At 48.5% G+C, this 57,671-nt stretch carries 42 protein-coding genes and 4 pseudogenes (1 of these 46 only partly in view); 19 read left to right on the top strand and 27 right to left on the bottom strand.

What is annotated here, in order from left to right; all coding sequences use genetic code 11:
* Positions 1-428: 428 nt before the first annotated feature.
* The 14 genes and pseudogenes from AEQ67_RS18970 to AEQ67_RS18910 form a co-directional block, all read right to left on the bottom strand.
* A pseudogene (locus AEQ67_RS18970) lies at positions 429-937 on the bottom strand (SDR family NAD(P)-dependent oxidoreductase); the annotation flags it as partial.
* Positions 938-1,377: 440 nt separating this feature from the next.
* Positions 1,378-1,599, bottom strand: coding sequence for a hypothetical protein (locus AEQ67_RS36285; RefSeq protein WP_059405351.1), 222 nt, complete (start codon positions 1,597-1,599; stop codon positions 1,378-1,380).
* Positions 1,599-3,026, bottom strand: a complete 1,428-nt coding sequence (gene ccoN, locus AEQ67_RS18960; protein WP_059405397.1) for a cytochrome-c oxidase, cbb3-type subunit I — start codon at positions 3,024-3,026, stop codon at positions 1,599-1,601. The genes AEQ67_RS36285 and ccoN overlap by 1 nt, the downstream gene beginning before the upstream one ends.
* Before the next feature lie 438 nt (positions 3,027-3,464).
* Positions 3,465-4,481 carry a hypothetical protein gene (locus AEQ67_RS18955; RefSeq protein ID WP_059405350.1) on the bottom strand — a complete coding sequence of 339 codons (1,017 nt, stop codon included), beginning with the start codon at positions 4,479-4,481 and terminating at the stop codon, positions 3,465-3,467.
* Positions 4,482-4,747: 266 nt separating this feature from the next.
* Complete coding sequence (locus AEQ67_RS18950; RefSeq protein ID WP_059405349.1) at positions 4,748-6,373, bottom strand: hypothetical protein; 1,626 nt, start codon at positions 6,371-6,373, stop codon at positions 4,748-4,750.
* A 269-nt stretch (positions 6,374-6,642) separates the two neighbouring features.
* On the bottom strand, positions 6,643-7,692 hold the full coding sequence (locus AEQ67_RS18945; RefSeq protein ID WP_059405348.1) for a hypothetical protein: 1,050 nt from the start codon (positions 7,690-7,692) through the stop codon (positions 6,643-6,645).
* Positions 7,692-9,233 (bottom strand): hypothetical protein, encoded by a 1,542-nt coding sequence (locus tag AEQ67_RS18940; RefSeq protein WP_059405347.1) that lies wholly within the window; start codon positions 9,231-9,233, stop codon positions 7,692-7,694. The genes AEQ67_RS18945 and AEQ67_RS18940 overlap by 1 nt, the downstream gene beginning before the upstream one ends.
* Positions 9,234-10,040, bottom strand: coding sequence for a hypothetical protein (locus tag AEQ67_RS18935; RefSeq protein ID WP_059405346.1), 807 nt, complete (start codon positions 10,038-10,040; stop codon positions 9,234-9,236). It lies immediately after the preceding gene.
* Between the two features lie 9 nt (positions 10,041-10,049).
* Positions 10,050-11,486, bottom strand: coding sequence for a hypothetical protein (locus AEQ67_RS18930; RefSeq protein WP_059405345.1), 1,437 nt, complete (start codon positions 11,484-11,486; stop codon positions 10,050-10,052).
* A 570-nt stretch (positions 11,487-12,056) separates the two neighbouring features.
* The gene (locus tag AEQ67_RS18925) at positions 12,057-12,839 is read right to left on the bottom strand and encodes a hypothetical protein (protein ID WP_059405344.1); all 783 of its coding nucleotides are present in this window, start codon (positions 12,837-12,839) and stop codon (positions 12,057-12,059) included.
* Between the two features lie 1,428 nt (positions 12,840-14,267).
* A complete protein-coding gene (locus AEQ67_RS18920) occupies positions 14,268-14,744 on the bottom strand; it encodes a helicase-related protein (protein ID WP_059405343.1) in 477 nt (158 codons plus the stop codon).
* A 262-nt stretch (positions 14,745-15,006) separates the two neighbouring features.
* A complete protein-coding gene (locus AEQ67_RS36530; RefSeq protein WP_442965650.1) occupies positions 15,007-15,780 on the bottom strand; it encodes a PDC sensor domain-containing protein in 774 nt (257 codons plus the stop codon).
* A 42-nt stretch (positions 15,781-15,822) separates the two neighbouring features.
* A pseudogene (locus AEQ67_RS36760) lies at positions 15,823-16,032 on the bottom strand (methyl-accepting chemotaxis protein); the annotation flags it as partial.
* Between the two features lie 835 nt (positions 16,033-16,867).
* Positions 16,868-17,770 (bottom strand): alpha/beta fold hydrolase, encoded by a 903-nt coding sequence (locus AEQ67_RS18910; RefSeq protein ID WP_059405341.1) that lies wholly within the window; start codon positions 17,768-17,770, stop codon positions 16,868-16,870.
* 107 nt (positions 17,771-17,877) lie between these two features.
* On the opposite strand from AEQ67_RS18910, the gene AEQ67_RS18905 reads away from it, so the two are divergent.
* Positions 17,878-18,774 (top strand): LysR substrate-binding domain-containing protein, encoded by an 897-nt coding sequence (locus AEQ67_RS18905; protein ID WP_059405340.1) that lies wholly within the window; start codon positions 17,878-17,880, stop codon positions 18,772-18,774.
* Positions 18,775-19,035: 261 nt separating this feature from the next.
* Here AEQ67_RS18905 and AEQ67_RS34000 read toward each other — a convergent pair whose 3' ends face one another.
* Positions 19,036-20,256: an MFS transporter gene (locus AEQ67_RS34000; RefSeq protein WP_082377899.1), complete on the bottom strand. Its 1,221-nt coding sequence runs from the start codon at positions 20,254-20,256 to the stop codon at positions 19,036-19,038.
* Between the two features lie 828 nt (positions 20,257-21,084).
* Entirely contained in the window at positions 21,085-22,002 is a 918-nt protein-coding gene (locus AEQ67_RS33995) for a LysR family transcriptional regulator (protein WP_082377898.1), read from the bottom strand.
* Between the two features lie 125 nt (positions 22,003-22,127).
* Here AEQ67_RS33995 and AEQ67_RS18900 point away from each other — a divergent pair, with 125 nt between their 5' ends.
* A complete protein-coding gene (locus tag AEQ67_RS18900; RefSeq protein WP_059405339.1) occupies positions 22,128-22,871 on the top strand; it encodes an SDR family oxidoreductase in 744 nt (247 codons plus the stop codon).
* A 201-nt stretch (positions 22,872-23,072) separates the two neighbouring features.
* Here the strand turns inward: AEQ67_RS18900 and AEQ67_RS18895 are convergent, their stop codons facing one another.
* Positions 23,073-23,528 (bottom strand): MarR family winged helix-turn-helix transcriptional regulator, encoded by a 456-nt coding sequence (locus AEQ67_RS18895; protein ID WP_059405338.1) that lies wholly within the window; start codon positions 23,526-23,528, stop codon positions 23,073-23,075.
* Between the two features lie 307 nt (positions 23,529-23,835).
* Positions 23,836-24,800 (bottom strand): annotated as a pseudogene (locus AEQ67_RS18890) (IS5 family transposase).
* 536 nt (positions 24,801-25,336) lie between these two features.
* Between AEQ67_RS18890 and AEQ67_RS35275 the strand changes: the two are divergent.
* The 7 genes from AEQ67_RS35275 (at position 25,337) to AEQ67_RS18865 (ending at position 34,094) form a co-directional block, all read left to right on the top strand.
* Positions 25,337-25,678, top strand: a complete 342-nt coding sequence (locus tag AEQ67_RS35275; RefSeq protein ID WP_152974873.1) for a hypothetical protein — start codon at positions 25,337-25,339, stop codon at positions 25,676-25,678.
* A gap of 249 nt (positions 25,679-25,927) precedes the next feature.
* Positions 25,928-26,371, top strand: coding sequence for a CBS domain-containing protein (locus tag AEQ67_RS33990; protein ID WP_082377897.1), 444 nt, complete (start codon positions 25,928-25,930; stop codon positions 26,369-26,371).
* A gap of 543 nt (positions 26,372-26,914) precedes the next feature.
* Positions 26,915-27,370 (top strand): Ohr family peroxiredoxin, encoded by a 456-nt coding sequence (locus AEQ67_RS18885; RefSeq protein WP_059405337.1) that lies wholly within the window; start codon positions 26,915-26,917, stop codon positions 27,368-27,370.
* Between the two features lie 210 nt (positions 27,371-27,580).
* Positions 27,581-28,048 carry a MarR family winged helix-turn-helix transcriptional regulator gene (locus AEQ67_RS18880; RefSeq protein ID WP_059405396.1) on the top strand — a complete coding sequence of 156 codons (468 nt, stop codon included), beginning with the start codon at positions 27,581-27,583 and terminating at the stop codon, positions 28,046-28,048.
* A gap of 368 nt (positions 28,049-28,416) precedes the next feature.
* Complete coding sequence (locus tag AEQ67_RS18875; protein ID WP_059405336.1) at positions 28,417-29,334, top strand: LysR substrate-binding domain-containing protein; 918 nt, start codon at positions 28,417-28,419, stop codon at positions 29,332-29,334.
* A 205-nt stretch (positions 29,335-29,539) separates the two neighbouring features.
* On the top strand, positions 29,540-30,964 hold the full coding sequence (locus tag AEQ67_RS18870) for a gamma-aminobutyraldehyde dehydrogenase (protein ID WP_059405335.1): 1,425 nt from the start codon (positions 29,540-29,542) through the stop codon (positions 30,962-30,964).
* A 1,951-nt stretch (positions 30,965-32,915) separates the two neighbouring features.
* Positions 32,916-34,094, top strand: coding sequence for a hypothetical protein (locus AEQ67_RS18865; RefSeq protein ID WP_059405334.1), 1,179 nt, complete (start codon positions 32,916-32,918; stop codon positions 34,092-34,094).
* A gap of 297 nt (positions 34,095-34,391) precedes the next feature.
* On the opposite strand, the gene AEQ67_RS18860 is transcribed toward AEQ67_RS18865, so the two are convergent.
* Together AEQ67_RS18860 and AEQ67_RS18855 are read right to left on the bottom strand one after the other, a co-directional pair.
* Positions 34,392-34,988, bottom strand: a complete 597-nt coding sequence (locus AEQ67_RS18860; protein ID WP_059405333.1) for a TetR/AcrR family transcriptional regulator — start codon at positions 34,986-34,988, stop codon at positions 34,392-34,394.
* A 12-nt stretch (positions 34,989-35,000) separates the two neighbouring features.
* Positions 35,001-35,315 carry a cupin domain-containing protein gene (locus AEQ67_RS18855; RefSeq protein ID WP_059405332.1) on the bottom strand — a complete coding sequence of 105 codons (315 nt, stop codon included), beginning with the start codon at positions 35,313-35,315 and terminating at the stop codon, positions 35,001-35,003.
* 201 nt (positions 35,316-35,516) lie between these two features.
* On the opposite strand from AEQ67_RS18855, the pseudogene AEQ67_RS33985 reads away from it, so the two are divergent.
* Positions 35,517-37,006 (top strand): annotated as a pseudogene (locus AEQ67_RS33985) (IS3 family transposase).
* 90 nt (positions 37,007-37,096) lie between these two features.
* Here AEQ67_RS33985 and AEQ67_RS18840 read toward each other — a convergent pair.
* The 3 genes from AEQ67_RS18840 to AEQ67_RS18830 form a co-directional block, all read right to left on the bottom strand.
* Positions 37,097-40,282: an efflux RND transporter permease subunit gene (locus AEQ67_RS18840; protein WP_059405331.1), complete on the bottom strand. Its 3,186-nt coding sequence runs from the start codon at positions 40,280-40,282 to the stop codon at positions 37,097-37,099.
* A 12-nt stretch (positions 40,283-40,294) separates the two neighbouring features.
* On the bottom strand, positions 40,295-41,533 hold the full coding sequence (locus tag AEQ67_RS18835) for an efflux RND transporter periplasmic adaptor subunit (RefSeq protein WP_059405330.1): 1,239 nt from the start codon (positions 41,531-41,533) through the stop codon (positions 40,295-40,297).
* A gap of 199 nt (positions 41,534-41,732) precedes the next feature.
* Positions 41,733-42,665, bottom strand: a complete 933-nt coding sequence (locus tag AEQ67_RS18830; protein WP_059405329.1) for a GlxA family transcriptional regulator — start codon at positions 42,663-42,665, stop codon at positions 41,733-41,735.
* A gap of 1,245 nt (positions 42,666-43,910) precedes the next feature.
* Between AEQ67_RS18830 and AEQ67_RS18825 the strand changes: the two genes are divergently transcribed.
* A complete protein-coding gene (locus AEQ67_RS18825) occupies positions 43,911-44,435 on the top strand; it encodes a hypothetical protein (RefSeq protein ID WP_059405328.1) in 525 nt (174 codons plus the stop codon).
* Positions 44,436-45,369: 934 nt separating this feature from the next.
* On the opposite strand, the gene AEQ67_RS18820 is transcribed toward AEQ67_RS18825, so the two are convergent.
* Both AEQ67_RS18820 and AEQ67_RS35980 read right to left on the bottom strand, forming a co-directional pair.
* Positions 45,370-46,149 (bottom strand): carbon-nitrogen hydrolase family protein, encoded by a 780-nt coding sequence (locus tag AEQ67_RS18820; protein WP_059405327.1) that lies wholly within the window; start codon positions 46,147-46,149, stop codon positions 45,370-45,372.
* 213 nt (positions 46,150-46,362) lie between these two features.
* On the bottom strand, positions 46,363-46,839 hold the full coding sequence (locus AEQ67_RS35980; protein WP_236710376.1) for a nitrilase-related carbon-nitrogen hydrolase: 477 nt from the start codon (positions 46,837-46,839) through the stop codon (positions 46,363-46,365).
* On the opposite strand from AEQ67_RS35980, the gene AEQ67_RS35975 reads away from it, so the two are divergent.
* The 4 genes from AEQ67_RS35975 to AEQ67_RS18800 all read left to right on the top strand — a co-directional run bounded on the left by AEQ67_RS35975 (position 46,832) and on the right by AEQ67_RS18800 (position 50,940).
* On the top strand, positions 46,832-47,104 hold the full coding sequence (locus tag AEQ67_RS35975; protein WP_177333659.1) for a hypothetical protein: 273 nt from the start codon (positions 46,832-46,834) through the stop codon (positions 47,102-47,104). The genes AEQ67_RS35980 and AEQ67_RS35975 overlap by 8 nt on opposite strands.
* Before the next feature lie 659 nt (positions 47,105-47,763).
* Positions 47,764-49,101, top strand: a complete 1,338-nt coding sequence (locus tag AEQ67_RS18810; RefSeq protein WP_063854461.1) for an MFS transporter — start codon at positions 47,764-47,766, stop codon at positions 49,099-49,101.
* Positions 49,076-49,978 (top strand): isocitrate lyase/PEP mutase family protein, encoded by a 903-nt coding sequence (locus AEQ67_RS18805; protein WP_059405325.1) that lies wholly within the window; start codon positions 49,076-49,078, stop codon positions 49,976-49,978. Before AEQ67_RS18810 ends, AEQ67_RS18805 begins: the two co-directional genes overlap by 26 nt.
* Positions 49,979-50,028: 50 nt before the next feature.
* Entirely contained in the window at positions 50,029-50,940 is a 912-nt protein-coding gene (locus AEQ67_RS18800) for a LysR family transcriptional regulator (RefSeq protein ID WP_059405324.1), read from the top strand.
* 202 nt (positions 50,941-51,142) lie between these two features.
* Here the strand turns inward: AEQ67_RS18800 and AEQ67_RS18795 are convergent, their stop codons facing one another.
* Positions 51,143-53,098, bottom strand: coding sequence for a DUF262 domain-containing protein (locus tag AEQ67_RS18795; RefSeq protein ID WP_059405323.1), 1,956 nt, complete (start codon positions 53,096-53,098; stop codon positions 51,143-51,145).
* Positions 53,095-54,573: a DUF262 domain-containing protein gene (locus tag AEQ67_RS18790; RefSeq protein WP_059405322.1), complete on the bottom strand. Its 1,479-nt coding sequence runs from the start codon at positions 54,571-54,573 to the stop codon at positions 53,095-53,097. The genes AEQ67_RS18795 and AEQ67_RS18790 overlap by 4 nt, the downstream gene beginning before the upstream one ends.
* 921 nt (positions 54,574-55,494) lie before the next feature.
* Here AEQ67_RS18790 and modA point away from each other — a divergent pair.
* The 4 genes in view from modA to AEQ67_RS33980 are tightly spaced (at most 9 nt apart) and all read left to right on the top strand, a layout consistent with a single transcriptional unit that may run on beyond the window.
* Entirely contained in the window at positions 55,495-56,265 is a 771-nt protein-coding gene (gene modA, locus AEQ67_RS18785; protein WP_059405321.1) for a molybdate ABC transporter substrate-binding protein, read from the top strand.
* A 9-nt stretch (positions 56,266-56,274) separates the two neighbouring features.
* The gene (gene modB / locus AEQ67_RS18780; RefSeq protein WP_059405320.1) at positions 56,275-56,949 is read left to right on the top strand and encodes a molybdate ABC transporter permease subunit; all 675 of its coding nucleotides are present in this window, start codon (positions 56,275-56,277) and stop codon (positions 56,947-56,949) included.
* 3 nt (positions 56,950-56,952) lie between these two features.
* Positions 56,953-57,630: a sulfate/molybdate ABC transporter ATP-binding protein gene (locus AEQ67_RS18775; RefSeq protein ID WP_059405319.1), complete on the top strand. Its 678-nt coding sequence runs from the start codon at positions 56,953-56,955 to the stop codon at positions 57,628-57,630.
* Positions 57,627-57,671, top strand: partial view of a nitrogen fixation protein NifQ gene (locus AEQ67_RS33980; RefSeq protein ID WP_082377895.1) — the beginning only. The gene runs 540 nt beyond the window's last position; only the first 45 of its 585 coding nucleotides appear in the window; it begins with the start codon at positions 57,627-57,629; the stop codon falls past the right edge of the window. Before AEQ67_RS18775 ends, AEQ67_RS33980 begins: the two co-directional genes overlap by 4 nt.

Genomic DNA, 57,671 nt, shown 5'->3' with positions numbered 1-57,671 from the left:
ATCACGATGTATTGAATGCACTATGCGGGTGCCACCAAGTTTTCGCGGCTTGCGAAGAGGATTATCACGCTGCACAAGAGAGATAGCGCCCCTCCCACATAGAAAGTGATCCCCCGCTTTGGTCAACGATCACGCCACCGATGTACGCCCCGCTCGCGAGGGCCAGCTGGAATATCGTGACCATTACGGCTGCCCCTGATTCAAAGCGTGTTGGCGCTGCTTATAGAGCCAGATTTGCACGCACATTGGCACAACCCCAAACGCCAATCCCCAAAGCGTCACGGAGAGCGGCGCCAAGTAGGCATGAGTGCCCATAGTTGCCGCCAGGAACACCGCCGCAGCCATCAATAGAGATGTGACCAAAAAAGCGCCACGGACATCACGCGAACATGCCCGCTCGCCGGCGAAAGTACCGAGCACGCGAGCTATTGTTCCGGCTCGCCTACACGCCCCATAGGGACGGTGCTGGCAAGGTAATCGACAAACCTTGCTGCTGGGCTGCATCAGGGCCAGCCAGGTCAACCAGGTCAACCAGACCAGGAGTGCGGATGGGGCCCGGGTTGATGGTATTGAAGCGGACACCACGATCCTTGATGTCGAGAATCCAACTGCGCACAAGGTTACGCACAGCCGCCTTGGAGGTATTGTAGACGCTAAAGTTCGGAGTGCCCGAAATGGTTGTGGTTGAGCCTTTGACGATTACTGATGCGCCTTTGGCGAGCAGAGGAAGCGCTTTTTGCACGGCGAAGAGAACACCCTTCGCGTTGCAGTCGAAGGTGTCATCAGACTGTTCGTCGGTGATTGCGCCAAGCGGCAGCATCGAACCACCGCCAGCAGTGGCGAAAAGCCCATCGATATGTCCCTTTTATGCCATGACCGTATCGAACAAACGATCCAAGTCGGCGCGCTCCGCCGAATCGGCCTGAATGCCTACGGCTTATCTTTACTCATGTGGACTCCGCGAGAATTGAGGTGTCTAGCTGCTGACGAGTGAATGCCGGCAATCCCAGCGTTCCTTCGAACAAGGTACCGACTTCCCCACTCCCCCACCAACAGCGTGAACTGCAAACTACCCTTGCTAAAATGGCAGCACGCTGGATGAACGCTCCAACGCCATTCACCTTTTCAAAACAGTAAAGTGCCTGTGCAAGTCCTGTCGTTTCAGACGGTAGCGCCCATTTGTTGAGTCAACATCATGTTAGTACCTGCGCATAAAATACCTGGTATCAAGAGCTAACTTTTTCCTCTCCAGCTCCAGTTCTCGCAACATGGTCAACGTCCGTGTCAGGAACATTCGAGGCACCAGGACGGCCTGCATGACTGCGACGCGGCCGGCCGAATTCGGGCTAGCCGAGTGTTGGCCTCGGCAGCCCTTTCTCACATATCCAAATTTATCCACCCCGGCTTGGGTTCTTCTGGCGCCACCGCGTTTACGGACTTTCCAGTGGCAGCCTCTACTCGCCTTGCGACCTCCGGATCGTCTGCGAAGGGGATCAAGCTTGCCTCGTCGAGACTTTCCGACGTGGAACCCTTAAGGCAGTACTCAACGCTAAGCCAAAGAATAACGACGCCGAGAATATCCAGTGCGATCTCGATCATCAGGCAATTTGCGCCTCACGCTCGGCCATTGTCACATCGGCAACACGCACCGTGCGCCAAACGTTGTAGGCCATCAGCAGCATCCCGCTAAGGAAGAACACTCCGCCCACAAACCGCACTACCCACCCCGGATGGCTTGCCTGCAAGGCCTCGGTGAACGAGTAAGTCAGCGTGCCGTCTTCGTTGATTGCGCGCCACATCAAACCCTGGGTGATGCCGTTGACCCACAACGCGGCGATGTACAACACGGTGCCGATGGTCGCCAACCAGAAATGCAGGTTGATCAGGGCGATGCTGTACATCTGCTCCCGACCAAAAACTTTCGGCACCATGTGGTAAACCGCGCCAAAAGAAATCATCGCCACCCAACCGAGCGCTCCGGCATGCACGTGACCGATAGTCCAATCGGTGTAGTGTGACAGTGCGTTCACCGTCTTGATGGCCATCATCGGCCCCTCGAACGTCGACATCCCATAGAAAGCCAGGGACAACACGAGAAAGCGCAAGATAGGGTCAGTGCGTAACTTATGCCAGGCGCCTGACAGCGTCATCATGCCATTGATCATCCCACCCCAGCTCGGCGCCAGCAGGATCAGCGACATGGCCATACCCAGTGATTGCGCCCAGTCTGGCAGCGCGGTGTAGTGCAAATGGTGAGGGCCAGCCCACATGTACAGGGTAATCAGTGCCCAGAAATGCACGATCGACAGGCGATAGGAATACACCGGACGCATCGCCTGCTTCGGAATGAAGTAATACATCATTCCAAGGAAACCGGTGGTCAGGAAAAAGCCCACGGCGTTGTGCCCGTACCACCACTGAACCATGGCGTCGGTGGCCCCCGAATACACCGGATAGGATTTGAACCAGTCCACCGGAATCGCCACATGGTTGACCACGTGTAGCATTGCGATCACCACAATGAAGGCACCGAAGAACCAGTTACCGACGTAAATGTGCTTGGTCTTGCGCTGTACAACGGTGGTGAAAAAGACGATGCCGTAAGCCACCCAAACCACAGCCATCCACACCGCACCGGAGAACTCGATCTCGGCATATTCCTTGGTGGTGGTGTAGCCAAGAGGCAGAGTGATCAGCATGATCACAATCACCGACTGCCAGGCCCAGAAAGTGAATGCGGCCAGCTTGTCCGAGTACAGTCGTACCTGACAGGTGCGTTGCACTGCATAGTAACTGGCGGCAAATTGCGCGCTGCCGGCGAACCCGAAAATGACGAGGCTGGTGTGGAGCGGGCGTAAGCGGCCGAACGTTGTCCAAGGCAGATCGAGGTTCATCTCGGGCCACACCAGTTGCGAGGCGATCCACACGCCCATAGCCATTCCCACGACGCCCCAGAATACGGTCGCCACGATGAATTGGCGCACGACCTTGTAGTTGTAGGCGTGTCCGATAGTTGTTGTGTTCATGGTCAATGCGTCCACGATTGCAAAGTGTCGCCACACCATCTGGTTTGGCGTTTGGTGCACTTTAGAAATCCGGGCACAAACAAAACAGGTTCAGGCAACTCTCATTTATGCGGTGCAGATTGGATAGCTGCGTTTCGTAGCCCCCCATCGAGACCCGTTGAGCCTCGCTTCATATCAGCATTAAAAAAGGGGTAGGGTCGTCCTCTCCCACCGATTCAAGGGGTACATCCAGCAAAATTACGTTGAACGGTCAGCTCAGAAACCCTGAACATAAAGCTGAATGGACTCATTCTATGGAACAGTGTTAAGGAAATTTCTCGGAGCGAGGCCTTTCAACAAGGCGGCGCGAAGAAGAAGGTTACAAGCATGCTGGGCTAGCCACGCAAACGACGTGCTACAGGTCTCGCTCTTCAGATGATGACTTCAGTTTTCGCCGCATCATTCGTCGATTTCAAACCCATAAAACTGCTCTCCTTCCAAGCTTGAAAATCGTTGATAACTCGTTTCTTTAATTCGCTCATCAAAGTCGTTTTGATTAACTTCAATGCCACGCTCAATGATAAAAGGCAGTTTTTCACGTGACATGTTCAGAAGGTGCGGATTCACCACAAATTGATCGAGATCGACTCTATGAATGCCCAGTATAAAATGTGGCAACAATCCGCCACGAACCGCTACCTCACGTTGCCAATAAAAAAGACCACTCCCCCTTGTGTAGCTTGGCAACCCTAAATTTCGTATAACAGGATAAAGGTCGTCTTCTACATTTGCGGTGACACAATATTTATCAAATGGGGTTGGAATAAAGTAAAAATAAATGACTTTACGAGCATCATTTTTATTGTTGAATTTGGCCGCCGCCTCCCACGAAACTGAGGTTGACACCAAAAAAGATTCTTTCGTCACCCCTCGTCTACCGGCAGTGTGCAGTAGGAAAAGGTAGTAATCGCGCACCATCGCCTTGACCACTTGAGGCTCGTTTTTCACCTTTGTGACAAAGTACTCTTTATTGGAAGGCCGAGTAAAAAACTGATAAAAACCAATATTTTGTCGCCAAAACCGTTCGCGATCGATGTCAGCGTTCCGAGAAATTTCAGCGATCTTATCGAATACAAAATCAAAGGTCGCATCGTTCACATCCTCAATTGAAGTGAGGTGTGGGCGGCGGGAGAGTTGGTCTTGTCGCTCTAAATAATGCTTCGCTTTGTTACCAAAATAGAAAACTTGCTGGTAAACGAGACCCTGTTCGTCCGTCGGCACATTAAGAGCAGAAGCAAGATTTGCGTAACCATCACCTCTATATGTAATAAGCAGGTTTTTTTTGCGGTACGCTGTGCTTATTAATTTGGTGGCTCGTATGAAAGTATCAGTTTGATCAGCAGTAAGCTTGTTCAGATCCATGTCGTGAGACGGTGTTACCAAAGAGGTGCTAAGCAAACCTTCAAATGGGCGCATACGTATTCCCTTACTGGACAATGGATTGCTGGATGCTCGACAGGAGGTAAGAGTGAGGTTTGGTAATCTGCACAAACGCTCCTCCGATCCCTTTTGAAAAGACGAGGGAACTCTTGGGCGCGATCAGGAGCCCACCCCAGTGAACGTGAACCCGAAAAATCGGGTCGTAGCATAGTGAACCTCGATGCGCCGCACGGGGAAGAGATGCTTACAGTGAAAGAGCTGTCTGCCAGTACCCGTACGGCTCGCAAGCCAAGGACGATGACTCAACGAATGCATGAGATCCGGGCGGCGCTTTCCAGAAGCGTTCCGGTGATCACCGTTATTTTCACGTTCTCTGGCAAGCGGCTATCCATCGCATAATTGAAGGCTTGCACCACCAACGTATCGCACCTGCCACCATTTCTAGACATTTGATCCATGGCGAGCGCGGCCCGTTGTGCATCATCAGAGCCCGTGCCGAACGAAGAACGCAGATCCTTGCGTTTCTGCTCCGGGCTATTGGCTAATCGCCAGGCATGCAAAGGATAAGAGATATTTTCGCGCACCGTAGTGCTTTCAGGCGTGGAGGCCTGGGCTTTGTCTATTTGATTCAGCAGGTGCTCGGCCTCAACCAGGGATTGAATATCCTCAAGATTCTGAGACTTGATCTGCGCCATGAGCAATTTAGCCCTCATGTTTCCGAGTGCAGATGACTCATTCAGCGAGGTGAGATATTCCTGCTTGGTGTCGGCTGGCATGGCGTCCAATCGGTGGAAGTTGCGCCCTATGTCATTCGCATGATTAAGCTTCTGCGTGGCTAACTGAACATCGGTCAATGGTGGTGATGTCCGTATCGCAGAATCACGCAGCTTCAGTCGCACGAGATGGCAACGAGCGAACACTTCTTTAGCGGCTTCATTGGTTCTTGGGCCACTACCGTCGTCTTTTGCAAGCCGATACTGCTCCGGTTGATAGCACTCTCTGTAATCGGCATTGCTCAGAGCCCCCTCTTGCTCCTTGAGCGCCTCTGCACGATCAGGCGAAATGCCCTGCAACGCTGCTTTGAATAAAAGATCGTGTTCCTGCCTGACCGAGTCCATGACGTGGCCTATGCATTGATCTTTTAAAATTGTCCCGGAGTCGTTTGCAATGCTGATACAGGGAGCGAAAGGGTCTTGGACAACTGCAGGCAAAACCCCCTTCAAGGCGCCTACCATTTCCACCCCTCGTAGACGGGCCTCGTCATCCTGCTTGCTGCGCTCCGCTACCGCATCGGAAGCTTGTTTGCGCTTATTGTCAGCAGCCTGGTTCTTTCGCAGCGGGCCACCCAACAGGTAGGGCATCTCACCGTCCGCTCTTTTGATGACTGCATTGAACGCCGAATTGAGTTTTCGAAATTTCCATCCATCACACAGTTTGGCGAGTGTGCTCTGAGTCATTCGAGTACAATCAAGTGCGTTTTTGCTCATCGCTTGAGCTTCTTCGCCGGTGATGCCTGGCTTGACCCATTGTGGGCCTCTGTTGGTTAACAGCTGCCCAAAGATGATCGCGTAAAGATGACTAACACCGATGCCACAGGACTCATCAGATGCGCTGAAGCGCTTGTCCTGCTCAACTCGAGTTATGTAGTCAACAAATGCTTTGGCGGCTGCTGACGGATCGTTGGTCAGCTTAACAAATGGAACGTCCACTCCAGTGCTTTGAACCACGGCAGCAATCACAGCGCTGTTGCGGTAAATATCGTGGGGCACTCCATCTTCCGTACCTGGTTTGATGGTGCCTAGAGCCCTCCACATGGCAGGTTCTCCGAGCGAGCTGACCAGCTCCTCTATACCAAACTTGGAGGCACTGTAGGCAGGAGCGGAGATCACACAGGCTGCCAGGAAAAGGGTGGCGTATTTTCTGATCAAAAAGAGTTCATCCCTGAGGTCATGGAGGGTGCGTAAACGCGTCGAAAAATCTTAATCTTTCATCGCGTTAACTAGCGCTTGAGCCTGAGCCGACTGGCGTCAACTCAGTGGTAACAAATCAATCGATAACGCAGCTCCATACTAAAAATGCTTAGCCAAGCTTAGTTAACAGACTTGGGCCGAGATCATAAATCTTAAGGACTGCGTTTGGCCTTTGCAAAACCAGCAAGAAAAACGGGTCAGTGGCCTGGCCACACGCCGATGTGGGCCTAGCGTCGGACTTCAACCTTGTAGAACAGCGTTTCGATCATTAATCGCCGCCGATCTGACAACACCGCGCCCTGTATCTGGCTCTCCAACCGCACGTAATATTTACATTCTCGCTGGTTGCCTAAAATGGAGATGGGACGTGCTGCTCGAAGAAAATCCTCATATGACCGAGTGGTGTTTGCCATCAACGCGGAAAAATTTGGAAGCGCTTCGGCATCAGCCTTTCGCGTTGCCGGCCAGGCGGGTTCGAAGGTCACTGAATCCTCTTTCAGATACACAGTGAGGAACATCTCTGGCTTACCCAGTTCATTCGCCCAACAAGGTGGAAGATCTCCCCCCTTCCCCTTATTTAGCCTGTTCTGCAGAAACTGAACCTGTCCTTTCAAATCACTGTTGGTTTTCTGCAGCGTAGTTGGATTCGTGCCTTGCTTCTCAGCTTGAGCATACGCTTCAGCGTTCTTGACGATTTCTGAAACTTGTTCCGACGTTGGGATGCCTTTTTGCCCTAATGCGGCTTTCAACAGCTCTTCGGTCGCTTTAAGAGCGCCAAAACGCTTGATGACGTCTGTCGGTTGGGCGTCCTTGGCTTCGTCGGGATCGACTACCAGCTTTTTGAGTTGGTCATAGGACATCATCGTTTCGAGGATCAGGCGCTTGGCGTCCTCACCCTTGTTCGTACTGCCTGCGCTCTGCAGAGCTTTATCGATTGCAGCTAGCGCAGTGAGCTGCTCATCTTTCTGAGTGAGAAGTACTTTGAGACGTCCAGCCTCATCTTTTGCCTTGGAAGCATCAACGAGTTTTGAAATGATGTCGTCTGGATTTTTTACGCCAAGGGCGGCCATTCGGGTCTTGAGCTCATCGCTCGCCGACTTGATTGCGCGCTCACGCTCATCAAAGTCCTGGAAGGTAGCAATCTTATCCTCCATCTCTTTGTTTCTATGGGTGAGCTCCCACACCTTGTAACCCATGAGGAGCAACAGGATGAAACATAGGATGATCCAGATTTCCGTTAGCGACAGTTGAAATACCTGATCATTCTTGGAGCTCATCAGGCAGTTCTCACATCAATTGCAGGCACACTTTCACGAGCCAGCGTCGCATCAGCAATTGATTCGAGTGATGGCGCTGATCCTACGTCACTAACGGCCAGCGTTTGCATCTCAGGCTTGCTGATGAGGTCAATCTTGCCCATCAGCTCATCCAGCAATTGAGAATGATTTGTCTCGAAGCTGCGGCTGCTCGATTCAACGCTGGCAGCTAGCGTCTTATGCACATCATTACTGGCCACAACCGCCTCTACCAGTGGCATCAGTGTCGAGCGCAAACTGTCAGCGAAGACTTCATTACTTTTGATGCACGATTCGTTGATGTTATTCAGCGTGCCGGTGACCTCCTGAGTGATACGCTCCAACGTACTATTGTCTCGAACCAGGGTACTCAACTCGTCAAGCTTCTCGATGATCCTAGCGGTCACTTGTTGATTGGCCTTCATATCCTCCATGAACTCTTCGCGCTGATCATCCAGCGAGTCCAGGAACTCTTTCTGGGTACGCTCCAACCGCTCCATCACTTCTTGGCTCTGCGATTTCATCGCCTCAACCAGACGATCCTGACTCTGTACAATTGAGCCTACTGCATCGACGGTTTGCTCAATCGACTGAGTTTTGGTGTTCAAACTACGAATTGCGGTGCCCACCATGCGTGCAGACGTCTTGACGTCCAAAGCCAGTGTTGAGACGCCTTCGTTGAGGTTATCAGTCGTACCGGACAGTGCATCAATAGCCGGCTTGAGCTTTTGTGCAAACAGATCGTCCGGGAATAGAGTGTGCTCGAGCCGCTCCTGCGCTTTTTGGCCGAAATCGAGGGCGTGATTTTCCATGCGGGTGAGTGTTAGCTCACTTTTGTCCGCAAGCCCGTTGATGGTACTGAGCAAGTCCGTGCTCGCGTCGGTGGCTTGTGTGAGGATGCGCTCAAAAGCCTCATTACTTTTCGTGGTTGCGTTGGCAAAAAACGCATCCATCGTATCGATGCTGTGCTTGGAAATGGCAGTGATCTGTTCATGTACGTTCTGTACCGCTTCTTTGGAAGCAGCCATGACTTGATCCCTGAAAACTTCAAGCTGCTGACTGGCAGCATCAAAAGCGATGGACAGGTTTTCAGCCGAATGAATCGCGCGCTCTTCGACACTTTTCACCGCATCGTTAGTGTCCACCTTGAAGCCGGTGTGCAGTACCCTTGCAAGCATGCCAATCGCAGTGCTTACCATGGCCGCGCCGAACCGTACGGCCATGCCGTTGAGGCTGTCACCAATCGAATTGATATCGAGCAGGCAAATGATGATGCTGCCTACGGTGAACAGGAAACCCAGGTAGTACACAGAGTCCGCAAATTTGGCGAGAGTGAGCTGTGTGTTCCATTTATCTCGGACGCGGAAACCGATAGCCCAATACGCAAGCATTACCAATAACGGCAGCACGAATCCAAGCAAGAAAGGATCGGCCGCTATCAGGCTCGCTGATGCCAATACAATCTTGAGCGCCACTGCGATAATGAAGTAGGTCTTGACCTTCTTGAATAGCTGCGAACCCATTTAGAGTCCCTCCATAGGTTCGACCGTTTGGAGCGAAGCTCCATTGGCTTCGAAATACTCAGCCCAGAATTGAGTGAGTTTGCGATAAGGAACTGTTTTCTGGTCGGCAGCGAGCAGGTTGATCGTTACGGTCGCGCCCCCAAGAGCCGGTGCGACGGAAAGGTGACCGTAGGGTGTTTTGCTGAATTCAGCGTATGTGGGCAAAACACCTTTATACATGCTGAACTGGGACATATTGGCCATCATGTCGGAGTAGACAATCAATTTTTTGTCTCCCTGAACATTCCCGTGCTGAAAACCGTTGATGCCGGCCAATTGAAGGATTTCGAAGATGGGTGAGTTTTTACTTCGTTCTTCAAGCGAAATCTTGTGCACGACAGCGTCAAGAGGATTGGCAAACTTTTCATTGAAATCATGCGTGACGAATTTTTTCGAGGATGTGTACTTCTTATCCTCGCCCCACTGGCCGGGATTGCATTTCTCGAAAATCGGACTTCCGTTGACCTTGTAGTCCTCGCCCAGTAGAAAGACTGTCAGCAGGTAGCCTTCAGGTATTTCGTTCAACACCATATTTTTAAGGCGTTGTGACAATGCGGCTTTTTGTGTGAAGGGGAACGGTGAGGTGTTGTCGATTAGCACCACGTACTGCCCACGAGCCCCTTTGCTCGGACACAGCGTGGTCCTATCAACGGTTTCTTTGGTATAGGCGGCATAGCCGAACCAACCCGCCGCGCCTACAGCCAGGGCGAACAAGAGAAAGGCCCCCAGGCGCTTCCCGTTACTGCGCTCTTCTTCGTAGAGTGACATTGGGTTTCCTTACATCGAGCTCTGCAGAGGTTGCAGCTGATCAAATTTCGAGGTGAAAGACGACTGGACGCGCGCGCGAATGGGCTCGATTTTTTCGATCATGTCGCTCAACAGCCTTTCCTGTACAAGCAGGCGCGCCTCGTCGTGATCGATGGCGAAGTCCGGCATTTCCAGATCGGGAAATTCGATAGGCTGATCAAAATAGTCCGGCCTAGGAGAACCCTGAGGACGCTTTAACCGGTTTTCATATCGGTAACACTGAGTCAATGCCTTCAACGTCTCGTCCGCCATCACCAATGTCTCAGTCACCTTCTTCTTGATGATCGACTTTTGACCCATGTTGTATCTGAAGACCTTGACGTCCCCTTCCGCTTTTTTAACGTTTTCATCTATGAGCTGTAGAGTTCGAGCTTTTTGATCTTCGAGGCTTTTTCGAAGGCTGGCGACGAGAGCGACGTACCGGCGGTGCGACTCAGCGTAAGCGCAATAGACTTTGGCATAGCCTGGATAACGATCGGTAAAGATGTAACCCTCGTACATCGCGAAGATGCCGCAGATGATCGTCACTGTAAACAGGGCACAAGATTCAAAATCTTGAAATGGGATGATGTGGGCTCGGAAGCTTTGCGTGATAAGCGCAATTGGACTCTGCGTACCGTCTTCAAGTAGAGGTAGGGTGTACCGGCAATAGGCGACGCCGACGGCTAGCACGAAGGTGAAGCACAATCCGATTAGACCTGAAAGATAGCCGAACACTGCCCGATTGGCTTTGACGTGGTTCTTATTCGTGTAAAGACGGCCAGCCGCGAAACACACGAGGATGTTGGCTAGCGACAACGTGAAGGCCAAAAAGAACCCATCGACCAAACCGCCCGCCATACCAGAGGCGAAAAAGTTGGCGTTAACAAATCCTTCCGCTACACAGCACGCAGCCAACATCGCTTTCTTGAAAAGTTTACCGTCCGAGTTGATCCTTTCGGCTGGAGTATCTGGTAGCTCGTTTGCAGTGCGAAACGCGTCAAGTAGCACTTTCTTCGACTTCGCTTCACGTTCAGCTTCTTTTCGGCGTCCATCGTGCGCCGAGAGAATCTGGTCAGCGGTACGCTCAAACTCTTCACCTTGCTGAATGGTGCGATTTATTTCACGGGTGATGTCGATCGAGTCCATGCGATGCTGAATTTGGGTGATGACCTGCTGGCCATATTTAACCGTGGCCTCGCGCTTTTTGCCGAGGGTGCCTCGAATCTGGTGTTCCACATCCGTCATTTGAGTGTCATTGGAGGCGGGAATGCCCGCAGCACCATGGGATTGGGCGATCTCCAAAATTCTGAGCTCTTTTTTGAGCTTTTCAGGGTCGATTTTCGGAAGCAGTGGTTCGCTATGCTCCGAATCCTGAGTTGAAAATAGCGCGCTGAAACCCGTGAGAATACTCTTCCAAACCGACATCAAAATTTCCATAACTTATTGTTTTTAAACGATCTTTGGTTTTGTCTGGATGCTTACGGCTCAACATTCATTAAGCACGTTCACTGACTAGATTTGGTTCGAGACGCTCGACCCCAAAAGCGCGTCGACATCAAACTGCCACTAAAGTGGCGAAATGATGACTTTATCGGTGCTCATAAGCAAGTAGCCAAAAGCCTCCGCTCATCGCCAAATACTCAGCCCTGCAAAGGGCGCGCTAGGGTTCTAAAAAAAAATGACACCAACTAGTTTTTTAGCTTCGACCACACGAGCAGATTAACGAAAAACTGCCAGATCAGATTGAAAATAAACTTAAAATACAGATCAGATAATCGGATTGAAAATGTTGACGCGTCGTCGATTTGAACCCCCGGACTCATGGAGGAAAGCTATGACGACTGGACGTCTAAAAGCACCGACAGACTGTTTTTTCAAAAAAAAACCCATGCAGGTGTGTGGATTACCCTGCATGGGAAAAGGTTGCCAAAAGCACCCAAGGGAAGGCACCCAAGCATAAAACTGAGAAAGAGCAGAGCCCCCTTTAAATATTTTTCAGGCAGAAAGTTGCATTTTTTTCATATGTTTTTTAACGGTTTTTTTCATTTTTAGTTCAATATAATTAGGTACCGTACCCCCACCTTCGTCGGGATCACTAAGATAAGTTAAATCCACTTCTACCACTTGAAAATTCGTAAGGTAGTCTGGACTCAACTTCTCCCCTTCCGGCACTTTGTAAGAAGCCTTCAGCATCACCTTATTGGCCTCAGTCAGATGCCAAAAATCATCAAGACTGCGAACGGCAGAGTCAAACCAAAAGCGAACCCAATGCTTACGTAAGACCTTTCCTTCATGGGTAAGTACCGGCTTGAAGTCTTTGATTACCAGAAAAACTATGATGACTTCATGCTCTTCCAAATGACGATAATGCCACACATTTCTCTTATCGGCATACTCAATAAGCGCGATGAAATCCTCAATATCGGCATGGCCTACATACTGCCGAAAGCGGTTCCAATGAAACCTCCAGTTATCAAAAAATGCCTTTTTAAGCTGACGGGCGCGATCCGGGTCTGCGTCCGCCTCAGGTAAAATACGGTATTTGTGCTTCCCCGACTCTTTAATAGGGCAGAAACCAGAACTGGGATAATGACTGAAAATTGTATCAACCTTGGGGTCTAAATCTCCGACTAGGTGAAGCCCTTTATCACACGCAGGACAAAGAGCATCAACACGCTTGCGCTTATTTCCATTTTCATCTATTCGCTTGCCAAATTCGGCTTCATATATCAATGGAGAAATGGCAGCTTTATTGAATGGGTGTACCGCGTAGCGCATCGGAGTTCCCTCTTTGGAAAGAGAGAGCTTGATATCTCAACGACACAAAATCAACAGCCGTTCCCCCACACCTTGAGATGATGGTTTTTTATTCGACTTTCTGGTAGCCACTCATTTTAACCGCACTGATTCCTGTAAACCCAGCTGGTAATAATGCTTACACAGCGACGCACTACAAGCGAGAGACCCCAGCGGCGTTCCTTGAGGCATGGCACCTATCAGGACTCTGGACACTGTTTTTCTACCTACTTTCACCAAGCGGTATACCCTTAAAAACTCAGAGACATCTGCGCTCACAATGCCAGTTTCTACCTCCCACCCGCAGTTTTTCCTCAAAAATGAATTCATTTCACGAAGCTCGTTAGCTTTCATATTTTGTCCCTTTTTGCAGTAACCCTAGTATGCAAATGGAGACAACGAGGCAGCAACAGCAATAGTTAATTTAAATTACCCATCGGCGACCCTACTTACAAAGGCTTGTCACCGGGCAACGTCGTGAAGATCAGACCGCCGCATCTCAGTAACTCCTTGTCTTTTGATTTTTGACCTTGCCACGACCCGATCACTGACGAAACCGGCGCTACTGCGCTACTTCTTGCAGCGTTGGACATTGAGTCTCTTGTCGAATATCAGTGGGCAGGACTGATAGATGACTTTTGAACGTCACATTGAAGGCCCTGAAATAAACACTCAGAGAGGGGTGAGTTACGTTGTTTCCAAAACGAAGGAGTGCCACAAATCCCCGCCCCGCCCCGCCCCGCCACACCACAAGGCAACAATCCGGTGTTCGCTGACCTCGCTGGCAGGCAACTCCTGATCTGGGAACCGACTTTATCCTCCTGGTCGCTCCGAATTATCCATCCACTTGAAGGTGCCTTGACTAGTCGCTTTACGCTCATTCCTTTGTCGGCACTGGCCATAACGTAGATATGACCACCGCCGTTTCGACTTGCGACTCGTCCACCAAAAGGCGTCGTGGTCGCTAATCGTCAGCCACATGCTATGGTCGGAGGCCATGACTAGTTAGAGGCTTTTTTGATTCGCCCCCGTCATTCGCAACCATGCGTTCTTGAATGCAAGCGCACCTATTACCTCAGCGCATGAATTTACATGGCGGTCGCGGGCAATAGCTCTAGTTTTATTATCAGGGGTAAAAGCGTCTTTATCGTTTTTGGTGCAGTCAAACTAATCCTCGGCGGGAGAGGAAATGTATGCTGAAGAAATACTCGACACTGCGTCTTTTACCGAGCCGCAATCCTAAGATGGGCTTAGTGAAAAACTCTTCGTTTTTATCTGGTCTGCAAGGATTGGACTGAATTCAGATACCGGCAACTTGGGCTAACGGGTTAACGGGCAAACACGGCTGCCGTCTCAAGACTTAACGCTGTCCGCCGATTCATGAAGAGACCGACAGCCCCCTGGTTAACCCTATCGTCCAACGCAAAGGCGATTGTTTCTTGGGTAAGCTTCAGCACGCCGCGCTTGCGCAGACAAATCTTTTTCAGGCAGTCGCTGAATCACCAGGCGGATGTCCTGCTTATCGACGCCCATACCAAAGACGTCTGTGGCGACGATGACGCGCCATACCCCATTGATGAAGTTGTTATGTATATCGGACTTTTCTGCAGGAAGCAGCCCCGCACGAAAGTGCTTCCATGCCCAGCCCTGCCCGACCAGAAACTCAGAAAGCTCCTCCGCTCCCTTTCGGCTGGACACGAAGATCACGGCACCACCCTCACGACTGGTCAAGCTATTCTTGAGTAGTTGTTGGGTTCGCATTGGCTTTTCAGCTTTGCTGCCGTGCAGAACTTGAAAATGAAGATTTTTACGTTCGTGTGTACCGATGTATCCCTTGAAGGTGAACAAGGTTTTCTTTGAAATGATCCCGAATTTCAGCAAGCACATCAGGTTTGCCAGTCACTGTGAAGCACCCGATTGGCCAGATCGGCTGATCACGATGGTACTCACGGATGAATCGAGAGGCGTACAAATAATCTGGTCGGAAATCGCTGCCCCATTTGGATAGGCGATGCGCCTCAAATATCCATGCCCCAATTAAAATTTCATTTACAGAAGCATGAATACATGGACGTAGCATACCCTTCCACATTTATTAGATAAATAAACAAATAATGCTGAAGGGTAAATTTAGTCTTACTATAATGATTTAACGCGCAGGCAGATGCATTAAAAGCGACCAGGGTGCATCACAACCACCAACAAAAATAGGGTGAAGCAGCCATAACTGCCCATTTGCATGTTGGCGACAAAGCGGAACGCCTGCACGAATGGATGAGCGTATGTCTTCAGCCAAGTCATTCGCTTTACTCCCAACCCGATCAGGATTAGGGTGCGTCACATACACTGCCTGATTCGACAAAAGAGAGTAATAACCGTACCCTAGGGGCTTATTTTCAGCTAATTTTTCTTGGAGCTGACGTAGTGAACAATCAGCCCCAAGTATGCCAAGAAATTTCTTATCTAAATACATCGGCGACATAAACGAAGTTATCAACATACTCTTTCCGGCAACCGTGTACTCATAGGGCTCCATGAAAACATCTTGCCCTTTACGCTTAGGGAGTTGATACCAATCATCTTCGTAGCCAACTAAGCATTCGCGTTGCGTGCTACCACCCCCCCGATTCCAATAAGCCATCAGCCGACCTGAAGCATCATACCCTGCAAGCCCCGAAAATTCCGCGTCGCGCTCATCCAGCGCATTAGGCTCACATGCACAGGCCATCGCAAGCAGATCAGTATTGACAGTTAAATACTGCTGCATCACCGCATCGACCTGCTCCCTAGCTGGACCAAAACCGTTCGCCTTCATTCCGACGATAAACTGCTTCAGCCCATACAACGTAATGACCATTGCAGTAAATTTGCTTTGCATATGCTGAGCCTCGTGAGCAAGCAGCACCTTAGCTTGCTCCACCATGCTGACCAATTCAGCTTGTTGCACTCCGAGCATCGCCTGTTCACTTTCCTTTTTGATAGCGTCAACAGCTTTACCTATGTGACTAGTAGCCTCCGCAGACTGACTGGATAAACGACGAACCTCATCGGCGACTACCGCAAACCCTCGTCCATGCTCGCCGGCGCGAGCTGCTTCAATAGCAGCGTTGAGCGCAACCAAATTGGTATTCCTCGCGATCTGCCGGATTACTTCCGCTACTTTATTAATTTCCCCCCAGCGTTGATCCAAAGCAGCTATCAGCCCTTTGACCTGATCCAGCGTGGTACGAGCGTCGTTTTTGAGCGACGAATCCAGGACTTTTTGAGCTTTTATTATATTTTCCATCTAGATCGATCCGAAGTTGAGGTGTTTTACGGGATTTAATCTATTTTTTCTGATTCGGGGGTTTAGAGGAGTTAAAAATAACCACTCAAGCGTAACTTTTCACATCGCACAACGCGCCAAAAAAATTGCCGTTTACCACGACATTTACAACCTAAATTTGTGACCTCCGTGAATTATTATTGTTAAGTTCATACAGTGGTAGCTGTTTAATTTAATAATTACAGGCATTATGCTAAGGCTACAATGGCCATCACACCCAACGCTTTAGGAGCATTACACAATACCTCCCTGAAAAATCAACATTAAGCCCGACAACTCAACTCATGCAAATTCTTAATAACGAACGAGCCGTTCTATAAAAGAGATAGGTGAAGCGCACTGATGACCACATAGCAGAAATTGTATACAGCGCTCACTAAAAATAACGCAACAGGAGACCATTAAATATCAAGAATCAAGATGGCAAAATTATATCCGAGCGATAATTTAATATATCTACAGTTTTAAAAAAACCACGAACCTAGAGCGCTCGATATTAATTTAGCATAGCAAAGAAGCAAAAAAAACCGGCCTCGCTGGGATTGCGTATGCAAAACCAACGAGTACCGGGATTGACGTGAACGTGATTTACGAGCTTTATAATACGCCTTAATACTGCGCCCGTTCACGATATTTTTTGATTTCTACGTACAACATTATAAAATTTCAAGTCAAAAAATCTTGATTAACGCTTGGTGACAGAGTCTGCTTTTAAGAATCTTAAGATTTCGAATGCCACTAATTCCGGAGCTTCACGCTGAGGAAAGTGACCGACACCATTAACTACCACCCGCTCATAATGACCAGAAAAAAAACTTTCTTTCCCTTTCGAGCTGTCGGGATGGTTACACGAATCTGCCTCGCCGTGCAAAACCAACGTGGGAACAGACAACGTCGGAACAGGCGTGAGTTGAGTGTCAGCTAGATTCGACGCTAAATCTCCGTCGACAAACCCCCAACGATGTCGATAGGAATGCAGAACAACTTCCGCCCAGTCTGGGGTTTTAAAGGCTTCGCAAGCAGTTTCAAAGTCTTCTTCTTTGTACCATCCTGCTGGAGACCAGGTATCCCACATCATCCGTGCAAATGTACTACGATCGCTTTCAACGATTTGGCGGCCCCGGGGGGTTGCCATAAACCAGTGGTACCAATAGTTGCGAGCCTGCTGCATGGTAATTACTTGATTAGGGTCGTTAGTACCGTAACCAACCGAGAGCATGACAAGAGCGCTGGCGACGCCATCTCTAAGCCCACACGCGTTGGCCACAGCCCGGGCTCCCCAGTCATGCCCAACGAGCACGGGCTGGTCGAGTTCCATCGCGTCGATGAAACCTAGTAAATCCATCCCCAGCGTAGACAACGCGCCACTGCGAGGAGTAGATGCACGACGGAAGGTTGTTGGTGCGAATCCACGCAGTGCCGGTGCCAACACCCGATAGCCTTCTGCTGCCAGTTCCCCGGCTGTGCGTAGCCATGTTTCAGGGCTGTCAGGCCATCCATGGACAAGTACTGCAACCTTGCTTGCATTACGATTCCACTCCAAATAACCGATTTTCAATAAGGGCGTGGAAACAAACGAATAATTCATGACGACTCCTATGTTCAGTTTGGTAACTGAAGAAAAGAGTATCGCTATGAAACAAGATGATTCATGATGAATACACGTCTATTCCCAAAGAATTATAAGGAATCACTGTGAGCGCAAAAAAGCCGTCCATTGCCCTTACCGCCTCTCTCGACATTTCATTGCTACGATCATTCCTCACCGTGGTCGACTCCAACAGTTTCGCCTCGGCCGCAGAACTGCTCGCATTGACTGCATCCGCAGTAAGCGGGCACATCAAACGCTTGGAAGACGATGTAGGAGTAAAACTTCTTACACGTACTACGCGTAGGCTTTCAATGACCTCAGAGGGCGATATGCTCTACACCTACGCTCGCAACATTTTGAGTATGGAAAAGGAAATTCGTGCAAAACTGCGCGGATCATCCATTCAAGGCAGGGTACGTGTCGGCTCATCCGAAGATTTCGCCGGAACTTGGCTGGCAACAATACTGCAATCATTCAGTCGCAGTCACCCACGAACGTCCATTGAACTGAAGGTCGGAATCACATCCGAACTGTTGCTACAAAAACAGCTAGGCAAGCTAGATGTGGTCTTCGGGAAACAATGCAGCAAAGTAGATGACGCGGGCGAATTATTATGGGAAGAACAATTGATTTGGGCTTACAACTCTAGTATGGATCTGGACAAAGGCGCCCCGTTGCCTTTAGCTGTTTTTCCAGAGCCTTGTGTCTATAGAGAGGCTGCAATCCGCGCATTGTCGGCAGCTGAACGACCTTGGCGCCTAGCTTTCGAAAGCAGCAGTATGGCAGGCTGTATTTCCGCTGCCCTGGCAGGTTTTGCAGTCACCCCCATTGCACGCAGCCAGTTACGAAACGGGCTGAAGGAGCTTGGGAAAGCGGATGGATTACCAAAGCTTGCGACCGCAAGATTTTATGCATTCTCGGACAAATCCAACGCTGCAATCAATGCACTGGTCGCCTCCGTACAAGACATAGGCAATCGTCGTAGATTCATCGAGCATTAACTTTTGGGCGTGAATGAATTGTATACAATTTCGACTAACACCCCTTCAAAATTACGCAACTTATTACAAGCCAAGTGTAACAATCAGCATGCACATACTCATTTATCGCTTCCGCCTACGCAGTTCTTAAAAATTTATGAAACATACGCAGGCAACGAACTTCTTATGAATAAATATTGACGGTGCACCCTGGATTTAACAGCGTTTAAAAATCGCGCTAATTCAAGCACCTAAAATATGACATACATTTGAAATAGCTGTTTATGAATTTTTTCGTTGCCATATTTCAGTAGCGTAGTACAGCAAACCAATAATCGGAAATAACAATCCAATCCACGACGCCAACGCCCAACCACCTTGAGCGTAGGCCCATCCACCGACTGCTGAACCTATAGCTCCACCACAGTACCAAATGATTAGATAAACACCGTTAACCCTTCCACGAACTTCTCCGCCAAGTGTAAAGATAGTACGCAAACCCATGACGAGTGTCGCTGTTGTTCCAAAATCAAGTAAAATGGCCGCCACAACCAACAATGTCAACGACAAGGTTGAACCAGGCTCCGCGATGTGGGTGATAAGGAAAGCAAAGACAACTGCTATCAACCCAAATCCAGTTGCTGGTCGAGTCAAACCTTTATCTGCAAGCCTACCCGCAATAGGAGCAGCAATAACACCCGCTACACCAGCGACAGAAAAAAGTGCAACTCCGGTTTGTGTCAAATTGAAAACCGGACCAGTCAGTAATAAAGGCACAACTGTCCAAAATAATGTAAATGCCCCAAACTGAAAAAACTGATAAAGAGCACGCCGCCGCAAAATTGGTGTTGTACGCGCAAGCGTAAGCATAGAGCACAACAAACCGCTATAACTGAGACTTCCGTTAGGTTGACGCCTTGGCATCACTAAACGCAATACAACAATCAATAATACCATTACTACAGCCATGCAAGAAAACACTACATGCCAAGAACCATTGTCAGCCATAAAACTAGAAAGCGGCCTAGCGAGCATAATTCCTAACATCATGCCACTCATGAGACTGCCTACAGTTCTGCCACGAACAGCTTCGGGCACTAGGTGCGCCGCGTGAGGAACAAGAATCGGAACCGCTACGGAACCAAGACCAATGAAAATCGACGCTATTAAAAATGTATAAACCTGTGTTGCTATTGCTGCAGCAAATAGAGCCACTACAGATATACCAATGACTACCAGAGAGAGTCGGCGATTTTCAAATATGTCGGCTAGTGGAACAAGCAAAATTAACCCTGCAACGTATCCTAGCTGAGTCAGTGTCACTATAAGGCCAGCCGACTGCATTGATAACCCAAGGTCAACGCTAATGAGTCCGATCAGCGGCTGCGCATAATAAACATTAGCAGCAATAAGCCCACATGCCACAGACAGGAAAAAAATCACCCAAGAAGGCAACCCTCGATCCGCCTCTTGAATATTTAGCAATTTTTGGTGACTCGACATAATATTACCCTATAATTAAAAGTAAATGTTCATTTACTAAATAGAAAAAGGTTGATTAAATACTTTCAAAGCAACATTGAAGGCTGCCACAAATTCAGCACCTGACTCCCAAATTTAGCCTAATACTAGAAGCGCCTAGATGAAACTAATGAGGAAACGAGCCGCAGCCGGATCATCAATCAGTGCAGGTATAGATCCATCTTTCTTCCCAATGCTAATTAGATTAACAATGAAAGCTCGCGTTGCTTGAAGGAGCCTTTTATACGATAAAAAACCTGGTCGAATGTTGCAAGATCTGCTGTTGCACTAACGATGAGACATCCTTTTGGATCTTCTAGACTGCTAGACAAGCCAAAATAGAACAGCAATGCGGCTCGTAATTTGTCCATGCCAGCGCTTTCAGCACTAACATTAGCGCGCATCGTAGCATACGCAGTAACACCTGCCGATTTAATCCACCTAGAAAAATCCACGTTTGTCGCCAAACGTCTTATAGATGCTACCTACTGTCAATTCCTGCCAACAGAGCGATCAATAATTGATGCTCCGCTGAATTCATACGCGCAAAATACAGAAATTGCACGATTAAGCGCTTCATCCGCGCGGGCGGCCTCGTGACTAGAGTGTCGACGGATGTTGGAGATCAGAGAGCTTGATCACTCGATTATGGAAGTGATCATTTCCGATGTCAACATTGTCAGTTTCACGACCCGCCCACCCTTCAAAAAAACCACACCTAACAAAAACTCAGTCCATTAGAAATAAGATGCTAGCAATTCTTCTATTATTATACTCATAGCAATTCGAAAGCGATCATCCCGCTCTTAATTATTGTTTACTCTGAGGAAAAATATCAGGGTTTGAAAAACAGCTATGTAAATAGTCGTAAACGAGCTTAATCCTTGGGGCGACTGATCCTGCCTGCGTTCGATAGATAATTACTTCGTAGGGTTGAGGGGCGCTTTCACGCAAGACTTCGATGAGACGGCCGTCAGCAAGATAACGCTGCGCCAAGTAACTCGGTACTTGACCAAATGCCAAGCCAGCCAATATTATTTCTAACTCTGTTTCTGGATCATCGCAACTACAAGCCGGGAAAGGAGGAAAATAGGCCTGCTCACCTGCAAAGAGCCAAGGCCAAGGACGACCATTGTTTATATCAATCAATACAGAGAGCGGTAAATTTTTTAATCTTTCGACGCTGATTGGTACGTTGGTGGACTTAATGAGCACTGGCGAAGCAACAACATGCAAAGGAACATGCCCAGTTGATCGGGCGACATATCCCCTGTTTCGCACTTCGCCAATACGAACTCCGATATCTATTTTTGAAGCAATAACGTCTGTAATCTGATCATCAAGAGACAGGTCAATGCGTAATCCAGGATTTTGCTTTAAGAGAGGCTTTAAAAACCGTACCAAATAAAGTTTACCAATTGCGCGAGGTGCAGTTATGCCAACGCGACCAACGATACTATTTTTATCTCGATTAGTATGAGCGAGAAACAATTGATCGAAACTAAAAAGAGTCTCTTGTGCTTTGACGGCGAACTCTGCACCGAACGCAGTAAGATGAACCTGCCGAGTACTTCGATGAAACAACGTCTCCCCGATTTTTTGCTCCAACTCCTTAATTGCTCTAGTTACAGTTTGTGGAGATGTACCTAGGCGAATCGCAGCCTCGCGGAATGTGCTTGACTCTGCGGCCACTAAAAAAAGACGAATCATTTGCATTTGATTGAGCATGGACGGCTAAGACTCCAAATTCCAGAAAATGGAATTCTTAAATCCTATCTCTTCCATTTTCCGTTGTGAAGATTAATCGCATACTGGGGCCAACATCCCGTTTTTAACTCATCAGAGTACAAATCATGAGCAATGACATAAAAGGTAAAATCGTAGTCATCACCGGGGCAAGTAGTGGACTAGGAGAGGCTACCGCTCGCCATCTGGCATCGCTTGGCGCTCACGTTGTGCTCGGCGCTCGGCGCCAAGATCGAATGGATACCATTGTAAAAGAGATAAAAGCTGCAGGCGGTAAAGCCATTGCTTTCCATGTTGACGTTACTCGCCGTGAAGACTTAGTGAACCTGGTCGAGGGCGCCGTAAAGGAATTTGGCCGTGTAGATGTCATGATAAATAATGCCGGTTTAATGGCAATCGCCCCCATTAGAGAGCTATTGGTAGACGAATGGGATCGAATGATCGATATCAATGTTAAGGGCGTTTTGTATGGAATAGCCGCAGCTCTCCCTTTGTTCGAAAGACAAGGCAGCGGCCACTTCATCAACATTTCTTCCGTTGCGGGTATCAAAGTCTTCAGTCCTGGTGGCACGGTATACAGCGGCACAAAATACGCTGTCCGTGCAATTTCCGACGGACTACGTCATGAGGTAGGGGGTAAAATTCGAACGACTACTATCGAACCAGGCGCTGTAGACTCCGAATTGAAATACGGCACAGCACACAAAGAGAGCGCTGAGGTCGTTGGAGAGTTTTACAAACTCGCAATTCCTGCTGACTCAGTAGCAAGGGCCATCGCTTATGCTATCGAGCAACCGGCTGATGTTGACATTAACGAGATTGTACTGCGTCCAACCACTCAAGATTTTTGATTCTACCAGACGTATTACTTTGCTAATTCGATCGGAACATTTTAGCTGAGCTCCGATTCAAGCACATTGAGTAGTTTTTTGAGCGTCGGTAGGCCATGTGCTTGTCGACGTTTTTTTATTGTTGAACTTTAAATACTGATTGCTCCTTAATTTACTAACGAGCAATGGTTACCATATTCGCCACGTAAATAACAAAGCGATTCAAATTGTCATAGACCGTATTAGACTAGTACGAAGCTCCACTATTTGTTCCTGTAATCCCTTGAATTCATCCAACGCCAGGCCTGTAGCTCCAATAAGACCAGTTTCTGAACGACGCTCGCGAAGCTGTCGCCCGCTTTCCGACAGTCTAACTCTTACTAGGCGCTCGTCGGCAGGATCACGCTGTCTCTTCAGGTAGCTCATGGCCTCAAGCTTTTTTAATATTGGGGTGAGCGTGTTGGATTCAAGAAACAACTTCTCACCTAAACTACTAACCGTCTGATTATCTTCCTCCCACAATGCAACAATGGTAATATATTGAGTATAAGTAAGCCCAAGTTGTTTTAGTAAAGGCGCGTATGCTTTACCGAAGGCTAAGTTCGTAGAATATACCGCAAAACATAGAAACTCTGAGAGTTTCAAGTCGTGATAAGCGTTTTTTTCAATAGTTTTCATGATGATCCTCGTCTAAGCAAGCTGGTATCGAAAATGCTAAATATACATTGCTTGCGATCGTATCGGTAGCGCGAGATTGAATTATATTTACAAACGTGCAGTCGATCGAGCAAATTTTTAGCACGCCGTCTGCAATCGAGAACATACCCGGCACGGCCCGCCCTCCTCTACCTGAAGGTGAGGATGAGTAACTAAATGGAGATTTCAGTGTAGTTTTCAATGCATTGATATCCATCAAAGCTTTAGGGATGCTCCGATCAACTTGCCGCACGGCGGCAGCAAGTCGAAATTTCCTCGGGGCGCACCGCTATTTGCTAAAAAACGACCGATGCTTCGTGTATTGAGGGCTATTTCGCCTGGTCTTCCGTGTTAAGAACGCAACTCGCCCATACCCATCCAGCTGTTTTCGAGCCATCCACAGGTTTGACAGGGCGAACAGCGTGGTCAACTGAGCTGTGTTTTTCATCAGTCCACGAAAGCGCACTTTAACGTAACCGAACTGCCGCTTGATCACCCGAAACGGATGCTCAACCTTGGCCCGTGTCTGAGCTTTGCAGTACTCGATCTTGCGCTTGGCTTTGTACAGCAGGCTGCGTTTATTCAACTTGGAATAGGTGCTGCGGCGCGCTGCGATTTGCCAGATCACTTCACGATTTTCATGCTCTTCACGCTTCTCGACACCGGTGCATCCAGCGTCCGCATACACCCGTTTTCTTCGCCATGCAGTAGCTCGGCGACCTGTGTGACATCGGCCACATTGGCGGCGGTGCCATGGACGTGATGAACCAATCCCGACTCCGCATCGGCGCCAATATGGGCCTTCATCCCGAAGAAATACTGATTACCTTTCTTGGTCTGATGCATCTCGGGATCGCGCTTGCCTTCCTCGTTCTTGGTGGAACTGGGGGCATGAATAATGGTGGCATCGACGATAGTGCCTTGACGCAGCGACAGGCCTTTTTCTTGTAAATAACCGTTGATGACCGCGAGGATCGCAGGTGCGAGTTGATGCTTCTCCAGCAAGCGCCGGAAGTTCATGATCGTAGTGTCTTCCGGGATCGGCGCGCTCAACGTCAGGCGTGCGAACTGACGCATGGGCGTGATTTCGTAGAGCGCTTCTTCCATGGCCGGATCGCTCAGGGAGAACCAGTTCTGCAACAGATGGATGCGCAGCATGGTTTCCAGCGGATACGGTTTACGGCCACCGCCTGCCTTGGGGTAGAACGGCTCGATCAGCCCCAGCAGGCCTGTCCAGGGCACGACCTGATCCATCTCGGCGAGGATGCGTTCGCGGCGTGTCTGCTTACGTTTTCCGGCGTATTCGAAATCGGAAAAGCTCATCTGGCTCATGGGCAGCTCGGATCAGGTTGTCAGGCGTATTTCAGCACAGTTGAAGACTTGTTCGGAGATTCCTTAGGAATATAATAGCCAGCTAACGAATGAGAGCTCTGGTATCGAAATTTGCCCTGCCGAATAACACGTGGCCCTCGGTTCCGCTACGCCGTAGGACCCGTAAAGCCCTTCCCTTCGCGCCCCACAGCACTCATCTAAATAGATCTGAATCAATAGCTTGTGACCTGCTCTACTTTAGTGCCCCTTGTCCTCAGAGAGGACTTACCTATTTGTGGATTTGTTAAACGAATTATTGGATCTGGGTTTCGTATCTAGTGGTTACCTCGCACGCCAATCGTTTGCTAATTCACGCTCTCTTGACATTGTTATTTTTATATACGACTATAATATTACTCGCACACGATCTAGGCGTGCGCGATCATAAATACAAAAAGTTCAACTTTTAGGATCTGCAAATGAGCAAAACTCCCAAAGTCCTTTTTACAGACGAAATGCAGACCGGATTGATGATTGACCTAGAAGTCGATTTTGGCATAACAGACCTCGACCACTGCATCCAGGCCCGAATAAATGTGAAAGCCACTGGCGTACCTCACGACGTTGCTGTAGCGATCGTCAATGCTGCGGACAGCGTATACCCCTACTCGAAAGCCTTGCTTGGCAATATTGAGTGTAATACTGAACAACCTCATCACTTAACGCCACGTGCCACCTATTCTGTTAGGTCAAACTCAGCGCCCAACCGATTTAATAACTCAATCCGGCGGAACTTTTTGAGAAAAAATCCTAATAAATGACTAACATAATCGAGATAATAAAAAACGGAACTTCAGTTCCTACGTTAAACATTTATGCGTCTTCTCTGATTCCCGCTGCGGGTATCTCATCAGTTGCTTGTTACCTTTACATCTTCGATTTTTTTTGCGCAATACAAATTTCTCATGTCATACAAGAGCTTTACTTCAAAGCTCAAACATATCGGCCTACTTCTTACTATCAATAAACTCCAGTTCTGACACATCTGATAAAAATGGATGAATAATACAATGAAAACTTTAAAAACTGTTTCACAAACCCTCGCGGAAAAGAGCTCTAATGCTGTCTATTCAATCAATCCCCAGACCAGCGTATTTGAAGCGCTTCGAATAATGTCAGAAAAAAACGTCGGAGCGCTAATTGTGCTAGATGGGGGGCGTTTGGTTGGTATTGTCAGTGAGCGCGACTACACAAGGAAGGTAGATCTGTGTGGTCGCTTTTCCGCTGCGACACCAGTCAGCGCGATCATGACGCGTAAAGTAGTTACAGTTGGACCAAAAGAGAGTAATCAACGTTGCATGCAATTAATGACTGCAGGCCATCTACGACATCTGCCAGTGATAGAAGACGAACAAATTGTGGGTTTAGTTTCAATTGGCGACTTAGTAAAAGGTATAATTGCCGAACAACAAGATTTAATAGACCACTTACAAAAATACATTCGCGGCGAATAATCGTTCCAAATTTTACAAAGTTCATCAGGTAGCGTTGTGAGCCTAACCCTATCGCAAGCACCCTCATTGATTAGTTCTGCACTAAACTAAACAACCTACATGCGAGTTGCATTTAGTTCAACTCTCACTGCCAAGCATTTAATGCTTTAATATTCTCAAAATCTTTCTGTAAAAACTATTGATACGATGAATGTAATCTCGCCCGTCGCTGACATGTAACAGGCCCTAAGGAAATTCTCTGTTGGTGATAGGGAGAATCTCCTATAGAAAAATACAATTTTTAGCTGTAGACACGCCTCTCACTACCTACGCGCGATTTCAGTCGCTAGCTCCTAGAAAAACGTCTTTTATCGGAAATCACTAAATTTCTCTAGATGGCGTTTGACTTTGTCTGGCGTCCCAAGCCCTCAATACTGCGCATCGCACCCTTCCAGCACAGTCCCTCTTGACATCGTTTTTTATCTGCGCCAAGATACTCGACATCGCATGCGATTGAAGCGCGCGCGATTACAAAAATAACTATATTAATTTGAGGCCCTTCTCATGAGTAAAATTCAAAAAGTCCTGTTTACCGGCAAAACACATACGAAGTTCAGCGGCACTGGCAGTCCTTCACATGGTCACGATGGCACCCTTGACATCGAGCTCTCTTGGCCTGGTAACGGCGACAAATTGAAGCATGTATACCCGGCTATCGTGCGCCACCCAACCTCCGAGCAAATGCTCGCAGGCGCATGGTCAGCTTGCTTCATCACCGCAATCGGTATCGTTGCCCGAGACATTAATGTCCAACTTGAACCCGGTTTGGCCGTTGATATCGAGGTGGATCTGGGAATGGCAGGGGCTGAGTTCTACCTGCAGGCTCGAATCGACGTCAAGGTTCCGGGGGTAACACAAGAAGTCGCCGACACCATCGTCCATGCTGCCGATAAAATGTGCCCGTATTCAAAAGCGGTTCACGGGAACATTGATGTGGCCCTGAACATCCACACCGCGTAACGGGCCGCGCGGCTGGTTCTCACAGGTCAAGTCAGGCCGGCCGCCGTCCTCCCCGAAATACTAATATATCGCTCCCAGTTCATTACGGAAGTAAGTGAAAACTCCCCAGAGGCCAAGTAACCATACGAAAAAATGCGCCAATATCATTACGATTATAATGAAATTATATTGCTCTTTAGAGACATTGGGATTCGAAAACAGAGGCTAAAGATGAAATTTGCCGAACAAGCCAAAACCTCAAATATGAAGCTTTCAAATTTTTTATGTTTTGCGGTTTATTCGACGAATCTTGCCTTCGGCAAGGCTTTCAGGCCATTGCTAAAACAACTTGGTTTAACCTATACGCAATACATCACTATCGTTGCGTTATGGGAGGACGAAAACCTGACCGTAGGTGCGCTAGGTGAAAAGCTGTTTTTGGAGTCCAATACGCTAACGCCTATCCTTAAGAAATTAGAAGCGATGGGATATTTACTTAGGCAACGTGATCCCGAAGACGAACGACAAGTGCGAATAAGTCTTACTAAAAGCGGTCGAAAGCTACGTGAATGTCGCAACGAAATGGGGTTAATTGACGCTAGTGGTCTTTCGCAGAATGAGTTTAAACGGCTACAGAAAGCAATTGTGAAACTTCGGAGCAACTTGATTCAATCCACAAATGTACAATCAACCAGATAAATAAATAACTAACTATGATGCGGTTAAATAAATTTTAGCTTAGTCGAACACCTGCACGGAAACGGAAAACGCAGCATCATTTTTGCCAATGAACGACGACCGCACGTACCAAAATCTTAATAAGATACAATTCATTTTTTAATTATATTTAAAATCATAGAAGCTTTATTACTATAAATACGAATTTTCGTCTATCAGGTTTTTTTGGAAAATCTAATATATTGACTCCGTCAGCCGCCCAGGCTTGTTAACGGGCCCTATATTATGCACTAAAAATTCCGCTCAAATCATTCTGGAATCGACCGCCGGAGCGGAAAAGTAGCATTAGGCTAAATACTGACCAGCCAGGCTCGTTAGGGGTAAATCATATGATGAGCTTACGCCAAATACGTCACTTCGTCGCCGTTGCAGAAACAGGGTCTATTTCAGCAGCTGCTCAAGCGGTGTACATATCTCAGTCGACACTTACGCTTGCGGTGCAAAAGCTAGAGCGCGAAATCGGAGTGAATCTATTTAATCGTCACGCTAAGGGTATGACACTGACCCACCAGGGCCACCAATTTCTGCGTCAAGCGCACCTCATTCTAGCAACTGTAGATAACGCCAAACGCAGCCTGCAAAAAAGTACCGATCAGGTCGAAGGCCAGTTGATAGTCGGAGTTAGCAATCTCGTAGCAGGCTACTACCTCGCGGATCTTTTGACTCGCTTTCAGCGCGCCTTCCCTAACGTACGTATCAGAGTAATGGAGGATGAAAGGCCCTACATCGAACACCTCCTTGTAAGCGGAGAAATAGATGTTGGTGTTCTTATCTTGTCCAACCTCGAAGATCGACAGGCCCTTCAAACAGAAATTTTGACTCAGTCGCCTTACAGGCTATGGCTTCCCCCGTTACACCCACTGCTGGAGCGGGATAGTATTTATATGGCCGATGTGGCAGGCGAACCCTTAATACAGCTCTTTATAGATGAGATGGAGGTTAACGCAAAGCGAATTTGGGCAAATGCTCAGTTGCAGCCACGCGTGACGCTGCGTACGGCTTCGACCGAAGCTGTGCGAAACCTAGTCGCAGCGGGCCTGGGAATGGCAATTCAACCTGATATGACCTATCGTCCATGGTCATTAGAGGGAGACATTATCGAGGCACGCTCGTTGTCGGATTTAACTCAGACCCTCGATGTAGGCTTGGCATGGCGTAGGGGAAGTGCACGCTCAGCTTTGATTGACCTATTTCTGGGTGTCGCTCGCGAACAAACCCTTGGCGCGGGGCGCAGGCTATCTGTTTAATAGAATGAATCCATGAATATTACGAACTAGGCGCAGGATCTTGATTGCAAGAGCATTATAGATCATGTGATTCATACTAGCTCATATCGCTCTGATGTTCATTATGGGCCTTTAAATTGAGTTCAGTTCTTAGCCGTGCTAGAAACAAATCCGTTTAGCTAAATCCCACTTCGCTGGAAGACTATTTGTTAAAGAGGACAAAATTATGCAAACTAAACTTTTGATTAACGGTCAGTTGGTCATCGGTGAAGGAGCAGCACAAACTATATTTAATCCGGCTTTAGGGCGCGTACTTGTAGAAATCAATGAAGCTGGCGAAGCTCAAGTTGATGCTGCTGTACGCGCCGCAGACGAAGCATTTGAGAGCTGGTCGCAGACCTCACCAAAAGAACGTTCACTGCTCCTACTTAAGCTTGCCGATGCCATTGAAGCCCATGGTGAGGAGCTAGCTAAATTGGAGTCGATTAATTGCGGAAAGCCATATAGCTCGGCGTTAAATGACGAAATCCCCGCAATTGCGGATGTTTTTCGCTTCTTCGCCGGAGCTACACGATGCATGAATGGTTCAGCTGCAGGAGAATATCTTCCAGGCCACACTTCAATGATTCGTCGTGACCCTGTTGGAGTGATCGCTTCTATAGCGCCGTGGAACTATCCCTTGATGATGGTCGCTTGGAAAGTCGCCCCAGCCTTGGCCGCTGGTAACACTGTAGTACTAAAACCATCAGAACAAACGCCTCTCACTGCTCTGCGTTTAGCTGAGTTGGCATCTGATATTTTACCTGCAGGCGTGCTTAACTTGGTTTTCGGCCGAGGTCCAACTGTCGGTAACCCTTTAGTAACTCATCCAAAAGTGCGGATGGTGTCACTAACGGGATCGGTCGCCACTGGCGCAAACATTATTTCAAGCACAGCCGACGGTGTGAAACGTATGCATATGGAGTTGGGTGGCAAAGCTCCTATGATCATCTTTAACGATGCCGATATTGATGCTGCTGTAGAGGGGGTGCGTAGTTTTGGTTTCTATAATGCTGGCCAAGATTGTACCGCTGCTTGTCGCATTTACGCACAGGAAGGTATCTACGATGAATTCGTGGAAAAGCTCGGAAATGCTGTTAGCAGCATCAAATATGGGCTGCAGGACGATCCGGCAACTGAAATGGGTCCTTTGATTACTGCACAGCATCGCGATCGCGTCGCTGGTTTCGTTCATCGAGCAGTGGCACTACCCCATATTCGTTTGATTACAGGTGGCAAAATAGGTGATGGTAACGGTTATTTTTTTCAACCGACTGTCTTGGCTGGCGCGCTACAGGATGATGAGATTGTCCAACGTGAAGTGTTCGGACCTGTCGTGTCGGTTACAAAATTCAGTAATGAACGTCAAGTTTTAGACTGGGCTAACGATTCGGATTATGGTCTGGCTTCTTCGGTCTGGACATCGGATGTTGGACGTGCACATCGTCTGTCATCTCGCTTGCAATACGGCTGCACCTGGGTGAACACACATTTCATGCTTGTTAGCGAAATGCCTCACGGCGGACAGAAGCTTTCCGGTTATGGCCAGGATATGTCGATGTATGGACTTGAGGATTACACAACAGTTCGGCATGTAATGTTTAAGCATTAATCCCAACTGTTCGAATAATACAGAGATTAACAGAATCGAAATGAACGCATGATCATAAATAAAACAACCCATTGTACTGAGGCAATTTCTATTACGTAATCCAAGCTGACGGATAGTAGATACCATCGCGTCAAATAAATTGCATAGGCCCTTCTGGTCTTTTTCACTTCGCCAGTCAACGGAACGCCACACCCAATTAGGTAATGCAATCCAGGCTGGCGAAGCAGCTTTCAAAATCTTTAGATATCTGAGTCTGGGCATACAATGGTGGCTTTATTTTCTCGGTCTAACTATTCTTAATCCGACTAACTCGTAAAACCGTTTTGATCGACCGCTACAAAATTACAGGACAAGTTTACGTGGCTGGTAAATACCTAATCACCGATCAAGAATAGTCATAGCTTCCCCCCCAAATTCGTGGCTACAACTTCCCGTCTGGTAATCAGCTTTCCATTGAACCACGATATCTATATCTGTCTAAAGGTATGTAGTGATCTTACACAACAGATTAGATATACAAGTTCTATAGATACTGTTATAGGCCACCGGCGCTCGAGCCTTCTAGGCTATTATAAAAAATGGCACCTTATCTATCAGTCGGCACCATTTTTGCGCACAGATAAGCTTACCATTGGCCGAATCTAAGTATTAACCTCAACTGAGCTCCAGCGTGCAATTATGTCAAGTGAATACCATAATTTCGCATCCTTGAATGATAATGCATCGGCCGAAAATTTCAAAAACAGCGATCTAAAGTGTCCGCTGAAATCACTACGCTCACAATTACTCTCAGCAAAAATATCGACAAACTACTTAATCGATTTTGTCAAAAAACCCGAAGCCTAGCTGAGCGCTGTTTTGAATACGGGTTTAATCTCCATATGGTTCCTGGATGCCCATCCCTACTCCACCCGGGCAAAACTACAGCGAATAGTGTTGAATTTCATGCATGGTATTCACTTCGCGCATAGACCGAAGGACACGTCATGTTGTTCGATGAGTCACAGCCCCACGCCATACCACCAAAGCTAACTTATATATTAGCTAGTACCCGACGAGGATTCGGCTTTACCGAGCCTCTAGCTTGCGAAAGGCGCTGAGCTTAAACAAAGTGCTTTTTCTGGCTGCAGCTCTAGCTCTAGGTCAAAAATATTAGGTTGGTGTTAGCACAATCGTCCCACAAAGAAATACCGATATCCGCCACATCTCGTTTCCCTCATTAAATGGCGCATAACCACGAGATTGTTGTGTCGAAATTTCGTCAGTTAGTCGCTGGTTTTACCGGCGCACCTATTAAATCTGATAGCTTTCTATTTAATAGAACGGCCCATTGAATATTAAGAAGTATGCAAATTTGGTGCGTTGATTTATTTTCTGCTACATAAGAGCTTCAGCCAATCGACGCTGAAAAATAATAATTTTCAAAGGTTACAACCATATGACTGCATTAGCTGTTAGTTCTCTCTTAGCTCACCTTAAGTTTACGATCGTTGAGATCCGCGTTGTGCCGCCCATGATATATCGGGCAAAGATTTTCCTGCGTTCGTTGCACGATCGGTACTCCCTTAAACCCTCAAAATCAAATAAACAACATAAACTATATAGCGCTAAATTTTCGTAAAATATTTAGACCCTTTTAGTTTTGAAATTACGGGCAGTACCACAAGATACTACACACTATCAGTAACTTCATTAGCTTGTGTTCATTGAGTGATCACTCAAGCCACGATTTTACCGTAGCGATGCCTCCTACTATTAACAAAACCACAACTCGGGAGTAGATGTATGCAATATAGTGCTGGCTGTGCGCGCCACCCATCATTAACACACATAGCCAATATGAGGTTAATTTAATAAAGCTAAGTTACCATTAGACAGTTTACCCATGCCGCACCGCATCTATGGTGAAGCTTTCTGCTGCCAACAAAAAAAATAATTAGGAAGTAGATTCATGCAAAATACTAGTCGTACTATGCGTTCCATCGTACTAATTCCTGTGCTCGGAGCATTTACCGCACCAGTTATGGCAGTTCAGGTCACCGACAACCTTGATCTAGGAGGTGCTATTCGTGCCCGCATTGACGTGGATCCTGACCGCGACATCTCAGAGCTTAACTTTGATACTGTATTCTTAACGGCGAAGTATAATTCTGATACTTGGATTGGCTCGGCCAAATACTTTTTCTACGGAGGTGCTTATCCATATCGATACACTGACCGCGCAGGTGACATTTCTTTTGCCGAAACAGCTTGGATCGGTTACAGATTCAATCCCGATCAACAAATCCAAGTGGGTCTAAATAAAGTTCCATTTGGACTACAGCCTTTTTTTGGGAACACATTCTACGAAACGCTGGGCAATGTCATTGGGTTGGAGGATTTGGCAGAAATGGGTGCAAAATACATCCAGCAATCAGGTGACTGGAATTTTCAAGCTGGATATTATATTCGTCCGGCCTGGCAAGGTAAAGGAACCAGTAATGGACGCACCTACTCCAGCGTCCCGTCCAAAGCTGACAGCTATGTTGCCAATGGAAGCGACAACAGCGAGCGCAACACTATAGCGTTAAGGGTTGCAAAAACATTGGATTTGGGCCCCTGGAAATCAGAAATAGGGGTTTCTGGACTAGCTTCCACTCTAGAAAACAATGATACTGACAATAATGGCCGACGAAATGCGGTTGCTGTTCACTACGTCGGCAAAAATGGTCCTTGGGGCCTGCAATTGCAAGCTGCAAGACAACAGATGTCACCTCGTAACCCTGGCTCCGACGAACTGGTAACTCTTGGCGGTTATGACGGTACTTACAATGTCGCAAGTCGTGGCAATCTATATGTCGCGGACCTGAGTTACGACATCTCCGGCACGTATCTTTTCGACCAAATCAGCGGAGTTAAACTATATACTAACTATAGCGCCTTCGACAAATCCAACAACGATTTTAATACCTCCGAACGGATGATTTTGGGTACTTCATTTTCCATTAGTAAATTTTGGGTTGCTACAGAACTGCTGTTTAGTAAAAATGACCCGTACGTTGGCGGTAGCAACTACACACAAAGCTTAGGGGCCGGTGGTACTGATCATTGGGAGAACCAACTATTCGTTGATGTCGGGTATTACTTCTAATTTAAAACCGAAGTCTATTCCATCCAAAATTAAGCCGCTCGCCCATAGTCAGGTTACTCACTACGGCCGAGCGGCCTTGGTATTTCTTCAAGCATCCTCATCTTGCAACTCTATGTGTTTTAACGCTCTTTTGCCGAATAGCCGCTACGAGGTAAAAAACGTTTATAATCCTCTAGTGCGCACATATAAACCAATTATTAACCGAAGGTTTTGACACCAGTTGATAGCTATTAAATTAATAGATCCTACCGTTGACTATTACTCAATATACTATTTTGCTTCTTAGACTAAAGTGTTTCATTTATCAACAGCATCTGTCTGAACACCCAATGCTGAAAGCAAGACAATCGCCTGAGCACGAAACACTGCTTCCGGATCTGGCTGTAGTAAAGCAAATGCCGTAATTCCCTCCAAAGCACCGAATATAACCGGCGACACTACTTCACCTGCAATTTCGGACTTAATACTATGATCGGAACGCCCTTGATTCCACGCAACTGCCAACCAGGCCGTGTGCTGATCAACAAACAATCCCACCGGATCCATTACTTTCTCAGACAGAGAGCTACGCTCAACCATTAGCATAAGACAGAGACAAAGACGGCCGTCATACCTCAAGCACTGCTCAAAAAGACTCAAGTAACTGTATATACGCGCACCACCGGTCGTTTGGTGCTCGAAAACTTTCAACTCTGCTTCTCGCTGCACGGCGTAAAGATTCATCGCGTGATAAACCAGATCATCTTTAGATGAGAAATGGTTATAGAGGCTCGCCGCTTTTATATTGGCAATTTCGGCCAAGCCTCGTAACCCCATTCCCGATGTACCCTGAGCCTGCATCACATCGATGGCAAGCTCGGTCAACGTTTCTTTTCGGGATTGTTTTTTTTGCAAGATCAGCCCCCTTTATTCCTTAAACAACACTTCACCTCGGAAAGAGACAAGGGCAAGCGTATCTTCGATTGCGTATGCCATGTGCTCATCACCTGGGCCGGCCTTCAAAAAGTCGCCAGGCTCCATCTCTACCTCATTAAATCGGATACGGCCGGAGATGAGAAGGAATTGCTCCACACCTGCATGGTCATGGGGTGGAAACACGGCACCAGCTTTGAATTCGACGAAATATGCACCGTCGCCATCGGCGTCCCATAGTGGTGCTGTACGAATTCCTGCCCAATCTGTATCGCTGAATTGACGATTATTTACGTTGACGTGGATCATTTCCTACCCCTCTTGCTGATTTAATAACTAACGTTAGTTAGTTTATCTGTCGACGTCAAGTCCATTTCGCTGAGCGACGAGCAAAATGTTCGTTGGGTTGCTGATCCACAGAGGTAACGTAAATCGTGTGCCCCCCGGTGTCAGGATAGTTGTCGCCTCTCCGATTTCTCCTAAAAAAAACATATCGGGGGCGGAAAGAGACTGGTCGTGCCGTACTATTCACCCTGAACGCAGAGTCGCATTACTCAAGATGCTGCTCCCCCCCCCGCTGCCTGTCGATGGCCAAGGTTTCCCGGCGAGTAGGGGTCAGCGAAATGTCTTTGTCCAACTGGCGCAAACAGCTCCGTTCTAAAAGAAATGCAGTGCCCGAAAATACGTCGTTGGCCTCCGCCGAAACCAAATTTGCTGTCGTGCTTGACGCCGCCGGTTTATCCGAAATCGACTTAGATGAATACCGCCGACGCAAAGCCCTTTATCCCGAGCAAATCACGACCTAGCGACAAGCTTGCATCAACCGTCAGAAGGCAGACAAAGCCCGGCAAAAAGAAGACCGCGTGCAAGCTCGCAAAGACAAGAAACGCATCGAGGCACTTGAGCGCGAACTGCGCCGTTAAGACAAGGTGCTCGCTGAAACAGCCGCACTGTTGGTATTGCGAAAAAAGCTCAACGACTACTGGGGGGGAAGCGCGGTCGCGGCAGGCGCTAAATAAATCAGAGCCTGCCGGGAAATTGGTCTATCGCTGCGGACATTGCGACGGTGGACTGAAACAGAGGTTATCCTGGCCGATGCCCGAACGACTGCTACACGGCGAACACCGCGAAATGCACCGAGCGAAGTCAAGCGTCTGACCGTTGTGAGGCTGTGTAACCCACCGGAGTACGCCCACTTGCCGCCGTTCCAGATCGTGCCACGACTGGCCGATCAAGCGTGCTATCTGGCGTCGGAGTCGACGTTTTAACGTGTTCTGCGTGCGGCAGGCCAACAGCAACATCGAGGCCGCAGCCGGCGACCCAGAAGGTACGTAGCACCGACGACGCATGCGGCCAAAGCGCCCAGTCAAGTGTGGTCATGGACATCACGTATCTGCCGTCGCCGATACGCTGCAAGTATTACTACCTCTTTCTGATTGAGGATGTTTTCAGCCGCAAGGCGGTGGCCAGGAAGGTCGACGACGCAGAAAGCTGGGAGAAAGCCGCCGCACTGCTGCAACGTAGAGTGATCGCAGAGCTGTATTTACACGAACCGCTGGTGCTGCACTCAGACAAAGGAGCTCCGATGAAATCGGTAACGCTGCTGAGCAAGATGTACGACCTGGGCATCACGCCCTCGCGGGGCCGGCCGCGTGTGTGCAACGACAATCCCTATTCGGAGTCGCTGTTTAGAACGCTGAAATACTGCCCGCTATAGCCGCTGGATGGCTTTGCCAGCTTAAACGCCGAACACGCTTGGTTAAGGGATTTCATGCGCTCGTACAACAACGAGTTCCGGCATAGCCGTATCCGGTTCGTCACGACGACTAAGCAGCATCGGGCTGGATCATCAGGTCTTGGCCCGGCGACATGAGCTGCACGAACGAGCCAAGGAGCAAAACCGGAACGGTGGTTAGGCCAGACACGTAACTGGGAGCCGATAGGCACCGTGCTACTGAATGGATCGAGAGCAACAGATCAAGAAATTACGGCATAGTTAGACGGTTGACGCGACAACTACATTGAAAACCGCCGCAGTGCAGGAAGTCCGGAGATGAGGACCACAGCAACGCAAAAAGTTTTTACAACGCTCATCGTTGCACCTCCGTCACCAATGTCTTCGCTTTTAGTGTTTTGCGAAGGGCGCGGCGCTCAACATAACGACGGATAATTACAAAAAACACAGGGGTAAGTAATAGCCCAAAAAACGTTACCCCTAACATCCCAGAAAACACCGTTACGCCCATCGCGTGACGCATTTCAGAGCCTGCACCGGTCGAAGTCACCAAAGGGATAACGCCCATGATGAAGGCAAACGAAGTCATCAAAATAGGGCGCAAGCGCATACGACAGGCCTCAAGCACCGCAGCTAACGGTTCCAGGCCTTCGAGTTGCTTGTCCTTGGCGAACTCAACAATGAGAATCGCATTTTTACAAGCGAGTCCCACCAACACAATCAGTCCGATTTGGGTGAAAATATTGTTGTCGCTGCCCGCTATGATTACCCCGGCAATGGCTGACAACAATGTCATCGGTACGATCAGGATAACGGCCATTGGAAGACTCCAACTTTCGTACTGGGCAGCCAGTACTAGGAACGCTAGCAAAACGCACAGCGAGAACACGAACACAGCAGTGTTACCTGCAAGAATCTGTTGAAAAGTCAGGTCTGTCCACTCGTAAGACAGGCCGTTGGGCAGCTCATCTTTCAATAACTTTTCAATTGCTGCTTGTGCCTGTCCCGAGCTGAAGCCAGGCCCTGGCTTGCCATTGATTTCAGCAGTAAGGAAACCGTTGAAATGCATCACACGATCTGGCCCAGATGTATTGCTAACCTTCACGAAGGTTGCCAATGGAATCATCTCGTCCTGATTGTTGCGTACTTTCAACTGACCTATCTGATCAGGATTCTGCCGAAATCTCTGGTCCCCCTGAACTTTGACTTGGTACGTTCGACCGAAGCGATTGAAGTCGTTGGCATACAACGAGCCAAGATATATCTGTAGCGTATCGAAAATGTCCTTGATATCTACGCCATGAGTCTTGGCTTTCTCGCGATCAACTGCTGCGTCGACTTGCGGTACATTCACGGTATAGCTGGTAAATAATCCGGCCAACTCAGGGACATTGCGACTCTTGGCGATAATGTTCTGAGTTTCTTTATACAACGCTTCGTACCCCAGATTGCCACGGTCTTCAATTTGCAGGCGAAAGCCACCGATGGTCCCAAGCCCCATGACGGGCGGTGGCGGGAATACGGCTATATATGCATCCTGGATTTCAGCAAATTTGCCATTTAGAGCCGAGGCGATCGCCACAGCAGACCGGCTCGGATCAGTACGCTCATCGAAAGGTTTGAGCTTGATAAACACAACGCCATTATTCGGATTGTTGGTGAAACCATTGATCGATAAACCAGGAAATGCAACAGCATTTTGAGTACCTGGTTGCGTCAAAGCAATGTCGCCCATTCGCATGATGACGCTGTCAGTGCGATTGAGACTCGCACCATCAGGCAACTGCGCAAATGTCACCAGATATTGCTTGTCTTGCGTGGGCACGAACCCAGTCGGCGTCATGGAAAAACCGCCCCAGGTTAGTACAATCAGTCCAGCATATATTAGTAAGGCGATACCACTGCGGCGTATCACGTGGACGATAGTGTCAACATATCTCTGGCTCGCCCAATTGAAAACGCGGTTGAAGGGGTTGAACAGCCAACCACCCAGCAGCACATCAAGCAATCTGGAAAAACGGTCTTTAGGTTCTCCATGCGCTTTCAACAGCAAGGCAGCCAGCGCGGGTGATAAAGTCAGTGAGTTAAATGCCGAGATGATGGTGGAAATAGCAATAGTCAGTGCAAACTGTTTATAAAACTGTCCCGTCAGTCCCGAAATAAAGGCTGCCGGTATAAACACCGCGCAAAGGACCAATGCGGTGGCAATGATTGGTCGCGTCACCTCCCCCATAGCCTTCTCTGTAGCATCGAGCGGCTGCAACCCCAGATTAATGTTTCGCTCGACGTTCTCCACTACGACGATAGCGTCGTCAACCACGATGCCAATGGCAAGTACGAGGCCGAATAGCGAGAGCGCATTAAGCGAAAAGCCAAACAAGTGCATGACCGCAAAAGTACCGATCAATGATATCGGCACCGCTACCAGCGGGATGATCGATGCGCGCCAAGTTTGCAGAAACAGAATGACGACCAGCACGACCAGAATTAACGCTTCGACCAGCGTGTGAACCACCGCTTCGATAGAGCTGCGCACAAACACGGTTGGGTCATATACAATGCTGTAGTCCATCCCTTCTGGGAAATTTTGCTTGAGTTCCTCCATCTTGGCCCGAACCGAGTTTGATACATTAATGGCATTGGAGCCGGGCCGCTGAAAGATAGGCATTGCCACAGCGGGCTCGTTGTGCAAACGTGCACGCAATGCATATTGGTTGGAGCCGAGCTCTACTCTAGCAATATCTTTCAATCGTGTGATTTCGCCATTCGCTCCGGAGCGAATGATGATGTTCTCAAATTCCTCTTCGGAAACTAGTCGCCCTTTCGAGTTAATTGACACTTGGAAGCTCGTACCGCTTGGCGCAGGTGACGCTCCAAGTTGACCCGCAGCCACTTGCCTGTTTTGATCACGAATGGCGTTGACGACGTCAGTAGCGGTCAGGTTGCGCGATGAGGTTTTGTCTGGGTCCAACCAGACGCGTAACGAATATTCGCCCAAACCCCAGATCTTTACATCACCTATACCATTAAGGCGAACGAGCTCATCCTTGATATTGAGCGTGGCGTAATTGGATAAATAAAGCATGTCGTAACGATGACTAGGAGAAGTCAAGTGTACCAACAATGTCAACTCAGGTGACGCTTTGTCGACGGTAATCCCGATACGGGAAACTTCCTCAGGAAGTTTTGGTTCAGTCCGCGTTACCCGGTTTTGAACTTGCACCTGCGCGTTATCAAGGTCTGTACCCAGGGTAAAGGTGATGGTCAGCGTCAGGTTTCCATCAGCTGTGGATTGTGAAGACATATAAAGCATGTTTTCGACACCGGTGATCGCCTGTTCAAGTGGAGCAGCTACAGTTTCGCCAATGACTTTGGGGTTAGCGCCTGGATAGCTTGCCCTCACCACCACGGTGGGCGGTACCACATCCGGATACTCGCTGATTGGCAACTGAAATAACGAGATTGCGCCGGCAATCAAAATCATCATTGACAATACGGCGGCGAAGATGGGGCGCTTGATAAAAAATTTTGAAAACTGCATCGCAATACTCCATCAGTCCCGCGCTGGACTAAGATTGGCCATTTTTTCGGTTGCTGTATTCTTTTTCGCTGGATTACTCGCCTCTAAAAGATTTCGTTGATTAGCCAGAGCTGCCAACGTCTCCTCGCTGGCCATCGGCGTCTCAGTGGCATCAACCTGCGCGCCAGGGCGAACTCGCTGTAATCCACTCACCACGATACGATCATCTTTTCGCAATCCATCACGAACAATGCGCAACCCTTCCAACATGGGACCTAGTTCCACGGTGCGATAAACCGCATAATTATTTTTGTCTACAACAAGCACGAATTTTTTTCCTAAATCGGTACCGACTGCTTCATCTTTTATTAATAATGCAGAGTAAATGTTACTACCGACCAATCGCAATCGCGCATAAAGACCTGCTGTATATAAACCCTCACGGTTATCAAATACTGCGCGACCACGAATAGTACCTGTTTTAGGATTAACATGATTATCAACGAAGTTCATCCTCCCTAAATGCCTCTCACCATCTTCGTTTGATAACCCCATGTACACGGGAGTGTTCTGACCTCGCTGACCATAAAGTGCCAGTTGGTTATATTTGAGAAATACGCGCTCGTCTGCGTCAAAATAAGCATACATCTTATCGATGGACACCACATGCGTCAGGGTACTTGTATTGGATGTAACAATATTTCCAGCAGTTATTTCTGCACGGCTTACTCGACCTGAAATGGGAGCTACCACGCGAGTAAAACTTAGATTTAGTCGCGCCAGATTCAACTGCGCCGTTACAGAATCCACCACGGCTTGCGCCTCTTTAGACGCTGTATTACGTGACTCCGACAACTCAGACGAAATAGCGTTGCTGGTCAGCAGCCGCGCACCTCGCAGGGCTTCACTCTTTGTCCTAGACGCTGTAGCACGTACCTGTTGAAGTTTGGCTTCAAGGCGAAGAACCTCGTACTCAAAACTTCTAGGGTCAATCTGAAACAGCAACTCCCCTTTTTCTATTAATGCACCGTCAACAAATGCAACCTTGTCGATTTGACCTGACACTCGTGGGCGAACGTCGACTGTTTCCGGTGCTTCCAAATGAGCAGTAAATTCGTCCCATTCGTTAACTGGTTGTTCCAGAACGGTTGATACGGTAACTTTGACAGCTGCGGTAGTTATAATAGGACGCTGGGTTTTCTCGCACGCAGCGAGGATTGCCAAAGCCAATATTACAAATAGGTAACGCACAGTGCTGCGTGATGCTTCCATGATGAATGCACGCTCGATAGTTGATAATAAATAAGTCACTCCCTTGAAAGCGACATCGTGATTTTGTTATGGGCTGTTAATTTTCAAAATACTAATTTTACGAATAAGAACTGAAAACACAGCAAATCTAATATTTATTTAACCTGAACGCATCCAACAGTAATTTCGCAAAAAATAGGCTGACTAATTTTTTGTATCGTCAACCTCGTTCAGCACGCTGAATTATTTGAGGTGGTTGGCCGAACGCCCTGAGAAATGCACGCCGCATTCGCTCTCGGCCGCCAAACCCAGTATCAGCGGCCACCCTGTCAATCGAATAATGGCCTGCTTCTATCATTAACCGAGCCGACTCCACTCTAAGATTTTCAATTGCTTTGGCGGGTGATTGTCCAGTCTCGTCCTGAAACACACGACTGAATTGACGAGGGCTTAGATTCGCTGCATTCGCTAACTCATTTACTGATAGATCAGACTGCAAATTTTGCTTGGCATACGTTAAGACATCCTGAATTCGATCTGTCCTAGGCTGCAGACTTAACATCACTGAAAACTGTGACTGCCCGCCAGCGCGACGATGGTATAAGACCATGCGCTTCGCAACTTGGCGTGCAACGTCCCCACCGAGGTCAGCCTCTACTAACGCCAAGGCCAAATCTATACACGCGCTCATTCCTGCCGACGTCCACATTTTTCCATCATTGATGAATATGCAATCCTCTTCGACTTTCACTTTTGGATAAGATCGTTGAAATTCGCGTGCTCTAAACCAATGCGTGGTCGCTCGCCGTCCATCTAATAATCCTGCTTCCGCGAGTACATAAGCACCTGTGCATATCGCACCTATGCGACGTGTTACCGAGTTTGATTCACGTATATAAGCAACTAGTCCTGGAGTCATCGGTGTAGCACTATTATCACCCATGACAATCAATGTATCGAAAAGACGATGATCCAATGATATCGTATCGACACAGAAACCAACCGAGGTCTTCACTAGGCCACCGCGCTCTGACAGAAGACTAATATTATAGATTTTATCACCCATTACGATGTTCGCTAACTCGAAAGCTGAGCACATCGACAATCCAAGCACCTGAAACTCCGGATAAATGAGAAGCCCTATATCGAGCATACGTGAGATCCCTAAAAAAAATAATAACAATACTGATGCTTTATAGATGAAGAATATAATCTACGCTGACATCTACACTCACCCTTGATATTTCACACCCTCAAAAAACAGTATTGAAACAAATAAACACTTACCAAAACCTAAGCAATTCAAGTAAAAAACCTACGAAACGAAAAAAATTCACTCATGTGCTACTATCTATCAGCCAATATATTTAAGTGAAAAATAACTAAGCGCATGATTTGATTTACACCCAAACGTCGAGTCTCAACAATGGCGTGATCAATCGTGACCATCGTTGATTTTTCTAGTGAGAGAGCACCTAGGTCAGTGTTCGTTTTGCTTCATTACTATAGCTTACAGCTAAATAAACATGGCCGTATGCCATATACACCACCTTTTAGGCCATAGAAAATACTAATCGATTGGAATGTTTAAAGCCCGATGGTCTCGTTGTTGCTTCCCCACTCGACCTGTCTTGAAAAAAATTATATTACATAGAGCGTTAAATTTAGTTTCTAAGTCAATCTGCTGCATGCGAGGATCCTAAGCATTACCAGACCCGGCGATACGTTGACGTTTCCTGTTAGCTCCGGCACGAAAAACGAATAACACGTTTTGCCTCGCACATTGCCATGTTGATCAATCGGTGGCGGGCGTTATACCGAGAATGGTTTGGTACATTTTCGAAGCACTCACGAGCCAAAGCACTTTGCCATTTCGAACCTGGAAACAAGATATGGAGTCATTATGGTCTCGTAAAAAAAGATCATAATGAAGCACTCATCTGCAATCGATATTCAGCTGTCTATCAATACAAATATGCTTTCAGTTGGCGACAACACGTCTGACGTCAGCATATGTGTTTGGGACTCTAAATTATCCGCTGTCGCGACAGTTTCAATGCAGAGAAAAAAACACGGTGATTTTAACAATCAGACGCTCCGCTGTAAACAAATGGCATGAATACCAAGATCAGTACTGCAGGACATTAACCAATGAACCAATGAACCAATGAACCAATGAACCAATGAACCGATGAACCGATGAACTAAGTGTCTGAGTGATTCAATATCTCGGCCAACGTCGGACAACAGTAATTTTGTTACACCTATATAAGGACACCACACAATGAGTCCTTCGTTAGTTGCCAAATTGGCAACGATTTTTTTGCTTGAAAATAGAAATTAATTCGTACACCATTATCATAGTCGATGATAAAAACACCAAAAAAAAGGAAATACCGTGTCCTATCGCATCAGTGTGAGCCATCTTGAAAAAGAAACTGTAGTTTCCGTTGAAATTTTTAGTGCCAGTGAGGAGTCCAGATCGGCCCGGATTTCTCAATTCCAATGTATCGGCTGGCTCTTGGGTATATTTGACTATGCTCAGCGCCTGGTTGACGGGTCTGATGGGCTTTTGAACACTGGGTATGACCAGGAAGCGCTCGAGCGTGTGGCGAGGCTATTGCCTGATCAAGCAAGCCGACTGCTTGCACTGACGACTCTCAAGGATCGCTTTGAATACGTGTGGGACGTCATTGGAGAAAGTGAACGTGAGTTGGCGAGAGTCATGGATTTTCGTTACTACGACAATTTTTGGCCTGACTTCGACTCCTACAGCATTCTTTGGAATCCTACTCCCACTCCGTACCCGGGTCAGAATCTTCCTTTGCCGGATGCCCTATACCATATTGAAAACCAAGCGCAGATCACAGGCGGGAGTACTGTTTCAATATTGTCGGCAGCAGATGAGCGACGGGGTCTCTAGACGCCACATTGACAGGACTAATGATTTTGGATACTTCAATCGGGCGCTATGATGGCGCCCAAATTTTAGGTGTTTGGATATGCGTAAATCTTATTCGAGCAAGTTAAAATTCAAAGCGGTCGACACATATGTGGTGGCTAGCTCACTACGCCGAACGGTCACCGGCAAGCGCTCAAACATACATGATCTATTAAATGCATTTACACTAAGGATACTTGTCCAATTAGGAATTCTTAATCAAATATAAAGGACTCTCTAACAGCGGCTTACCCCATCTGCGTCAATAAGCTCTGCATTGCGGGCGTGAGTTCAAGCCAGTCTCGATAGGTCACACACAGATAGCAGCGGGCCATTCATCTTCAATCATGAACGTGTGATACGAGTACCGGGGTTTGTATCCAGCCGCTATGCTTAAGGTCAATACGTCTAAACCTATCCCCTCATTAGCTATTGTGCACACTCATCGAAAGTCTTCATCTGTATGCGAACCATTAAATCGTGGCCGAAGCGCGAGCTTGCTCCGAGGAGATGTGCACAGGGATCCATCAGCGCGGCTTCACGAATACGTCGGATAGAATCAGCACGCATCTTGGTGTGCTGGAAAGCAAACGAGCCGTCATAGCTGAGTGATGGCCGACCTGATGGCTGTACGTAGTTCAGAAAAAGCGACGAATCATGAAGACTCATTTGTTTATAAGTGACCAGGGTATTTCCTTAAGTCGCGGTTCACGCCGTTTCTATCGATTTCCAAGCCTGGAAAATTAGAGATCTTACCTAATGCATGTAAGCAGCATTGGAAAAACCTCTGCAGTGGATATGATTAACTTCTGCTTTTAAAATAGTAATTTGCTGATCTGAAAACGCCAGTTTCGGCCCCGACATCTCAAATGATTATCGATCATCTAGTTGTCGAGTCCGAATTGACCAGTATCGATTAACTACCGCGTATCGTTTCGCTGACGTAGCAGGGGTAAAGTTTTTTGTGTGCGGCAGAAAGATTGCGATCCAGATCGAAGCTCATCAACGTTTGCTCAACGCTGGTTTGTCCAATCTGCTCACCGCCGGGGGCGAACGCAAAACCTACTCCGCCAAATATGTTATTGCCTGGCACCTCGCCGCTATGGTTTGAGGTTACGACATAACTACCTGATACGTAGGCTGCCATCGAACAGGCGATCTTCCAGCGATCGACCTGTGGGCCGGATGCCCGAGGAACGATGATAAGATCCGCGCCAGCTCGACCATAGGCCCGAGCATGTTCATTGAACATCAGCTCGGTACATAGCAGCACGCCAATTGAAATCCCGCTCAGCTGTGCCAACTCAAACCCAGCGATACCTGTATTGAACCATTCGGCTTCATACCAGCCGACGTGGGCCGGAAAAAAATGCTTGTGATGCAGGAACGTGTAGTGATCGCCTTGCAAGGCAAATGCTTCATTGGCCAGACGGTCACCGCTGCGCACCGGACGCGATGATATGATCAGTGGGACATTCAAAGAGGTCAGTGCAACAAGTCCTTTCTCATGCAACGCTACCGATTCAATGGCCAGGTCAATATCGAATGCTGGGAAAGATGAGACCCACCTCCCAAACGGCATCTCGTTAGTGATCAGAATATCCGGAGACGCTAAATGGACTTGCTCCTTGATAGCATTGAACTCTGGGGAGTTCGGCATCAGTCCATTAGGCCATTCTACATAACTTACTTTCATGGAAAACCCTCCGCCAGCTTAGGAAAGCCAGCGCTAATAATTGGAGTATTAGTGCGTTATTAATTGTCGCTGAAAGCTACAGGACTCATCGGTGCAGTATTCACATTAAGTTGAAATACCTCAGGCCGGGAGTAGTGCCCACAAACATCAAGGCCGAGATTACCGGCTCGTCCCACTGACAAGTCAATGTCAGCTTAGAGGATTGTATCCTCGTCATACGCTGGCCCGGTCAACACTTTCCCCCTTCTTCCGTGCATGATCTAGTCCCGCTTCGCTGAGTCGAACCAGTTCCGGGTCATTCAAAGTAACCGCGCCTTCCACATAACGCTGAAAGTGTGCACGGGCGGTAGCATCAAGGTGTCCTACAACCGTTCCGAACGCAACATCCTTTGGATAACCTCCGATGAATGCCTCAGGGAATACCGCCAACTCAGCGCTTGCGTCTGAAGCTTCGCGAATTAGGCGAACTGCTTTTTCGACGCTCTGTTGTGGTTCGAACGCAATCGATGAGGCTTGAACAACTGCTGCTTTTGTCATGATTTTTCCTATGTCTGCGTTGCTAGCGCTTGACCATTCGCCACCCACCATCATGCGCTGCAAAAATCGTAATGCCACTAGAAGTATCGGGGTAACGATGCCGATGGTCGCGTAATCAGGCAACAAACCGATAAAGGTTGTTGTAATGCCCATTCCGAAAACTGTAATGATCAGAATCGCTAGCCGGCCCATTGTATTGCCGATTGGTCTCAACACGACGGAGCCTAACGGTTGGAATAAAAAGGCTACAGCGAAGACTGCCAACGACGATAATAGCGATACGCCAGCAGCAGTGGAGGAAAAAAATATGACCAATGACCACTGCAAAGTAGCCATAGATAGCAAAATAGAACCACTCAATGAAATTGCTGATGCTCACGGCAAAAGGCCTTTTGCACAGTTCAGCAGCTTCGCTTGATAACACCTTGTTATCAGTTTTTTCCGAAAACGCTATTGTCTGCATCATGCTGAACACCTTGTTTGTTTTTGTCATGCCGCACTCAAGATTAAGAATCACATGAATAATTTTTCAAACGAATAATAGAGATATACATGATTAGCATCACTAATATCAGTCTGATCGACCTTAACCTATTGATTATCTTTCAATGCTTGATGACTGAGCGCAGCGTGATGGGCGCACGCCCTTGGTCTTCATGCCACTGAGGGAGCGGTCACCTCGCCACTAAAGCGCCTGCGCGAGCCGTTTCACGATCAGCTTTTTAAGAACCGGTACCGGCATGGTGCCTACGCGACGCGCGCTAGTAATCGCCCTGAAGTGACAGAAGCGTTGTTGAGATTGACTATTCAAGCCACCAATAATTACACCAACAGCTGATCACGGAATTTGTGACGGGCAGGAACGCCTAGCCTCCCAGCTTATCTCACCTACAGGGTCGCGGTATCCGACCTGTTTATGCGATACGAGGTAGCGCGTCATTCCATTTTCGACATATGCACCACGAAAATTATTCACTTTTCCTGTGCGGATAAAGCCCCCTTACTGTGGGCGTTTAGGGCACTGCAGCAGCATCCTGATTTTGGCTTGTCCGATGGTTACAAAAATAAGGATAACGGATGAACGTCACAGACACGATCTACAAAAAAGTAATGTGGAAAATTATTCCTTTTATTTTTCTTTGCTACATCATCAACTATTTGGAGCGAGTAAATATAGGTTTCGCAAAACTGCAATTTATGCACGATCTAAACTTGAACGAAACTGTATTCGGCATCGCAGCATCCATATTCTTCATTGGATATGTGGCATTTGAAGTCCCTAGCAACCTATTACTGTCTCGCATCGGGGCACGTAAAACGCTTTGTCGCATTATGGTTTTGTGGGGGGTAATCACCATTTGCATGGCGTTTTCAAGAAATGAAAACTGGTTATACGTCCTACGCTTTTTGCTTGGAGCTGCTGAGGCAGGTTTTTTCCCAGGTATTGTGCTTTACCTGAGCTATTGGTTACCCAGTCGGTACAGGGGTCGGGCAATGGCCCTGTTCATGATGGCAATTCCTATATCGGGTATTTTTGGCGGCCCCTTATCGGGATGGATCATGCAGAATCTCGATGGCCTTAGTGGCCTGCGTGGGTGGCAATGGCTATTTATCTCCGAGGGGCCGCCCGCCATCATTATTGGGGTACTCGCATTAATCTTGTTGACCGATACGCCGGCGGCCGCAAAGTGGCTGACGAATGAGCAAAAGCAAATCATCGCGCGAGACCTCGAAAGTGAGCGCACAGCTTCGTCGACCTCACCTGCTTCATTTCGAGAAGTATTGCGCGACCCACGCATTTATTTACTGGCACTCATTTATTTTACGGTGACCAGTTTCAATACCAATCAAGTGTGGCTGCCAACACTTTTGCGCAATGTCAGTCAGGCCTCGGTGAGTGAAGTCGGTTGGATCAGTTGTGCCATATCGATTGGTGTGGCTGTCGGAATTTTTGTGGTTGGTCAAAGCTCGGACAGGCTACAAGAGCGTCGTTGGCATATCTTCGGTTGCGGTGCCTTATCTGCCTTCGCTTACTCAATGATCGCATTCACCTCGCACAGCGTGGCGTTGACTGCGATATTTCTTGGGCTAGGGACTATCGGTGGCTACGGCGTGCTAAGTCTTTTCTGGACGATTCCGCCCTCCTACCTTGATAAGCGCATTGCACCATTCGGGATAGCATTAGTCAGCGCTCTAGGTCAGTTTGGCGGCGCGGCGGGCCCGTTGATTGTTGCCAAAGCCAACGCCATGACCGGTAGTTTATATGGCGGTTTTTTCATCGTGGGCCTCATGCTGTTATTCGGCGTAATAATTTTCTTGTTATTCATTCCAAAAACAAGTGGATTACCAACTTCAAAGTTACCAGCACCTGTTAGGGGAGTGCACATTAATGAGCAAAGCGGCACAGTTACGTAGTTTGTTAAGCGGTACAGATTTCATCGTGGCCCCTGGCGTCCACGATGCCTATAGCGCACGAATCATTGAAGCTGCAGGTTTCGCCAGCGCATGCACCAGCGGTGCGGTGTTGTCGCAATCGCTGCTGGGCTTACCTGATCTCGGTATCTTGAGCTTGACTGAAAATGTGGATCACTGCCGTCGGTTGGCGCGTCTAATCAAAATTCCTGTAACTGCTGACGCTGATGCCGGGTACGGTAATCCGAATAACGTCTATCACACGATCCGATCGTTTGAGGAAGCGGGGTTGGCCGGTGTCAATCTAGAAGACCAAGTGGTGCCACGGCGTTGGGACGCAAAAATACGAGGGGAAGTGGTCTCTGTAGCGGAAATGGTACGTAAGGTTGAAGCTGCATGCGCGGCTCGCAAAGATGCAGATTTCGTCATTATTGTGCGCACGGATGCTCATACTGCTCTGGGCCAAACTCAGATGGTTGAGCGAATTAAGTCCTATGTGGCTGCGGGGGCGGACGTAATACTGCCAATGGGGCTACATTCGATGGACGATGTCGGATACGCGGTCGATGCGGCCGGTGACGTGCCGGTATCGATCAGCATTGGCGCATACTGGCGGCTAGATGATTCGTCGTTGACAGAATCGGTGGCCAAACTCCGCTCGCTGGGCGTGCGCCGCATCACCCTGCCACAAATGCTAGCCGCAGCATCAGTAAAAGCCATGGCTAACGCTGCAATTGATATGCGGTTGCTGAGTGGGAATGATCTTACTGGTGATTTTCCCAGCGGAATGTATGCCAGTGCAGGTGAGTTGATGGAGCTTGTCGATGCCGATGGCGCTGTTAGTCTCGAAAATCATTTAATGCATCAAGTTGCAAGGTAAAGCGGTAACATCAGGGTTCGTTGCATGTCATTTTTTTAGGCTGCCGGCCCATGACTCTTAAACAGCTTGAGGCCTTTTATTGGGCTGCAACACTGGGGAGCTTTTCTATTGCGGCTCTACGCCTCCATGTTACGCCCTCGTCCCTGTCCAAGCGCATTGCTGAGCTTGAGGCAGATATTGACAAGCAGTTGTTCGATCGTACAGGCCAGCGCGCGGTATTAACCGACGCTGGTGACCGCCTGCTAGAACACGCGGGCGCGATGCTTGAACTGGAAACCAGAATTCGTGAAAGCCTGCAAAACAAAGAAAACCTTCGCGGCGTTTGTCGCTTTGGTGTGAGCGAACTGATTGCCGCCACCTGGTTTCCTAAGTTCGTTGGTCGGGTACGCATGTTGTATCCTGACTTGATTCTTGAGCCAACTGTTGACTTAACTTCTCGCTGTGAAAAGCGGCTGGTACGCGGCGAATTGGATTTTGCCATCATTCCGGGCCCTCCCACTTCACACTTATTGGCCTACGAACAAATTTGCGAATTGAAATATTCTTGGATGGCGGCACCTTCACTGCTCGCAGCTGGCACACAGTTAACGGCTGAACACTTTCTCCAGCACCCCATTATCAGTCTATCTTCTGACTCCCGCTTAACTGGGCTGACCAATTATTGGGCCTCAGCGCAACAAATCGAATTGCCTCGTGCCCTGACCTGCAACAGCTTGTTGGCATTGATCGAACTAACGGTCGCTGGGGTGGGTATCAGTACTTTCCCCCGCAATTACATGCAGCCATTGATTGAGGGTGGCCATCTTGTTGAGCTAAGGAGTGCGCTGCCTCTACCCGACATGTCTTACTGCTTCGATTGGCGTCGGGATGACGAACGCAGTGTTGTCCGTTTGCTGCGACAGCTAGTGATCGAAGAGGCTGATTTCTCCGCTGTTACAAGGCTGCATTTCGACAGCCGATGAGCTTGTGGTGTCGTTTGATGTGGTTGAAGCACCGTCATCAACTGCGAATGGTGCCTTTGGTAGCAAGGGATATGTTCATATCCCTTGCTGGGGGTTAAAGGCTTCGTTCAATGCAGCGGCTAAATTGCGCCATTGCCTTATCCCGATCTCAATCACGCACTCAAACAGGCGCTTTGTGACGCTGCCTCAAGGGCGTAGCCGTTCACTGGCCATAGTGGCTCGCGATCAAACGCAACATTTGTTCCTGATGCTGCTCTATGGCTGCGCCATCCCACTCGCGATTCGCCTTGGCGTTGAAAATATGCGCGAGCTTCAAAGAGTCATATCGATCCTTTTCGCGAAAATGCTCGCGTTTTTTCCCCACACTCTGGTTGCTGTATGACGAGTTTTCGCCTGGGCTTAACAGCACCAGATTGCCGAAGCTGTCCAAATGCTTGGAATCCAGGCGCCGTCCAAATTCTTCCTTGCGAGGGTGAACGTGCTCAACAGAGTTTTTTGAGGTCACCCGGTAGGCCGCCAGCTTCTTTAAGTCATAAAAATTGAAGCGGCTTCGTTCACGCCACAGGATGTATTCAAGCTTCTGAAACCAGTAATGTTCAAAGCGTGTACCTTGAGGCACTTTCAATTCTGCCAGCACGGCCGTGATAGAGCGCATGGCGGGACGCGTTTCAGACAACAGCTTGAAGCTGGCAATCTTCTGACTGTCCTCAGAGAGCGACAGCTGGTTGTCAATTCGCTCCAACAGCATCTGTACCTGCCCTATCGAGCTAGCTTTACCCGCTATCAGTGCACCGAGAAAAGGGGTTAACCAGTACTGGGCACTGCGTTCACCTGTAAAATTACGCACACTTTGTAATTGGCTCAGTTCACTGCTTTCAAGGGAGGAACGGACAAGTCGATACCCTTCTTTGGTTTTACCGCGCAGTAAAGTAGTCAGGCGTAGATGCCAGTTTGTGCTGTCCTGTTCCGGCAACCACTTGACAACCCAGCGGTCAAACTGAAAACGCACCTGCCACAAGCATTCAATGAATTTCTTGGCCTTGCGCTCATCGAGGTAAGTCACGAAGTCTTCAAAGTACTCGTTCAGTCGACTGTCATGCAGCCGAATTTCGACGTCGTCTTCTTCCCACTGATGCAGGTAAATCCGATAAGTGTGCATCAGCAACAAACTGAAACTGACGATTGGGCGACAGTACCGAATCGGCTTTGTAGGCTTTTTCACCTCAGCAGACTCCTGCCGTTCAAGCTTGGCGATTTGAGCAATAGTCATACCCATTTCGGCCTGAGGCGCGGCGTGATCAAGCGGAAAGAACGTGGCGTTATGCTTTGCCAAATCATCGGCTTTCAGGGTTTTCCAGCTGGCACCTGGAAAAACTCGACGCAAATTGCGTTCGAAGTAATCGTCCATATTTTCGCACGCTTGCCAGATAGCGTCGTAGCGTGATTTGTTCTTTTCAATTTTTCTCAAAAGGCGTGACTTCAGAATATCGCTCTGCTCCAACTGAACGCCGCTGTTATTCATTGTTGAAAACAGCCGATTCAGATCCATCCCCTTGGGCATGACATTGTTGACCCACTTCACCCGAGCGAAGATGTATGCGGCGAGCCCCGACAAAAACCGCTCACCTCGCTCCCCCTGTACGCCCTGCAAGACGCTCAGACGGTCGGAGAGCGCCTTGCGGGCAGCGACCAGGTGCTCGAAGTAAGCTTTCTCGGTTTTCGTCGAGCCCCTTGGTGTGGCGTCGACCTCAAGCCCTGCCCAACTTCCGAGCAATCGCTGGACTTCTTCGCGGATGGCGAAGACTAGCCGGGGGCGGGTTTCGACTATGACAAACGCTGCGAGTGGATTACCCGGCACAACAGCATTGAGTGCGAGCGCCAGAAGCATCAGCGTCGTCATACGCTGCTGGCCATCAATCACTTCATAGGTGGTACTGCTCCCCTCAGAAGATGGGGGAGCTACGACAGAGGTCAATATCGTACCGATATAGTAATGAGGGGCACCCGCCTCATAGGCCGCAATGATCTGATCCAGCAGAGCTGTCACATCCTCGCTCGGCCACACATAGGGACGCTGATAGCTCGGGATGATCAGGGAAACATCATCGGCACAGAGCTGGGACGGAGTCTGAACGAACGAGTGGACTCTGGTATTCATCGTATGGCTGCCTGACTCATTGGAAGCGCTTTAAGCTGGCAACGGATGGCACCCTTGAGCTCGTCGTCAAAAGTGTCACTCAACGCGTCGCCTGGTTCGACTGGCGACATAGAAAAATAGGCCTGCACGGTGCGTACAAACTTGTACTTCACACTGTTGGCATCAAGACGGTTGGCGATCGGATATTTGAAATTCTTTAGCGTCTCCATTAGCACCTCATGGGTGTAGCTTGCAGCAATCCAATCGAGCATCGGATGATCTTTGACAAAGCTCTGTGCCGAGCTTTCACGCACTGCTTTTTCGTTAATCAGGCGGGGGGCAAAAACAACCCGGAATAGCCAATACCCGGCTTCCAATAGCTGCCGATGGCCAAACTGACTGACATACAGCAACACTGCACAGTCAAACAGCCTGCGTAAAAATTCGCTGCCATTAGCCTTAATCACCAAGGAGTCGTAGAACCGATGAAATGACACCAGGCTGCTGTCATTGCGACTGAGCAGCACACTGTTGCGCAGCTGCTGAAAGTAATCGAGGTAGTGGATGGCATTTGCACCGCCATTTATCGGCTGGCGCATCGCATATCCCTGGCTAGCCATGTGCTGGATCTGCTGTCCCAAAGAATGACTGATATTGACCGTGCGGTAGGCTATATCCTCTCCACGCCCAGTGCGCTCTGCAAACTCCGAGACGATTTCCTCTCGAACCGGAACAGGCAGTCGATGGGAGGACAAATGCCGCCAATGAAGGGTTTGCCAATGACGCGACTTCATCACTGCGTCCAACACGTGGCTCAGTTCACCCCATGACTCCCAACGCCTTGCATAGGTATCCTGTTCGTCTCTCGGCACCATGCGTAAATGGTGTGCTTTGAGAATCGCAGCACCATCTAGCCTTACGCCACCCGTATTCTGTGTTTCAAAAAAACGGTAGGCATCATCCTCTCTGCGTGTCACGACCAGCGTGATATTAACCCGGGAGAAATCAATCGCTGGCAGGGATTGCTGCTTGAGCCATTCAAGATTCTTGTGGGCTCGCGCCTGAGACTCGGGTGAGGACAGTGATATGCCATTGGCCAAGCGTCGTTCACCCAACAGATAAGCGAACAACGCCATGCTGATCAAACGTTGCTGACCATCAATGACATTTAGTTGATCCTTGCGCCTGCCTGGCATGCGGGTCTGATGCAGAATGACGCTGCCCAAGTAGAAATCATGGCCCGAAGCATTCTCATGCAGAGTCTGGGAAAAATACTCTTCCAGGTCATTCAATAGATGCTTCAGGTGCTTTGTGCGCCAGCGATAAGGACGTTGATATTCAGGAATATTCAAACGACCTTCGATCAAGGTATCCCCGTTTCCAAGGATCGGTTCGAGACCTAGCAGCTGCGCAACTGATGTGCTGGCCACGACGATATCAGATGCCACAAGATCGTGAATCAATGACCATTGTTCATCCCTGAGCTGCTCAGTCACTCGTGCCAATTCCTAAGATTAAGCAAGCCTGGGCGTTGGCGCGGACTTGAAATTTATGAGATTAAGTAATGGCCAAATGATCTCAGTCAGAATTGGCAAAAACAAGGTGCAGCATTGCTATTGTACTGATTCGTTTGTGGTTCCAAAAAACGCCAAAACCATACTCAGGCATAGCTCTGCGGGCCGAACGAGCTTATCTGCAGACGCATGGGAGAGCACGATTCAAACCGTTTGACCTCAAAGCAGACGCGGTTTCGCCTCTATATCAGTCAGCCTCTGATGCGTACATTTTCGTTGCTGCTCAGGTTGTGAGATCGCTCATGGGTACGTTGTACACGCCTAAAAACCTACGCCACCGAGCGCCGCACAACGGCGCGCCTTCACGTCGCCTTTCGAGGTTTCTTTTTGCTTTTGTTCAATGCTGAAAATCCTGTGATGAGTTGACTATGCTCGAAAGCCGGCCACTAGACCTCAGTCCCCCACTGTATAACCTGACGTTGTCGACTACGGTGGAGAATGATGATTACTGCCACTTTTAGGTGCAGGAAGATCATCTTTTGATTAATATTTAACTTGCCCGCTACTTCGATAACTACATTAAAAACCGCTCGATCTATTTCAAGATCGCTCATTATTCTCACAGGATTGGTAATCTGCGATCTGAATCGGAGAATAGTCGAAACGCTTTAAAGTCAGCATTTGCTTAATAGGACTTTAAACCATCTGCCCCCAAACAATTTTACCCATTTTATAAATAGAATCGTTATGAAATCAGGGCCAATAGCGAGCCAACCCACAATTCCTAAAAAATAACAAGCATCAGGATTACTTACTTCTTGATCCGTTACAGCGCGATCGCTTCATGGTTATATACGGATCTATATACCGGTTTAACCACCGCCCCCTATTATGGAAATCTTTATGTATTTTTCGCGACTCCAATTCGCCAGCATCCGTGTAGCTGGTGCGCTCGTACTTGCAGTTGTTCTCCCGTCCGCGCATGCCGGTGAGCTCGTCGTTTCTGCCGCTAGTAGTTTAACTAACGGTTTCAAGTCGCTAGCTACTGCATACGAAGCGCGCCATCCTGAAACTAAAATAATTCTTAACTTTGGCGCTGCAGATGTACTGGTGCAGCAGGTCATTCAGGGGGCGCCTGCGGATGTGATCGCATCTGCAGATCAAGTTGCCATGGACAAAGCAGTGACAGAGAAGGTTGTCCAACCAAACACACGCCAGGATTTCGCGGCCAATCAAATGGTTTTGATCGTGCCGATCGATAGCAAACTGCCCATTGTGTCGTTGTCAGACCTGGTGGATGCATCAGTTAAACGGGTCGCCTATGGCAATCCTGCCTCAGTTCCGCTGGGTCGTTATGCCAAAGCTGCGTTAGAGGCAGCTGGGCAATGGGATGCCGTATCGAAGAAGGCCGTATTCGCCCAAAACGTGCGCCAGACGCTTGACTATGTAGCGCGCGGAGAAGTGGATGCCGGCTTTGTTTTTGCCAGCGATGCAGCACTGATGCCGGACAAGGTGCGGATTGCACTACGCGTAGCCTCTCAGACACCCATCACGTTTCCACTCGCTATTACGACAAGCTCGAAACAACCGGCAGAGGCCGCGCGCTTTACGGCTTATGTGCTCTCCCCTGAGGGCCAAGTAATACTTGCTAAAAATGGCTTTCTGAAACCTTGAGCACTGTAAATGAATGCTATGTGGCTACCGCTGGCCTTGTCTCTGAAAGTGGCGCTCTGGTCTACCGCGATTAATCTTGTGCTGGGCGTCGCCGTAGCGAAGCTGCTAACGCAGTGGAAGTCGCCAGCGGCGGAGTTCGTCGATTCTATTCTGACGCTGCCACTGGTGTTGCCGCCGACCGTACTTGGCTATTACCTACTCGTTCTGATCGGCAAGCGCGGCATGGTAGGTGCCTGGTTGGAGGGTTGGGGTGTGGAGTTGGTGTTTACTTGGCAGGGTGCAGTGATCGCCTCAACGGTAGTGGCTTTTCCGTTGGTGCTGCGCTCGGCGCGAGCGGCATTAGAGAACGTCAACCCGCAACTTGAAAATGCAGCACGCGTTTTAGGCGTCTCCGAAGCTGGTGTTTTCTTTCGAGTGAGCCTACCTCTAGCGGTCAACGGTATAACGGCAGGCGTGCTACTGGCTTTTGCCAGAGCCCTTGGTGAATTTGGGGCTACGCTGATGATCGCTGGGAATTTGCCGGGGCGCACGCAGACTCTGTCGGTAGCGATTTTTGACGCGGTGCAGGCAGGGGATGAACAGACCTCCATTTTTTTGGTTGTGGTCACCTCCCTTACTTGCATTGTTGTGCTGCTGTTGGCCAGCAAACTGGCGCCAGGGAAGGTACGGCATGCGACGAGGTAAATCATGAGCATGGAGGTCGCCGTTACTACAAACCTGCAGGCCACTAATCGCAGCTTCATGCTGGATGTGTCGTTTCACTCAGAAAGCAAGCGCGTTGCCTTGTTTGGGCCCTCGGGTGCAGGCAAGAGCCTGACACTTCAAGCGATTGCCGGGTTGTTACGACCGGACGCCGGGCGCATTCTCGTGAATGACCGAATACTGCTTGATCGAAGTCTGGATATCGATACGCCTATTCAGCAACGCAAAGTCGCTTATTTGTTTCAGGATTACGCCCTATTCCCGCATTTAACCGTTGCGCAGAACATTGCCTTTGGCCTTAAGCGCGGGTGGCTCAATCCATCACGCAAGGCACTCCATCCGCAAGTCCAAAAGTGGATGATGGCTTTTGAACTGGATCACGTCGCAACAAACTTTCCATCAGAAATATCCGGCGGTCAAAAACAGCGTGTTGCATTGGCTCGAGCATTGGTGGTGGAGCCAGACATACTGTTACTGGATGAACCTTTCGCTGCACTGGATCCGGCGCTTCGGGGTAGGATGCGCGCCGAATTAAATGCACTTCAAGCCAGACTCGACCTGTCAATGCTGATCATTACCCACGACCCAGACGATGTTGCCGCGCTGAGTGATCACGTTCTGGAATTACGCAACGGCTGTATTTATTCGGACTCTCGCGCATGAACTACTCACTTTTGCTGAAATCAGACACGGCTCACTCGAAT

Origin of the sequence: Pseudomonas sp. RIT-PI-q, from assembly GCF_001297125.1 — a bacterium.
Lineage (GTDB): Bacteria > Pseudomonadota > Gammaproteobacteria > Pseudomonadales > Pseudomonadaceae > Aquipseudomonas.
This window is presented reverse-complemented; position numbering and strand designations above follow the sequence as displayed.

Coding starts and splice junctions, on each gene's coding strand:
- AEQ67_RS36285 (WP_059405351.1), bottom strand. CDS start 1,599: ATGATCGAGATCGCACTGGATATTCTCGGCGTCGTTATTCTTTGGCTT.
- ccoN (WP_059405397.1), bottom strand. CDS start 3,026: ATGAACACAACAACTATCGGACACGCCTACAACTACAAGGTCGTGCGC.
- AEQ67_RS18955 (WP_059405350.1), bottom strand. CDS start 4,481: ATGCGCCCATTTGAAGGTTTGCTTAGCACCTCTTTGGTAACACCGTCT.
- AEQ67_RS18945 (WP_059405348.1), bottom strand. CDS start 7,692: ATGAGCTCCAAGAATGATCAGGTATTTCAACTGTCGCTAACGGAAATC.
- AEQ67_RS18940 (WP_059405347.1), bottom strand. CDS start 9,233: ATGGGTTCGCAGCTATTCAAGAAGGTCAAGACCTACTTCATTATCGCA.
- AEQ67_RS18935 (WP_059405346.1), bottom strand. CDS start 10,040: ATGTCACTCTACGAAGAAGAGCGCAGTAACGGGAAGCGCCTGGGGGCC.
- AEQ67_RS18930 (WP_059405345.1), bottom strand. CDS start 11,486: ATGTCGGTTTGGAAGAGTATTCTCACGGGTTTCAGCGCGCTATTTTCA.
- AEQ67_RS18925 (WP_059405344.1), bottom strand. CDS start 12,839: ATGCGCTACGCGGTACACCCATTCAATAAAGCTGCCATTTCTCCATTG.
- AEQ67_RS18920 (WP_059405343.1), bottom strand. CDS start 14,744: ATGTGCTTGCTGAAATTCGGGATCATTTCAAAGAAAACCTTGTTCACC.
- AEQ67_RS36530 (WP_442965650.1), bottom strand. CDS start 15,780: ATGGTGGAGCAAGCTAAGGTGCTGCTTGCTCACGAGGCTCAGCATATG.
- AEQ67_RS18910 (WP_059405341.1), bottom strand. CDS start 17,770: ATGAATTATTCGTTTGTTTCCACGCCCTTATTGAAAATCGGTTATTTG.
- AEQ67_RS34000 (WP_082377899.1), bottom strand. CDS start 20,256: ATGTCGAGTCACCAAAAATTGCTAAATATTCAAGAGGCGGATCGAGGG.
- AEQ67_RS33995 (WP_082377898.1), bottom strand. CDS start 22,002: ATGCTCAATCAAATGCAAATGATTCGTCTTTTTTTAGTGGCCGCAGAG.
- AEQ67_RS18900 (WP_059405339.1), top strand. CDS start 22,128: ATGAGCAATGACATAAAAGGTAAAATCGTAGTCATCACCGGGGCAAGT.
- AEQ67_RS18895 (WP_059405338.1), bottom strand. CDS start 23,528: ATGAAAACTATTGAAAAAAACGCTTATCACGACTTGAAACTCTCAGAG.
- AEQ67_RS35275 (WP_152974873.1), top strand. CDS start 25,337: ATGAGCAAAACTCCCAAAGTCCTTTTTACAGACGAAATGCAGACCGGA.
- AEQ67_RS33990 (WP_082377897.1), top strand. CDS start 25,928: ATGAAAACTTTAAAAACTGTTTCACAAACCCTCGCGGAAAAGAGCTCT.
- AEQ67_RS18885 (WP_059405337.1), top strand. CDS start 26,915: ATGAGTAAAATTCAAAAAGTCCTGTTTACCGGCAAAACACATACGAAG.
- AEQ67_RS18880 (WP_059405396.1), top strand. CDS start 27,581: ATGAAATTTGCCGAACAAGCCAAAACCTCAAATATGAAGCTTTCAAAT.
- AEQ67_RS18875 (WP_059405336.1), top strand. CDS start 28,417: ATGATGAGCTTACGCCAAATACGTCACTTCGTCGCCGTTGCAGAAACA.
- AEQ67_RS18870 (WP_059405335.1), top strand. CDS start 29,540: ATGCAAACTAAACTTTTGATTAACGGTCAGTTGGTCATCGGTGAAGGA.
- AEQ67_RS18865 (WP_059405334.1), top strand. CDS start 32,916: ATGCAAAATACTAGTCGTACTATGCGTTCCATCGTACTAATTCCTGTG.
- AEQ67_RS18855 (WP_059405332.1), bottom strand. CDS start 35,315: ATGATCCACGTCAACGTAAATAATCGTCAATTCAGCGATACAGATTGG.
- AEQ67_RS18840 (WP_059405331.1), bottom strand. CDS start 40,282: ATGCAGTTTTCAAAATTTTTTATCAAGCGCCCCATCTTCGCCGCCGTA.
- AEQ67_RS18835 (WP_059405330.1), bottom strand. CDS start 41,533: ATGGAAGCATCACGCAGCACTGTGCGTTACCTATTTGTAATATTGGCT.
- AEQ67_RS18830 (WP_059405329.1), bottom strand. CDS start 42,665: ATGCTCGATATAGGGCTTCTCATTTATCCGGAGTTTCAGGTGCTTGGA.
- AEQ67_RS18820 (WP_059405327.1), bottom strand. CDS start 46,149: ATGAAAGTAAGTTATGTAGAATGGCCTAATGGACTGATGCCGAACTCC.
- AEQ67_RS35975 (WP_177333659.1), top strand. CDS start 46,832: ATGCCCATTCCGAAAACTGTAATGATCAGAATCGCTAGCCGGCCCATT.
- AEQ67_RS35980 (WP_236710376.1), bottom strand. CDS start 46,839: ATGGGCATTACAACAACCTTTATCGGTTTGTTGCCTGATTACGCGACC.
- AEQ67_RS18810 (WP_063854461.1), top strand. CDS start 47,764: ATGAACGTCACAGACACGATCTACAAAAAAGTAATGTGGAAAATTATT.
- AEQ67_RS18805 (WP_059405325.1), top strand. CDS start 49,076: ATGAGCAAAGCGGCACAGTTACGTAGTTTGTTAAGCGGTACAGATTTC.
- AEQ67_RS18800 (WP_059405324.1), top strand. CDS start 50,029: ATGACTCTTAAACAGCTTGAGGCCTTTTATTGGGCTGCAACACTGGGG.
- AEQ67_RS18795 (WP_059405323.1), bottom strand. CDS start 53,098: ATGAATACCAGAGTCCACTCGTTCGTTCAGACTCCGTCCCAGCTCTGT.
- modA (WP_059405321.1), top strand. CDS start 55,495: ATGTATTTTTCGCGACTCCAATTCGCCAGCATCCGTGTAGCTGGTGCG.
- modB (WP_059405320.1), top strand. CDS start 56,275: ATGAATGCTATGTGGCTACCGCTGGCCTTGTCTCTGAAAGTGGCGCTC.
- AEQ67_RS18775 (WP_059405319.1), top strand. CDS start 56,953: ATGAGCATGGAGGTCGCCGTTACTACAAACCTGCAGGCCACTAATCGC.